Source organism: Mycobacterium sp. 1465703.0 (genome assembly GCF_001672975.1).
Taxonomy (GTDB): domain Bacteria; phylum Actinomycetota; class Actinomycetes; order Mycobacteriales; family Mycobacteriaceae; genus Mycobacterium.
This window is the reverse complement of record NZ_LZKU01000191.1, coordinates 1-54,460: the sequence shown is the minus strand read 5'-3', so window position 1 is coordinate 54,460 and position 54,460 is coordinate 1. Positions and strand designations below refer to the sequence as shown.

The 54,460-nt window shown below is 64.8% G+C and carries 44 protein-coding genes, 1 tRNA gene and 2 pseudogenes; 17 read left to right on the top strand and 30 right to left on the bottom strand.

Annotated elements, in window-relative coordinates; translation table 11 throughout:
- The first annotated feature begins 1,088 nt into the window (after positions 1-1,088).
- Together A5625_RS17870 and cax are read left to right on the top strand one after the other, a co-directional pair.
- Positions 1,089-1,434 (top strand): annotated as a pseudogene (locus A5625_RS17870) (nitroreductase family deazaflavin-dependent oxidoreductase).
- 329 nt (positions 1,435-1,763) lie between these two features.
- Positions 1,764-2,921, top strand: a complete 1,158-nt coding sequence (gene cax, locus A5625_RS17865; RefSeq protein WP_082984450.1) for a calcium/proton exchanger — start codon at positions 1,764-1,766, stop codon at positions 2,919-2,921.
- Positions 2,922-3,699: 778 nt separating this feature from the next.
- Here cax and A5625_RS17860 read toward each other — a convergent pair.
- Positions 3,700-4,254, bottom strand: a complete 555-nt coding sequence (locus A5625_RS17860; RefSeq protein WP_066996706.1) for a TetR/AcrR family transcriptional regulator — start codon at positions 4,252-4,254, stop codon at positions 3,700-3,702.
- A 141-nt stretch (positions 4,255-4,395) separates the two neighbouring features.
- On the opposite strand from A5625_RS17860, the gene A5625_RS17855 reads away from it, so the two are divergent.
- Together A5625_RS17855 and A5625_RS30220 are read left to right on the top strand one after the other, a co-directional pair.
- Positions 4,396-5,385: an SDR family oxidoreductase gene (locus tag A5625_RS17855; RefSeq protein ID WP_066996700.1), complete on the top strand. Its 990-nt coding sequence runs from the start codon at positions 4,396-4,398 to the stop codon at positions 5,383-5,385.
- A gap of 47 nt (positions 5,386-5,432) precedes the next feature.
- The gene (locus tag A5625_RS30220) at positions 5,433-5,825 is read left to right on the top strand and encodes a fumarylacetoacetate hydrolase family protein (protein WP_066996698.1); all 393 of its coding nucleotides are present in this window, start codon (positions 5,433-5,435) and stop codon (positions 5,823-5,825) included.
- Between the two features lie 135 nt (positions 5,826-5,960).
- Here the strand turns inward: A5625_RS30220 and A5625_RS29680 are convergent, their stop codons facing one another.
- The 8 genes from A5625_RS29680 to A5625_RS17810 form a co-directional block, all read right to left on the bottom strand.
- A complete protein-coding gene (locus A5625_RS29680) occupies positions 5,961-6,392 on the bottom strand; it encodes a hypothetical protein (RefSeq protein ID WP_197516144.1) in 432 nt (143 codons plus the stop codon).
- A 588-nt stretch (positions 6,393-6,980) separates the two neighbouring features.
- Positions 6,981-7,352 (bottom strand): hypothetical protein, encoded by a 372-nt coding sequence (locus tag A5625_RS17840; protein ID WP_066996691.1) that lies wholly within the window; start codon positions 7,350-7,352, stop codon positions 6,981-6,983.
- Between the two features lie 435 nt (positions 7,353-7,787).
- Positions 7,788-7,861, bottom strand: a tRNA-Ile gene (locus tag A5625_RS17835).
- A gap of 146 nt (positions 7,862-8,007) precedes the next feature.
- A complete protein-coding gene (locus tag A5625_RS17830; RefSeq protein ID WP_066996724.1) occupies positions 8,008-8,379 on the bottom strand; it encodes a hypothetical protein in 372 nt (123 codons plus the stop codon).
- 372 nt (positions 8,380-8,751) lie between these two features.
- Positions 8,752-9,174 carry a hypothetical protein gene (locus A5625_RS17825; protein ID WP_232003743.1) on the bottom strand — a complete coding sequence of 141 codons (423 nt, stop codon included), beginning with the start codon at positions 9,172-9,174 and terminating at the stop codon, positions 8,752-8,754.
- Positions 9,175-9,576: 402 nt separating this feature from the next.
- Positions 9,577-10,443, bottom strand: a complete 867-nt coding sequence (locus A5625_RS17820) for a carboxymuconolactone decarboxylase family protein (RefSeq protein ID WP_066996684.1) — start codon at positions 10,441-10,443, stop codon at positions 9,577-9,579.
- 40 nt (positions 10,444-10,483) lie between these two features.
- A complete protein-coding gene (locus tag A5625_RS17815; protein ID WP_066996681.1) occupies positions 10,484-11,857 on the bottom strand; it encodes a TldD/PmbA family protein in 1,374 nt (457 codons plus the stop codon).
- A gap of 58 nt (positions 11,858-11,915) precedes the next feature.
- Positions 11,916-13,433, bottom strand: a complete 1,518-nt coding sequence (locus A5625_RS17810) for a TldD/PmbA family protein (protein ID WP_066996679.1) — start codon at positions 13,431-13,433, stop codon at positions 11,916-11,918.
- 58 nt (positions 13,434-13,491) lie between these two features.
- Here A5625_RS17810 and A5625_RS17805 point away from each other — a divergent pair, with 58 nt between their 5' ends.
- Genes A5625_RS17805 through A5625_RS17795 form a run of 3 tightly spaced genes read left to right on the top strand, consistent with a single transcriptional unit; the run spans position 13,492 to position 16,524 of the window.
- On the top strand, positions 13,492-14,376 hold the full coding sequence (locus A5625_RS17805; protein ID WP_066996676.1) for a carbohydrate ABC transporter permease: 885 nt from the start codon (positions 13,492-13,494) through the stop codon (positions 14,374-14,376).
- Positions 14,363-15,187 carry a carbohydrate ABC transporter permease gene (locus A5625_RS17800; protein WP_066996673.1) on the top strand — a complete coding sequence of 275 codons (825 nt, stop codon included), beginning with the start codon at positions 14,363-14,365 and terminating at the stop codon, positions 15,185-15,187. Before A5625_RS17805 ends, A5625_RS17800 begins: the two co-directional genes overlap by 14 nt.
- Positions 15,184-16,524, top strand: coding sequence for a sugar ABC transporter substrate-binding protein (locus tag A5625_RS17795; protein ID WP_066996669.1), 1,341 nt, complete (start codon positions 15,184-15,186; stop codon positions 16,522-16,524). Before A5625_RS17800 ends, A5625_RS17795 begins: the two co-directional genes overlap by 4 nt.
- 7 nt (positions 16,525-16,531) lie before the next feature.
- On the opposite strand, the gene A5625_RS17790 is transcribed toward A5625_RS17795, so the two are convergent.
- From A5625_RS17790 to ddaH, 3 genes are read right to left on the bottom strand one after another with little or no spacing between them, the layout of a single operon-like run.
- On the bottom strand, positions 16,532-17,983 hold the full coding sequence (locus tag A5625_RS17790; RefSeq protein WP_066996666.1) for an APC family permease: 1,452 nt from the start codon (positions 17,981-17,983) through the stop codon (positions 16,532-16,534).
- A gap of 28 nt (positions 17,984-18,011) precedes the next feature.
- Positions 18,012-19,262: an ornithine--oxo-acid transaminase gene (gene rocD, locus A5625_RS17785; RefSeq protein WP_066996663.1), complete on the bottom strand. Its 1,251-nt coding sequence runs from the start codon at positions 19,260-19,262 to the stop codon at positions 18,012-18,014.
- Positions 19,259-20,125, bottom strand: a complete 867-nt coding sequence (ddaH, locus tag A5625_RS17780) for a dimethylargininase (protein ID WP_066996660.1) — start codon at positions 20,123-20,125, stop codon at positions 19,259-19,261. The genes rocD and ddaH overlap by 4 nt, the downstream gene beginning before the upstream one ends.
- Before the next feature lie 122 nt (positions 20,126-20,247).
- Here ddaH and A5625_RS17775 point away from each other — a divergent pair, with 122 nt between their 5' ends.
- Positions 20,248-20,694, top strand: coding sequence for an Lrp/AsnC family transcriptional regulator (locus A5625_RS17775; protein WP_066996657.1), 447 nt, complete (start codon positions 20,248-20,250; stop codon positions 20,692-20,694).
- A 108-nt stretch (positions 20,695-20,802) separates the two neighbouring features.
- Here the strand turns inward: A5625_RS17775 and A5625_RS17770 are convergent, their stop codons facing one another.
- Positions 20,803-21,654: an energy-coupling factor transporter transmembrane protein EcfT gene (locus tag A5625_RS17770; RefSeq protein ID WP_066996654.1), complete on the bottom strand. Its 852-nt coding sequence runs from the start codon at positions 21,652-21,654 to the stop codon at positions 20,803-20,805.
- Positions 21,651-23,624 (bottom strand): ATP-binding cassette domain-containing protein, encoded by a 1,974-nt coding sequence (locus A5625_RS17765; protein WP_082984447.1) that lies wholly within the window; start codon positions 23,622-23,624, stop codon positions 21,651-21,653. The genes A5625_RS17770 and A5625_RS17765 overlap by 4 nt, the downstream gene beginning before the upstream one ends.
- Before the next feature lie 195 nt (positions 23,625-23,819).
- Here A5625_RS17765 and A5625_RS17760 point away from each other — a divergent pair, with 195 nt between their 5' ends.
- The 3 genes from A5625_RS17760 (at position 23,820) to A5625_RS17750 (ending at position 28,930) form a co-directional block, all read left to right on the top strand.
- Positions 23,820-24,308, top strand: a complete 489-nt coding sequence (locus tag A5625_RS17760) for a MarR family winged helix-turn-helix transcriptional regulator (RefSeq protein WP_066996651.1) — start codon at positions 23,820-23,822, stop codon at positions 24,306-24,308.
- A gap of 131 nt (positions 24,309-24,439) precedes the next feature.
- Positions 24,440-26,896: an ATP-binding cassette domain-containing protein gene (locus A5625_RS17755; RefSeq protein WP_082984451.1), complete on the top strand. Its 2,457-nt coding sequence runs from the start codon at positions 24,440-24,442 to the stop codon at positions 26,894-26,896.
- Positions 26,897-26,977: 81 nt separating this feature from the next.
- Positions 26,978-28,930: an acyl-CoA dehydrogenase gene (locus tag A5625_RS17750; RefSeq protein WP_066996648.1), complete on the top strand. Its 1,953-nt coding sequence runs from the start codon at positions 26,978-26,980 to the stop codon at positions 28,928-28,930.
- Positions 28,931-29,017: 87 nt separating this feature from the next.
- Here the strand turns inward: A5625_RS17750 and A5625_RS17745 are convergent, their stop codons facing one another.
- Positions 29,018-29,485 carry an LppP/LprE family lipoprotein gene (locus A5625_RS17745; RefSeq protein WP_066996717.1) on the bottom strand — a complete coding sequence of 156 codons (468 nt, stop codon included), beginning with the start codon at positions 29,483-29,485 and terminating at the stop codon, positions 29,018-29,020.
- Between the two features lie 328 nt (positions 29,486-29,813).
- Between A5625_RS17745 and A5625_RS17740 the strand changes: the two genes are divergently transcribed.
- From A5625_RS17740 to A5625_RS17730, 3 genes are all read left to right on the top strand, one after another.
- Positions 29,814-34,043 carry a bifunctional nitrate reductase/sulfite reductase flavoprotein subunit alpha gene (locus tag A5625_RS17740; protein WP_066996645.1) on the top strand — a complete coding sequence of 1,410 codons (4,230 nt, stop codon included), beginning with the start codon at positions 29,814-29,816 and terminating at the stop codon, positions 34,041-34,043.
- 152 nt (positions 34,044-34,195) lie between these two features.
- On the top strand, positions 34,196-34,456 hold the full coding sequence (locus tag A5625_RS17735; RefSeq protein ID WP_197516143.1) for a hypothetical protein: 261 nt from the start codon (positions 34,196-34,198) through the stop codon (positions 34,454-34,456).
- A 72-nt stretch (positions 34,457-34,528) separates the two neighbouring features.
- Positions 34,529-35,131: a rhodanese-like domain-containing protein gene (locus tag A5625_RS17730; protein ID WP_066996643.1), complete on the top strand. Its 603-nt coding sequence runs from the start codon at positions 34,529-34,531 to the stop codon at positions 35,129-35,131.
- A 72-nt stretch (positions 35,132-35,203) separates the two neighbouring features.
- Here the strand turns inward: A5625_RS17730 and A5625_RS17725 are convergent, their stop codons facing one another.
- From A5625_RS17725 to A5625_RS17665, 13 genes are all read right to left on the bottom strand, one after another.
- The gene (locus tag A5625_RS17725) at positions 35,204-36,604 is read right to left on the bottom strand and encodes a hypothetical protein (protein WP_156748319.1); all 1,401 of its coding nucleotides are present in this window, start codon (positions 36,602-36,604) and stop codon (positions 35,204-35,206) included.
- 272 nt (positions 36,605-36,876) lie between these two features.
- Positions 36,877-38,256 (bottom strand): MBL fold metallo-hydrolase, encoded by a 1,380-nt coding sequence (locus A5625_RS17720; protein ID WP_066996637.1) that lies wholly within the window; start codon positions 38,254-38,256, stop codon positions 36,877-36,879.
- A gap of 36 nt (positions 38,257-38,292) precedes the next feature.
- Positions 38,293-38,799 carry a CAP domain-containing protein gene (locus A5625_RS17715; protein WP_066996634.1) on the bottom strand — a complete coding sequence of 169 codons (507 nt, stop codon included), beginning with the start codon at positions 38,797-38,799 and terminating at the stop codon, positions 38,293-38,295.
- 14 nt (positions 38,800-38,813) lie between these two features.
- Positions 38,814-39,440 (bottom strand): hypothetical protein, encoded by a 627-nt coding sequence (locus A5625_RS17710; RefSeq protein WP_156748316.1) that lies wholly within the window; start codon positions 39,438-39,440, stop codon positions 38,814-38,816.
- Entirely contained in the window at positions 39,437-40,114 is a 678-nt protein-coding gene (locus tag A5625_RS17705) for an Mce protein (RefSeq protein WP_066996630.1), read from the bottom strand. Before A5625_RS17705 ends, A5625_RS17710 begins: the two co-directional genes overlap by 4 nt.
- Before the next feature lie 19 nt (positions 40,115-40,133).
- On the bottom strand, positions 40,134-41,600 hold the full coding sequence (locus A5625_RS17700) for an MCE family protein (RefSeq protein ID WP_066996628.1): 1,467 nt from the start codon (positions 41,598-41,600) through the stop codon (positions 40,134-40,136).
- On the bottom strand, positions 41,600-42,721 hold the full coding sequence (locus A5625_RS17695; protein WP_066996625.1) for an MCE family protein: 1,122 nt from the start codon (positions 42,719-42,721) through the stop codon (positions 41,600-41,602). Before A5625_RS17695 ends, A5625_RS17700 begins: the two co-directional genes overlap by 1 nt.
- The gene (locus A5625_RS17690) at positions 42,718-44,076 is read right to left on the bottom strand and encodes an MCE family protein (protein WP_066996622.1); all 1,359 of its coding nucleotides are present in this window, start codon (positions 44,074-44,076) and stop codon (positions 42,718-42,720) included. The genes A5625_RS17695 and A5625_RS17690 overlap by 4 nt, the downstream gene beginning before the upstream one ends.
- The gene (locus A5625_RS17685) at positions 44,073-45,248 is read right to left on the bottom strand and encodes an MCE family protein (RefSeq protein WP_156748314.1); all 1,176 of its coding nucleotides are present in this window, start codon (positions 45,246-45,248) and stop codon (positions 44,073-44,075) included. The genes A5625_RS17690 and A5625_RS17685 overlap by 4 nt, the downstream gene beginning before the upstream one ends.
- Complete coding sequence (locus A5625_RS17680) at positions 45,245-46,273, bottom strand: MCE family protein (RefSeq protein ID WP_066996619.1); 1,029 nt, start codon at positions 46,271-46,273, stop codon at positions 45,245-45,247. Before A5625_RS17680 ends, A5625_RS17685 begins: the two co-directional genes overlap by 4 nt.
- Positions 46,270-47,538: an MCE family protein gene (locus tag A5625_RS17675; RefSeq protein WP_066996616.1), complete on the bottom strand. Its 1,269-nt coding sequence runs from the start codon at positions 47,536-47,538 to the stop codon at positions 46,270-46,272. The genes A5625_RS17680 and A5625_RS17675 overlap by 4 nt, the downstream gene beginning before the upstream one ends.
- A gap of 4 nt (positions 47,539-47,542) precedes the next feature.
- Positions 47,543-48,391, bottom strand: a complete 849-nt coding sequence (locus A5625_RS17670) for an ABC transporter permease (protein ID WP_066996614.1) — start codon at positions 48,389-48,391, stop codon at positions 47,543-47,545.
- Positions 48,388-49,155 carry an ABC transporter permease gene (locus A5625_RS17665; protein ID WP_066996611.1) on the bottom strand — a complete coding sequence of 256 codons (768 nt, stop codon included), beginning with the start codon at positions 49,153-49,155 and terminating at the stop codon, positions 48,388-48,390. Before A5625_RS17665 ends, A5625_RS17670 begins: the two co-directional genes overlap by 4 nt.
- 597 nt (positions 49,156-49,752) lie before the next feature.
- Here A5625_RS17665 and A5625_RS17660 point away from each other — a divergent pair.
- The 3 genes from A5625_RS17660 to A5625_RS17655 all read left to right on the top strand — a co-directional run bounded on the left by A5625_RS17660 (position 49,753) and on the right by A5625_RS17655 (position 51,975).
- Positions 49,753-50,556 carry a Stf0 sulfotransferase family protein gene (locus A5625_RS17660; protein ID WP_066996608.1) on the top strand — a complete coding sequence of 268 codons (804 nt, stop codon included), beginning with the start codon at positions 49,753-49,755 and terminating at the stop codon, positions 50,554-50,556.
- A gap of 142 nt (positions 50,557-50,698) precedes the next feature.
- Positions 50,699-50,851: a hypothetical protein gene (locus tag A5625_RS29675; protein WP_197516142.1), complete on the top strand. Its 153-nt coding sequence runs from the start codon at positions 50,699-50,701 to the stop codon at positions 50,849-50,851.
- Positions 50,845-51,975, top strand: coding sequence for a YeiH family protein (locus tag A5625_RS17655; protein WP_066996605.1), 1,131 nt, complete (start codon positions 50,845-50,847; stop codon positions 51,973-51,975). Before A5625_RS29675 ends, A5625_RS17655 begins: the two co-directional genes overlap by 7 nt.
- 99 nt (positions 51,976-52,074) lie before the next feature.
- Here the strand turns inward: A5625_RS17655 and A5625_RS17650 are convergent, their stop codons facing one another.
- Both A5625_RS17650 and A5625_RS17645 read right to left on the bottom strand, forming a co-directional pair.
- Entirely contained in the window at positions 52,075-54,099 is a 2,025-nt protein-coding gene (locus A5625_RS17650) for a family 2A encapsulin nanocompartment cargo protein cysteine desulfurase (RefSeq protein WP_066996601.1), read from the bottom strand.
- A pseudogene (locus A5625_RS17645) lies at positions 54,086-54,460 on the bottom strand (hypothetical protein); the annotation flags it as partial. The gene A5625_RS17650 and the pseudogene A5625_RS17645, both read right to left, overlap by 14 nt.

Sequence of the window (54,460 nt, the reverse complement as noted above, 5' to 3'; positions counted from 1 at the left end):
GCGATCAGCCTTGAGCTCCTGACTGCCCGCGGGGGACACACGAGACTAACCCCGGCTGGGCTTGTCCTGCGGACGGATGCTTATTGAAGAAAGGAATCGTCAATACCTATGGGTCGGGCGCGGAGATGATGTAACTCGAATGCTCAGGCCCGACGAGGTGGCCGATCGACCAGCACCCGCTGTACGTCTCGCCACTGAACGACACGAATCTGATGCCCGGTTTGCACGCCAGTGACCGGGTCGACATCGAAACCGACCGAACAAGGTGGTGGTATCGAGTAATTGTGACGCGGCCAGCACCGACAAGGATTCGACAGTGCCGGCCCCTCCACACAGCGCTGCCAAACGACTACCCGCGGCGAAGGCCGCGGCAGCCGGATAGGGCGGCTCAGTACCGTTCGTGTCCCGGTAACGGTGGCTGAACCATTCGCTGTTGGGTCCGTCCGCAGGATCATCTGTCCCGTCGTCGAACCACAGGCACGGTCCGTACAGCCCCTCCACGCGATCACCGATAGCATGCCGCAGCTCATCAACCCCCGCGGCAACCAATCCAACTGCACGCCAACGGTGTTCGCTGGCCCACTGCGCGATCGCGGCGTCGTCATCGAAGGAACCGGCCGATAACAGCACATCGCCCGCCGGGACCTGCGCCAGCCTGTCTCTGGCCCTGCCTGGTAGGGCAGCCCAATCCCATACACGTCACCAGTCAACGCAAACGTGCAGTGCCCCAAATCACCTCGACCTCACATAAATTCGCTTCATGCGACAGCCATCGCGCCGCAACAGAGTTGCGTAGGCCGTGCAGCCGGCTGGACACCTTCAACAGCTGGCACGCAGGTGCCATGCCTCGGGGTTGTTGCCGGCCGGCTCGCGGGGAGGCCGACCGCCGCCAGGGCCGGGCGTAAGACGTTTACCACGTCGCGTCGGTCCGTAGAATGGCAGACCGCCTTTGTGCCCTAGTGACCGCGATCCGCTACGGGCCGCAGCTGTCTAACGGATACTGGTCATTCGAGCTTGGTTGTGAACAAAGGGGTCCATGCGGGTAACAAGGGCCGGTCGCAAATTTCAATAGGCGAGTCACCAATCCAGTGGCGCGGTCGATTACGCCATGGCTTCCGGGCCAAGGGACGCTCGAACATGTCGGACGCAAATCAGGCAAGCGTTATCGGACGCCGCTGTTGGTTTTCCCCACCCGCGACGGTTTCGTTGTTCTCATCGGGTACGGGCTGAAATCGGACTGGTTGAAGAATGTATTCGCCGGTGGACAGGCGGTGGTGCACAAGCGCGGCAAGAGTATCGCGCTGGCCAATCCGCGCCTGGATGAGTAAGGCTGAGGCCGCAACGCTCGTTAAAGGGCCATCTGGTGTGTTCTACCGCCTGTTTCCATACAACGAAGCGGCGCTGGTGTTGACCAAAGTCAATTCCACGCCGTGACTCTGGGCAGTCGCATCGCCTGAAGACCGGATGTCACGCATCAGACGAGGTCATACAAAACGTGGTGGGGCGGCGGGCGCATGTTTCGTGGCGGGCCGGATGGTCACCAAGTGCCTGATCTTCACGACAGTCAGTTGCTTCTTTTTGGCGGCTCGCCTTGGCCGCCTATCAGTATGAACGTGACGGCGCAGATCAGGATTACGGCTGCGTCCCGCGATTGACCCCCGGGCTCGGCAGTAAGTCGAGGTCGCCGCAGCGGCACCAGCGTGTTTTCCACGCGAACCGTTCGGTTGTGGAAAACTTCAGCGCGATCAGAGCAGGAGAGGCACGTGACGACCACCCATCCCGAACGGCTCCCGCTGCTGACCCGGCGCGACCGCATCATGATCACCATCACCGTGATCGCATCGATGGCAGCGGGGGTTCTCAACTTCACCCATGCGAACGCAGTGCTGGCGTTCACCATCTCCGCAGTCGCGTTGGCCGCACTGGCATCTCTGGTCGGCCGTTCGGTGGAGGCGCTCGGAGACCGGCTCGGGCCCAACGCCACTGGGATACTGCAGACGGCGCTGGGAAACCTGCCCGAGTTGTTCGTGATCCTATTCGCACTCAAGGCAGGCCTTTTCGGCGTGGTGAAGGCCACCATCGTCGGCTCGATTCTCTCCAACGCCCTGCTGGTGCTCGGGCTGGCATTCGTGGCCGGCGGGATCAAGCATGGCCGCCAGCGCTTCGCCGCCGACGACGGACGCACCCTCGGACTGATGTTCACCCTCGCGGTGTTCATCCTGGCCGTCCCCTCGTTGACCGCTGCAATACACACCCCGGCGCAACAGCACGAACGGGCGGTGTCGGTTGTCGTCTCTATCGTCATGCTCGCGCTGTTCGCACTCTCGCTGCCCGCCACGCTCGGAAACCGGGCGCCCGACTCGGCGCTGCAAGCTGGTCATAACCGCTCCAGAGCGACCTCTCCCATTGTGGCCAGCCCCGATTCGGCCAAAGCCGCCAGTGCCGCGACAGCGCACGGCGAGTGGCCGTTGGCGATGGCCATCGGCATGCTGGCCCTCGCCAGTATCGGTGCGGCCTTCGTGTCGGAATGGTTCGTCGCCGCCCTAGAGCCAGCGATGCATGCAGCGGGCATCAACGAGGTTTTCGCCGGTCTGGTGATCGTGGCGATCGCCGGCAACGCGGTGGAGAATTTCGTCGGCATTCAGCTGGCGGTTAAGAACCAGATGGACTACGCGGTTCAGGTGGTCCTCCAGTCGCCAGTCCAGATCGCACTCACCATCGCACCGATCGTCTGCCTCGCAGCGGTATGCCTCGGCCAGCCCGGTTTCGATCTGGTCTTCTCGCCGCTGCTGTTGGCGTCGATGATTATGTCTGCGCTGGTCGCGGTGCTGGTGACGTTCGACGGCGAGTCGACCTGGTTCGAGGGAGCAGTACTCATCGCGCTCTATGTAGCGATCGCCACGTCGTTCTGGTGGGGATGAGCGGCCTCAATGGGGGGATGGTTCGTCGTCCAATCACCCGAAGGCGAAACGATAAGCATCACCCGAAGTCATACATTTGGCCAGTAGGGCGGGCGGGGCTCGAACCCGCGACCAACGGATTATGAGTCCCTAGCCAGCGTGCGCACGACCAGCCTAAATAGTTCGACCCGAGCCATTAAACCGCCTGCAAGACAGCGCTTTTGACCGTTCTCGGTCCGGTTCCGGTACGCCCCCGGTACGGCTACAAATCGCCCTCGGTCGCCGGGGTGACGCCGGGGTGAGATGGTGGACTTGGTTGTTAGCTAGTCGCGGCAAGGGTGTCGCCTACACACGGAGGAGTGTCGCCGGGAGTGAAGATTGAAGCATCCCGGTTCGATGCACACCTCATTCCGTGACCGGTGTGTCTCCCGATCCGGTCGTGAGCGTAGTCCGTGATGCCAACGTTTTTCGAGTTCATGTCAACATGTCGAGACGCTGGCGCCCCGTGGCATTGGCGGCGAGGCGATGTCCTGTAAGGGGATCCCTCGCGGGCCACGCGCTGAGCGGGCCACGCGCTGAGGCTCGGGTACCGAGTTTCTTTTGTGTGCTGACGTTTTCCGCCGGGGCAGCTCGTCCGCTGCCGCTCCTGTCCGTCACAACGCACAGATATCGCTCCCACCGCCTCGCGACCGTCCCAGCGCCCGCAGCCCGCCTAGTGAGAACTTTCCTTACTGGTATCGAGGTTGCGTCCGGCGGCCTTCTTCTCGCGTATATCTGTCAGGCCAACTGCACACAGCCCTCATGGACCGGTGAATCGGCGCAGCGCCCATAGCACCAGCCGGTCACGATCCTCGGGGTCACGTTTTCTGTCGTGTAGGTGCAGTCCTTCGACCAGCGCGGTGATCGCCCGCGCGGCCATAATGGCGTTGCCGTCGGTGAGGCCCTCGCGTTGGAAGCCTTCTTGCAAGGTGTGCTCGGCCAGTTCGTGGAAGCCGTGATGAAAGTCGGCCACCGCCGGCACATGTGTCGCGCGGTCGTGCACGGTGGCCGTCAGCGATGCGGTGCGGTCGAGTTCATGCAGCATCGCGAGGACCAGCTCGGATAGGGGCGGCGGCGGTTCGGTCAGCAGCCGCGGCAGCGCCGCTTCCAGCCGCCGCCGCAGCACCGCGACCAGCAGGTCATCTTTGGTGGGGAAATACCAGTGCACGGAATTGGTCGCGATACCGGCTTGGGCGGCGATCGCCGCGATGGTGGTATCCCGGAAGCCGCCCGGCCCCACAAACGCGGCATCGGCGGCATCGAGGATCTCTTCTTCCTTGACCCGGCGGTCGACCCCGGCCCGGTTTTTCGGCACACCGACCTCCTCTTGATTGATAGATAAGAGACAATCTACCCTCTTGATTAGCAGTCAAGAAGGTGTATGGCGGCGTCGGATCCAGACAGGCGTCGCTGTCAGGCTCCGAAAGAGGGCGAATGAGAATGGAAGGTTTAGCGCGTGATCGGAACAGACTGGCCGAACAAGCTGTCAGCGGCGGCACATCTGCTGTACAGATCCGCCGATAGCCACAACCGTGTGAGCGAGCGGCTGCGCGGCAAGGTGGCGATCGTCACCGGCGCATCTCAAGGGCTGGGCCAGCACATCGCGCTCCAGTTGGCGGCCGAGGGCGCCCACGTTGTCCTGGCTGCCCGTAGTATGCAGCGGCTCAACGCTATTCAAGCGCAGATCGCGACCGCAGGAGACACCGCGCGGGCAGTCGCCGTGGACCTCGCCAACGAGGAGGACTGCGGGCGCTTGATCGACACAACCGTGGCGGCCTTCGGTGGAATCGACATCTTGGTGCTCAATGCGGGTCAAGCGACACATGGAAGACTTGAGGAGCTTGAGTCCTTCGACCCGATCACGGCAGCGATGCGGGTCAACTTCTTCGGCGCCGCCTACCCCACCTATCTAGCCCTGCAGCATCTCGTCGCGGCCCGGGGTGTCATCGCTTATGTGACATCCGGAGCGGGACACCTTCCGATGGCGGGTTATCTGGGCTACACCACCAGCAAACACGCCATGAACGGATTCTTCGAAGCGCTGCGGCTGGAGCTCTATCCCCGAGGTGTGCACGTGTTGACCATCAACCCCGGTGATATGTACAGCGACGATGGGGCCGGGCGCACAGTGATCGGAGCGAACGGCGCTGAGGTCAAGGTCGACTTGTCGGTGCAGCGGCTCAATGACATCCCGAGGGTCGCGGCGAGCACGGTGGCAACACAGTGTGTGGATGCAATCGTCGACCGGCGCCGTGAAGTCGACGCCTCACCGTTGATCCAAAAGATCGGCACCCGCATCCGACCGTTGCTGCCCACCCTGATCGACCAGCGCATCTATGCCAAGACCAGGACGATGCGCACGGCGTTCAATGATGTGGCCGAATTGCACGCGGTGTCGGCACAACCGGCCGCAAATCCACCTCACAACCAGCCCGACGAACCATGACCAGGCGCACCGGGCGGCCCAACTCAAAAAGCACTTGGAGGTATCACGTGGTGGTCCATCTGGCCCGTTACCGCCGCGACGACGACATCGGTTGGGGGTTGGTCGCCGGCGACGGCCTCGCGCCGCTAGAGGGCAGCTACCGGAGCACCGCCGACCTGATCTCCGGAGCGTCATCGGACTGGCAGTCAGCTGCTGAGCGCACCGCAACAGTGGCACTTAACGACGTGACGGTGTTATCGCCGGTGACCACGCCGTGCCGAGTGATGTGTCTCGGCGCCAATTACCGTCAGCACGCTATCGAATCGGGCATGGATCCCGACAGACGCGCGTTCAACGTGTTCTTCGATAAGACCGACGCATCGGTAACCGGTCCCGACATGCCCGTTGTGCGGCCCGCACACGTGCAATTGCTGGACTACGAGATCGAACTCGCCCTGTGATGCGCGCTGAGGTCACCCAACCCGTCACCGTCACCGCCGCCAACCTGCAAGAGTACGTCTTCGGCGTCACACCAAGGTTGGTCGCCGCGCCAAGAGCACCGCCGCGCCGAAACGCAAGCGCGGCGAGAAGTTCGGTTAGGGGTCTCGTCCCTCGAGCAGATGGGCGTACGGGTCACTATCCGTGCCGACGTGTTCTGGCATTGGGTAATACGTCTTGATCAGAAGGTTCCCCTCCTGGTCCCACGCGAACGTTTCAATGCTGAAGGCCGATTGCACATTCGGCTCAGTGCCAAAGAAATTCTCACAGACCCAAGCCATCTCGTCGCCATTGACCTGGACTGTGAGCATCTTGATCTTCAAGATTGACTGAAACATGTCGAATGCCTCAGAGGTCGCGGTATCGAAGCCGTGCTTCACCTCGGTGCCGACGGGATCGAACATCCTCACCTCACCCGGACAGATTGTCCGCCATGAGTCGACCCACTCATCCTTCTTGCCCGCATTCCACAACTCCGCGTGTTTAGCCGCGTGCGCTAACCGTGCTTTACGGCTTGGAACCTTACTCATCGAACGCTCCTTGCTGGGCCATATCCGTCTGTACCTTAGCTGGACAGGTGTCCAGTTGTCACCGGAGAAGCTAACACTTCCTTGGTCCCGTCATGGTCCCGTAGACGTAGCCGAACTGTAGGCGGACCCGACCCGACCCGACCCCTAGACGTAGCCGCATGCTACTTATCTGCTGGTAGACAGGTTTCGGAGTTGCTAGCGGCACTCCCACCAGCGCTTATCGCTCACCTGTTCGGGCGTAGAAAATACTTCCCAAGCTGAATACGCGGGTTGGATTCCCATCATCGGCTCCATGCGTACCAGGGCATATTGGCCCGAGAGCTTTCCTACGACGGAGCCGATATCCCGCCCGTACCCCGAACTCGGGATGTCACGACCTTCCGTCGGGCCGACAACAATGTCGCCACGCGTTTCGTCCGCGCCAACCTACTTCATGCACCTCCGCGTGATGGAAAATGACGTATGGCTTGCTCACGCGGTGCAGCCGAGCCCTCTGATCCCACTCGGCGGCGACTGTGGGCGGATTCAGCGGGCTTCTGCGGAAACCCAGTCAATATTCGCGAATTTGGTCCGACGTGAGCGTTCTGATCAACCGTGCAGCGGGATCACGTTGTTCCCTTGGTAATTCGGCGTAGTCGCCAACGCCTGGAGCGCCGCCATTTCGTCGTCATGGTCGGCCTTCGAGTGGAGGTGCGTGTAGACGAGTTCGGTCGTCGTCGGGTTCGCGTGCCCCATCCACCCGGCCACCTGGCGTACAGAAATGCTGGGGACCGCCGCGCACAAGCTCGCGTAGGTGTGCCGCAGTGAGCGGAAGCGCAACCCCGCGGGGAGCACCTTCGTGGTCGGCGTAAGCCCGTTGGCGCGCAGCACCGCCGCCGGTCGGTAGACGGCCTTGTAGAACATCGCTTGGCGGAGCGGCTGGTTCCAGTCGAGCACCAATCGCTTCTCGGCGTGTTCCACCGATAGTTCGGCCAGTGCGTTGGCTTGCCGCGCGGGCCTCCGCGGTGGCGCTCAGTGCTGCGTCTTCCACATCCGTAGTGGCCACTCCTGGTGCGGCGGCTGTCCCCGCACTCCGCTAGGCCGAAGCCGCGTCAGCGCCATACCGGGCCACAGCGGCGCATCGGGTTCGTCGCCGCGCGGGTGCTGGGCAAGTTAGTCGCGAGCAAGGCGGCGCAAGGTGCAACGGTCGTTGGACATTTCGATGGCGATCAGCCGGCCTCCGTCCGTCGAGCGGGTCGACGGCTATGCCCGCTCAGCCGGTCCGCATTCGCCCAAGTTAGCTAGCGCTGCCGCCTATGGTAAGCACTCCGCTCAGTCGCCGGGGTGACGCCGGGGTGAGCGCCTTAACCGCGCCTCCCACGCGCGCAGAGAGCTCTCTGAACAGCGCTTTTACGGTGGGGCGGGCGGGGCTCGAACCCGCGACCAACGGATTATGAGTCCGCGGCTCTAACCAACTGAGCTACCGCCCCCTACGGGATTGTTCCGTAGGAAACGGTAGCCGAAGACCGAAGTCAGCGTCCGTCGGGCGCCGCCGTCGCCTTTGCAGCCGCCGACATGCGCGACGGGCGCCTCGCGGAAAGCGCCCACCGGTAACAACACCTCTATGTCGGTGCGCTCAGGCAGGCCCGGCAGGCGCTTGCGACTTGATCTTGGGGATCATCTCGGGCGCGTAAACGAAGATCGCCGATTCGACCTCCCATTCGGCCTGGGCCTGACTCATGGGCGTGGTGCGGGTGATCATGTTGATCAGCTCCTGGCCCTCGCCGTACGGATTGGGGTTGGATCGAACCTGATCGGCGAACCAACGTCCCTCGGCGGCCTCGCTGCAATCGTTGAAATCGGCGTTGTGAACCAACTTGTTCTGCGCCAGCAGATTGATGTACCGATCGTCGGCGGGCGTCAAATTGCACGCCGCGGATGCTTGCGGTGCGGACACCGCAGCACCACCGAACATGGCGGCCCCTACCGCGACGCCGGCGGCCCCCACTGCCAGCACCTGCGCGCGTGATCGCTTCCCTCTCACGTTTCCAGACCCCTATCGTGGAATTTGCTACTTCTTCTTTGGCGATGAAGATTGGGTACCACCAGCGACAAGCGCGGCAAACGACACGTCGTACAAACAACGCGTGAACAGCGATTAGCTAAAATTACTGTGCGAGAAACTCTTCAGGTCGAAAATGATAACTAAGGCGTCCCAGTTCCGCCTACACGAGAGCAACCATTGTGCTTCTCGTTGAGCCGTCCTCATCGGTGGGCGCTAACTGATTTTCAGTTAGCTGTCCGGCAGAGCGGAACGCCACAGCCATTACGGCCGCTGACCGTTCCCGAGATATGAAACCCGTTGTGCGGCAGCGATTCGCTACGCGGTCGGCCAGTTGGCTTTCGCGGCCTGATCCTTGATCTTGGGGATCATGTCCGGCGCGTAAACGTAGATCGCCGACTCGACCTCCCACTCGGCCTGAGCCTGGGTCATCGGCGTGGTGTTGGTGATCATGTTGATCAGCTCTTGGGCCTCACCGAACGGATTGGCGTTGGCGCGAACCTGGTCCGCGAACCAGCGCCCCTCGGCGGCCTCATGGCAGTCAGTGAAATCCGCGTTGTGAACCAGCTTGTTCTGCGCCAGCAGTTGGATGTATTGGTCATCGGCGGGAGTCAAGTTGCAAGTCGCCGACGCTTGCGGCGCTGCCAGCACAGCTCCGCCGAGCATCGAGGCGCCCAGCGCGACGCCGGCAGCCCAGACCGATGACACTCGCATACGCGAGCGTGTACGGGTGGTTGTCATTTCCGAACCTCCCTCTGCGCGGGAACGCACTCGCTTCCGACGCAACCCCAAGCTTGAAATCCTGCAAACAACTGACCGGGAAAGCCACCCGAACCGCGGCCAAATGGCGCACGATCCATGGACACCCAACTCGGGCCACGCTGCCATCTCGTTACCGTCACGTCTCCGTGTCGTATCAGTGTCGGCGAACGCGCTAAAAGTAGCGAATGACCTCCGCACACAGCGCAAACGCGCGTTTGCGTGCCCGTGTACGAATGGTTAACATTTGGTGCCTTCGGCCTTGAGCGCGAGGCGGCTGCGCCACCAACCAGCGCGCGTCAGAATGGTTGCGGGCAATTAGCGCCGAACGTCAGCGAAGACGAATATGGCTCGACTGGCTGCCGCATTCGTCTCCCGCGAACGTCAGTTAAAGATTGTTTGGCCGTCGGCGTCAATCAGGTAACGCTCAGTGCCGTTCTCGACCCGCGGGGCATCAGCGGCCAATGACACGGCGACCTTATTGCTGGCATTACGCATGATGTCAAAGGTGAGCTCGATGGATTCCGCCTCGGAGAACCGAGAGCGCACCTCGGCGACATCGTCGGCGGCGAGGTGCGCAGGGGTCCAAATTAACGCATCGGCATAGCGAAGCGCTGCTTTTGCGCGGCCATCGAGCAAACCCGACGATTCGAAGTGCTCAATCTCCGCGTACATCGATTCCGAGCCGCCGGCATCCAGTGCACCGCCCTCGCGGAGTGAGTTGCATAGTCGGCAGTTGTGCTGTGCGGCCCCACGCAACCGGACCAGCTCGGAGGTGACCGGGTCGAGCGCACGCATTCGCGCCACCGCGATTAAAAAGTCATTGAATACAAGATCCGAGGGATCGGTGGTGTGATCCCACGTGATCGGACCGGTCACCCAGCCGAGGTACTGGGCGCCGACCCCGAGCGCTTCCAGCCCGGCACGCACCCGAGGAATGAAGTCGGCGATGTAGATCTGCACGACGACGCCAAAAGTGCGGTCCCCAAGCTGCTTCCACAACCGCGACCGCTGCTCGGCGGTGATCGACGAGACGTCCGCGCTGAACTGTTCGGCGAATTCGGCGACGGCGGACTCGACTTCTGATTCCGGCCCGCCCACCTCGACACAGGCGGGCAACGGCGGCAACGACAACGTCTGCGCGCACACCCGCCGAACCAGCGCCGTGAAACGACCGGAATCGGGCGACCCGGGAAACAACGACACCAGCCGGGTGAGCTGGTCTTCTCGAACAGAAACCGGAGCCGCCATCCGTCTCACGCTAGAGCGCGCATTGCCCGGCGGCAATGAACTATTGGGCCTGGCTCACCGACGACATGTGGAAGTCCGGTATCCGCAGCGACGGCATCGCCTCACGGGTGGCCCAATCCGACCATTCCCGCGGCAGGGTTTTTTCGCTGACGCCGGCCTCGGTGGCACGTCGCAGCAGGTCCAAGGGGCTCTCATTGAACCGGAAGTTGTTGACCGCCGCGGTGACCTCGCCGTTTTCGATGAGGTAGACGCCGTCGCGGGTCAGCCCGGTGAGCAGAAGCGTGGTGGGATCCACCTCGCGGATGTACCACAGCGTGGTCAGCAGCAGGCCACGCTCGGTGGCCGCAATCATGTCGGCTTGACTGCCCGACCCGCCGGTCATCACCAGGTTGTCGGCGGCGACGGCGACGTCGGTCTCGTATTTGGCGGCCGTGGCGCGCGGATAGGCCAACGCATTGATCACCCCGTCACGGATCCAGTCCACCTGATTGATCTCCATGCCGTTGTCGAACACCGAGATCGTTTCCGACGAGCTGCTCACCGCGACAAACGGCGTACAGGCCAGGCCCGGAGCCATCGGATCCGAGAAGAGCGTCAGCGGCAGGTCGGTGAGCCGCTCCCCCACCCGAGTTCCACCGCCGGGCGCTGAGAGCGCGGTCCGACCCTCCTGCGCACCGCGCCCGGCCAACGACCAGCCCAGATAAAGCATCATGTCGGCCACCGTGGACGGCGGCATGATCGTCTCGTAGCGCCCGGCCGGTAATTCGACGCTGCGCTGCGCCCAGCCCAGCCGCGTCGACAGCTGCTCGAGCAGCGAATCGGTTGGCACATCGACGAAGTCGGGCGTTCCGACACCAGCCCACGCGCTGGCATTGTCGCGCTTGGCGTTGATCTCCACCGCACCGGTCGGCTGGGTGAAACGTCGGCGCAATCCCGTCGACGACGCCAAGAACGTCGTCGAAACACTATGGTGCGCAAAGCCATAGAGCCGGTCTGCGCCACGGAAGCCCCGGCTCAAGGAGTCGGCCACGTCGGCGAAAATCAGCGGCCCGGTGCCGGGCACCGGTGCGTCCCAATCGGCAGGCACCCCAACATCGCCGAGCAGCGGCGCGGCATCGCCGGCCTCCGGCGCCGAGCTGGCCGCCTCCTGCGACGCCGCCACCAACCCGGGGAGCACCCGCGGATCCGCCTCGGAGGACACCACGGTGCCGATGCGCGCGCTGGACCCCCGACGCACCACCGAAATCACGGTCACGCTGCGGCTCACCGAAACCCCGTTGGTGGTCATCGAATTGCCCGCCCACCGCAAGGTCGCCTCGACCTTGTCGGTGACCAGCACCATGGTCTCGTCGGCGCGCCCGAGCTTGGCCGCCTCGTCGAGCACGATGTTGATGACGTGCTGCGCAGTGATCATCGGCGCCGCTCTCCCCCGCAAGCGGGAGGTACCCCCGCAACGTCATTGACTGTGCGGATCATCGGCCGCCCTCGGTGCGAGTGTTGAGCACGTTGACGCCGCGGAACAACGCCGACGGACAGCCGTGGCTGACCGCCGCGATCTGGCCGGGCTGGGCCTTGCCGCAGTTGAACGCCCCGCCCAGCCACCACGTCGACGGGCCCCCCACGGCTTCCATCGAATTCCAGAACTCGGTCGTGGTGGCCTGATAGGCGACATCGCGCAACTGGCCGGCCAAGCGGCCGTCGCGAATCCGGAAGAACCGCTGACCGGTGAACTGGAAGTTGTACCGCTGCATGTCGATTGACCAGGATTTGTCGCCGACGATGTAGATGCCGTCCTCAACCCGCCCGATCAGGTCGTCGGTACTGATGTCGTCCGGCGCCGGCTGCAGCGACACATTGGCCATGCGCTGGATCGGCACATGATGCGGCGAGTCGGCATACGAGCAGCCGTTGGAGCGTGGCTGCCCCAGTCGTTTCGCGAAAACCCGGTCGAGCTGGTAGCCGGTGAATATTCCGTCGCGCACCAGATCCCAGCTTTGCGCGGCTACTCCTTCATCGTCGTAACCGATAGTGGCCAAACCGAATTCGACGGTGCGGTCGGCGGTTACGTTCATCAGCGGCGACCCATACCGCATGGTGCCCAGCTTGTCCGGCGTGGCGAACGACGTTCCGGCGTAGGCGGCCTCATAGCCGATAGCGCGGTCGTATTCGGTTGCGTGCCCGATTGATTCATGGATCGTCAGCCACAGGTTGGTCGGGTCGATCACCAGGTCTTTGCGCCCCGGGACAACAGTGGGCGCTTTGACCTTCTCGGCCAGCAATGCCGGCAGCTGGGCCAGCTCCTCGGTCCAGTTCCACACCTCGTCACCGGCCAGGGCTTCCCAGCCGCGCCCCATCGGCGATGCCAGCGTCCGCATCGAATCGAAGCTGCCGGCCGTGGGGTCGACGGTCACCGCCTCCAGCGAGGGCAGCACCCGCACCCGCTGCTGGGTGATCGAGGATCCGAAGGTGTCGGCGTAGAACGTCTGCTCCTTGACGGCGGTCAGCACGGCCGACACGTGGTTGATGCCATCGGCACTGAGCAGCCGCCCGGAGTAGTCCTCCAGGACGGCGATCTTGTCGGTGGTCGAGATGTCGAACGGGTCGATCCGGTAGTTCGACACCCAGGCCCCGTCCGCATAGACCGGCTCGGGCGCCAACTCGATGCGCTCGCTGCTCAGCGTGGCCAGCGTGGTGGCGACGTGCACGGCGCGCCGTGCGGTCTCGGCGGCCACCGACGGCACCAGCTCCGAATGCGAGGCGAATCCCCAGGTGCCGTCGACGATCACTCGCACGGCCAAGCCGACCTCACGGTTGATCACCGCGGTCTCCAGCTCGCCGTCGCGCAGCTGGATGATCTCGGTGATGATGCGATGAACCCGCAGGTCGGCGTGCGTCGCCCCAGCCGCCTTGGCCGCCGATAGCGCGGCCTCCGCCAGGTCGTGGCGGGGCAGGTCCAGGAAGTCGGCATCGATCCCCCGGTTCACTGTCACGGTTCCACCGTAACGGCCGCTCGCCCCAAACCCCGGCGGCGCCCGCTTTAATTACCCCATGGCCAGTGCGGTACCGGGGAGACAACCTCGCCCCACCGCGCTGGGCTATGCGCTGCTGGCGCCCAGTCTGTTCGGCGTGGTCGCCTTTCTGCTGTTGCCCATCCTGGTGGTGCTCTGGCTGAGCCTGTGCCGGTGGGATCTGCTCGGCCCGCTGCGCTTTGTCGGCCTGTCCAACTGGCGCTCGGTGCTGACCGACGCGGGGTTTGGCAACTCGCTGATCGTCACCGCCATCTTCGTGGCGATCGTAGTACCGGCGCAGACCGCACTGGGATTGCTGGCCGCGACCATGCTGGCCCGCCAGCTTCGCGGTACCGGTCTGTTTCGCACCCTGTATGTGCTGCCCTGGATTTGCGCTCCGCTGGCCATCGCGGTGCTGTGGCGCTGGATCCTGGCTCCCACTGATGGCGCCGTGAGCACCGTCTTGGGACACAGTATCGAATGGCTGTCGGATCCCAGCTTTGCGCTGCCGCTGGTTTCGGCCGTCGTGGTCTGGACCAACGTCGGATACGTCTCGTTGTCGTTTCTGGCGGGCCTGCTGGCCATTCCCGACGACGTCCACGCCGCCGCGCGCACCGACGGCGCCACCGCATGGCAGCGGTTCTGGCGCATCACTATCCCCATGTTGCGGCCGACGACGTTCTTTGTGTTGGTGACCGGGATCGTCAGCACGGCACAGGTTTTCGACATGGTGTACGCACTGACCGGTGGCGGTCCGGCCGGCAGCACCGACCTGGTGGCGCATCGCATTTACGCCGAAGCGTTCGGCTCGGCGGCGATCGGCCGCGCGTCGGTCATGGCGGTGGTGCTGTTCGTGATCCTGATCGGTGTCACGCTGGTTCAGCATCTGTATTTTCGGCGACGGATCAGCTATGACCTCACCTAGTCGAACCGGCAACGTGGTGATCTACGCCGGGCTTTCGCTGGGCGCGTTGATCACGTTGGCGCCGTTCGCGCTTGGCCTGATGACGGCGTTCACCTCGGCACACCAGTTCGTCACGGGCACCCCGCTGCAGCTGCCGCGCCCGCCCACGCTGTGCAACTTCGCCAATCTGGCCGGAGCGGGGTTCGTCCGCGCGGCGGCGGTGACCGCATTGATGACCGCGGTAATTTTGGTGGGCCAGTTGACCTTTTCCGTTCTTGCCGGATACGCGTTTGCGCGCCTGCAGTTTCCCGGACGTGATGCGTTGTTCTGGGTCTACATCGCGACGTTGATGGTGCCCGGGACGGTCACGGTGGTGCCGCTGTACCTCATGATGGCCCAGCTCGGATTGCGCAACACGTTCTGGGCGTTGGTGCTGCCGTTCATGTTCGGCTCGCCGTACGCGATCTTCTTGCTGCGCGAGCACTTCCGGATCGTTCCGAATGACTTGATCAACGCCGCACGTCTGGACGGGGCCAACACCCTGGACGTGATCGTCCACGTGGTGATCCCGTCCAGCCGACCGGTTTTGGCGGCGCTGGCGTTGATCACGGTCGTCTCGCAGTGGAACAACTTCATGTGGCCGTTGGTGATTACCAGCGGACACAAGTGGCGGGTGCTCACCGTCGCGACCGCTGATCTGCAGTCGCGGTTCAACTCGCAGTGGACGTTGGTGATGGCGGCGACCACAATCGCGATCGCCCCGCTGATCGCGCTGTTCGTGGTCTTCCAGCGCCACATCGTCGCGTCGATCGTCGTCTCGGGACTCAAGTGAGACGGCTTCGCTTTTCCACGCTGGCCGCGGGATCGGTTGCGGTGGTAGCGGTCCTGCTGGCCGCGATGGCGGTGCTGCTCGATTACTCCGGCGAGCCCCATGGCGGCCAGACCGTCGTCACGGTGCGAATCTGGGGCGATCAGATCGGCGCCGCCTATCGCCAATCATTCGAGGCCTTCACCCGCACACATCCCGATATTGACGTGCACCTCAACTTGGTGTCGTATTCGACCTACTTCAGCACCCTGCGCACCGATGTGGCCGGCGGCAGCGCCGACGACATCTTCTGGTTGTCCAACGCCTACCTCGCGGCCTACGCCGACAGCGGCCGGCTTCTGGACATCGGCGAGGTGCTTGGGCCTAAGGCCGCGTCGGATTGGGAGCAGCCGGTGGTCGAGCAGTTCACCCGCAACGGCACGCTGTGGGGTGTACCGCAGCTGACCGATGCGGGAATCGCGTTGTACTACAACGCGGATCTTCTCGCCGCCGCGGGCATCGATCCGGCCCAGCTGAATGACCTGCGGTGGAGCCCCGACGGCGACGACACTTTGCGTCCCCTGCTGGGCCGGCTCACCGTCGATGCCGATGGAAACCGCGCCGGCACTGCGGTTTTCGACCCGCGACGGGTGCGGCAGTGGGCGTACAACGCGGCCAATGACCCGCAGGGCATCTACCTGAACTACATCGGCTCGGCCGGCGGCGTGTTCCAACACGGTGACAAGTTCGCGTTCGACAACCCGGCGTCCGTGACGGCCTTCCGGTATCTAGTCGACCTGATCAACCGCGACCACGTCGCGCCGCCCGCCGCAGATACCAACGACAACGGCGACTTTTCTCGCAACCAATTCCTGGCCGGCCGGATGGCGCTCTTCCAGTCCGGCACCTACAACCTGGCGCCGGTCGCTAACGATGCCCGATTCCACTGGGGCGTGGCGATGATGCCCACCGGGCCGGCCGGGCGGGTCAGCGTCACCAACGGCATTGCCGCCGCAGGCAATGCGGCGACGAGGCATCCCGACGCGGTGCGCCAGGTTCTGGCCTGGATGGGCAGCAAGCAGGGCAACGAATACCTGGGCCGCTACGGTGCGGCCATCCCCGCCGTGTCGTCTGCCCAACCGGTGTACTTCCGGTACTGGGCCACCAGGGTGGTCGATGTCACCCCCTTCTTCGCCGTGCTGAACGGTCCGCGCATCGCGGCACCCGGTGGGGCCGGCTTTGCCGCCGGCAACGACGCCCTGAGGCCGTACTTCGACGAGATGTTCTTAGGCCGCGGCGATGTCGCAGCGACGTTGCAGCAGGCTCAAACCGCGGCCAACGCCGCCGCCGCACGCCAATGAGACATCGTCACTGAGCGTCGCTCGACCGTTCGACCGTCTCGGCGTTGAGTGCGCTGTGGTGGCGACCCCAGACGAAATAGAAAATCAGCGCCACCAACACCCAACCGCCGAACGCGATCCAGGTGTACCAGTGCAAGCTGGCCAGGATGTACCCGCAGGCCGCCACCGAAAGGATCGGCGTGACGGGATAACCCGGAACCTTGAATCCCCGTGGCAGGTCGGGCTCACGCACCCGTAGGACGATCACCCCGACGGAGACGACCACGAACGCGGTGAGCGTGCCGATCGACACCATGTCCGCCAGCTTTTGCAGCGGGATGAAGGCGGCCAATGACGAGGCCACGACCGCGACGATCACCGTGTTGTTCACCGGGGTCATGGTGCGTGGGTTGACCGTCGCGAACCTCGCGGGCAGCAGTCCATCTCGGCCCATCGAGAACAGGATCCGGGTCAGGCCGTACAGGGTGACCAGTGTGACGCTGAAGATCGAAATAACCGCTCCGGCAGCCAGAATCGTGCTGGCCCAGCCGCCGTGCGTGACGTTGTCGAGAATCGTGGCGAGCCCGGCTTCCTGCTGACCGGCGAAGTTCTGCCAGGGCTGGGTGCCCAACGCGGCCAGCGCGACGAAGACGTAGACGCCGGTGACGGTCAGCAGCGCGCCGACCAGTGCGCGCGGCATGGTCCGCTGCGGATTCTTCACCTCGTCGCCCGCGGTGGAGACGGCATCGAGGCCGATGTAGGAGAAGAAAATGGTGCCGGCCGCCGAACCGATACCCGCAACACCGAACGGCGCAAAATTATGAAGCTGGTTCACGTCGAACGCCGTGAAGGCGACGATGACGAATACGACGAGCACGCCCAGTTTGATCATCACCATGATCGCGTTGACCTTGGCCGATTCGCTGGTGCCGCGGATGAGCAACAACGCGCACATCGTGATCAACAGGATTGCCGGCACGTTGACATAGCCGGGTTGTTGGTCCCACGGCGCGGCCGACAAGGCATGCGGCAGTTGAAATCCCACGACATTGCTCAGCAGCTTGTTCAGGTAACCGCTCCAGCTGACCGCCACCGCGGCGGTCGCCACCCCGTATTCCAGTAGCAGGCAGGCGGCCACTCCCACGGCCACGACCTCACCGAGCGTGGTGTAGGCGTAGGAATACGACGAACCGGAAACGGGTACCGCCGAGGCCAATTCGGCGTAGCAGACGGCCGCGAGACCGGCGGCGACGCCTGCGAGGAGGAAGGAGACGATCACTGCCGGGCCGGCCTCGGGAACGGCCTGAGACATGACGAAGAAGATGCCAGTGCCGATCGTGGAGCCGACGCCGAACATGGTCAGCTGAAAGGTTCCGATACCGCGCTTGAGGTGGTCAGCGGCCCCCTGTGCAACGTGCGCGCCCACCACGGGCCGCCGGCGCAGCATCTGCTGTTTCAGGCTGATCGACGTGGCTGGCAAGTGCCCCTCCTGTTGCCGGATCAGCTGATTATGAAGCAGCCTCCCGCAACACCGCAGCAAGCTGGCCGACCGCCCAGTCGATCTCCTGGGCGGTCACCACCAAAGGCGGAGCGAAGCGCAGCGTCGAACCGTGGGCGTCTTTCACCAATACACCGCGGTCGGCCAGCCGCAAGCTGATCTCCTTGCCGGTGCCCAGCGATGGGTCCACATCGACGCCGGCCCACAACCCCAGGCCCCGTACCTCCAGGACACCCTGGCCGATCAGTTGCCGCAGCCGCCGATGCAGATGCGCACCCAGCGCCGTCGCCCTGGCTTGGAATTCGCCCCGCGCCAGCATCGACACCACCGTGGTGCCGATCGCGGCGGCCAGCGGGTTGCCACCGAAGGTGGAGCCATGCTCGCCGGGATGCAACACGCCCAGAACGTCGCGGTCGGCCACCACCGCCGACAACGGCACCACCCCACCACCCAGCGCCTTGCCCAGCAGATAGACGTCCGGGACTACCCGCCACCGCTCGCAAGCGAAGGTGTAGCCGGTGCGCGCCAGCCCCGACTGGATCTCGTCGGCGATCATCAGCACGTTGTGCTCGCTGCACAGCGCGCGCACGGCCGGCAGATAGTCGTCGGGCGGCACGATGATGCCGGCCTCGCCCTGGATCGGCTCCAGCAGCACCGCGACGGTGTTGTCGTCGATCGCCTGTGCCAGCGCGGCGGCATCACCGAAAGGCACCGAACGGAATCCCGGTGTGAAGGGCCCGAATCCATTTCGCGCGGTGGGATCGGAGGAGAAGCTGACGATGCTGATCGTGCGACCGTGAAAGTTGTTGTCGGCCACGATGATATTCGCCTGATCCGCGGGGACGCCCTTGACGTCGGTGCCCCACTTGCGGGCGACTTTGATTCCGCTCTCAACAGCTTCGGCGCCCGAGTTCATCGGCAGCACCATGTCCTTGTCGCACAGGTAGGCCAGAGCGGCGCAGAACGGGCCGAGCTTGTCGGAATGAAACGCTCGGCTGACCAACGTCACCGTGTCGAGTTGCGCATGTGCGGTGGCGGTGATCTCGGGGTTGCGGTGGCCGAAGTTCACCGCGGAGTAGGCGGATAGGCAATCCAGATAGCGGCGACCGTCGATGTCGGTGATCCACGCGCCGATGGCGCTTGCGGCGACCACCGGAAGAGGTGAATAGTTGTGCGCTGCACGCCGTTCCGCCAATCTGATCGCGGTCTCCATGCGGTTGGCGGTGACCTTCTGCGACGTCTGCGCGTCCAGAATCGTCATGGGAATACCTCCAATGTGCAGCACTTGACAGAACCGCCGCCCTTGAGCAGCTCGGACAAATCGACGCCGATCGGCTCGAACCCGGCTCGCCGCAATTGCGTGGCGAACCCCGTTGCGGCAGCAGGAAGTACCACGTGCAGGCCGTCCGAGACGACGTTGAGGCCCAGCACGTAGGCGTCGGCCGGGTCCGCGACGATGGCATCCGGGAACAGCGCACATAGCTGCTGTTGGGCTGCTGCGCTGAACGCCGGTGGGTAGAAGGCGACGGTGTGGTTGTCGAGAACAGCCAGGGCGGTGTCGAGGTGATAAAAGCGAGGGTCCACCAGTTCCAGCGAGACCACCGGCGCCCGCAGTGCCGCCGAGACTTCCGAGTGCGCACGCCGGTCGGTGCGAAATCCCCAGCCGGCCAACACAATGTCGCCCACCTGCAGCAGGTCGCCTTGTCCTTCGTTGACGTGGCGCGTGTAGACGGGCCGGTAGCCGAGTGACGACATCCATTGGGCGTAGGCGCGCGATTCACCGGCGCGCTCGGCGAACCGGAACCTTGCCGCGATCGCCACGTCGCGCGCGATGAACCCGCCGTTGGCGGCATAGACCATGTCCGGAAGCCCGGCCTCGGGCTCGATCACATCCACGTGATGCCCTAACCGCAGGTACGTCTGATACAAGTTCTCCCACTGGGCTTGCGCCAGGCCAACATCGACCGGCGTGCCGGTGTCCATCCAGGGGTTGATCGCGTATTCGACCGTGAAATAGGTCGGCGGTGTCATGGCGTACCGACGGAGGCTCGATGCGCGGCCGAGCACGGTGCGCCCGGCTGATTGCATCGCGGTGCGGGGTGCTACCACATGTAGGTCCGTCATAAATCAACGGTATTTGCAGCTCTCCTATTAATCAAACTACGTATATTGCGTGTCTATGCGCGATTTATTGCGCTACATTCCGTCTGTCGACGATTTGTTGTCCTCAGCACGGGAGGTGCGCCATGGAGCGCTTGGACGAGACCGACGAGCGCATCCTCGCCGAGTTGACCGAACATGCGCGCGCAACCTTCGCCGAAATCGGCGAGAAGGTGAATCTGTCGGCGCCGGCGGTGAAGCGGCGCGTCGACCGGATGCTGGACAGCGGCGTCATCAAAAGCTTCACCACCGTCATCGACCGCAACGCCTTGGGCTGGAATACCGAGGCTTACGTGCAGGTGTTCTGTCACGGCCGGATCGCGCCCGACGAACTGCGAGCAGCGTGGGTGAACATCCCCGAGGTGTTCAGCGCCGCGACAGTGACAGGCACCCCGGACGCGATACTGCATGTGCTGGCCCGAGACATGGGGCATCTGGAGGCGGCCCTGGAGCGAATCCGGTCCAGTGCGGACGTCGAACGCAGCGAAAGCATCGTCGTGTTGAGTAATCTCATCGACCGGATGCGGCCGTAGCGCCGGCGGATCAGCCCCGACCAAGCAGCCGCGCCAGCCGGGACGGTTGCCGAGGCACCAGGGCCGAGCCGCGAGATGCGCACGGCCAGGGGTTGTTTCGACGCTGCCTTAGCTTGAGTGCACTATCAGGGTTTCGATCACTACTGCGGCAACGCCGACCGAAAACACGATGGCAAGCGTCAGCCAGTCCGCCAGTTTCGGCCGTGCCGGGCTGGCGGATAGCTGACCGGTTCCGCCGCGCGCGGTGATCGCATCGCCCATCTCGTCAGCCCGGCGCAAGGTCACCACCACCGCGGCGGCCATCAAGTCGATCATGCCCCGGCTCTGCTGCCGGACCCGGGCTCTACGGCCCGGCGGTATTTGACTGGGTCGCAACAGACGAGCTGCATAGAGCACTTGAAATTCGTCGATCAACATCGGGAAGGCGCGCAGCGCAAGAGCCAACGCCACCGCCCACTCGTCGACCGGGATGCGCAGCAACTTCAGCGGTCGGCCCAAAGCCGCTACCGCAGGCGCGATTTCGGCGACATTGGTAGTCCAGGACACCATGGCGCCCAGCCCCAGCAGTACGACCGAAAGCGCGGTGATCCGGAGGAAGTTCAATGCTCCGCCCAGCCCGATGACTAGCCCGCCCATCGTGATGTTGGGGCCGCCACCAGCCAACGCCGCAGTAACAAAGCCCAAGGCGAGAAGGGCCCACAGCCACCGCGGAATCGGCGGCAACGCACCACGTGGAATGCGCGCAATCCAGACTGCCGCCGCCAGCAGTGCCGCCACCAACCCGATCGTCACCCACCCCGGATAAAAAGTCAGCAGCACGGAAACGCCGAACACAACGAGCAGTTTGGTGCCGGCCCACAAGTGGTGAATGGCCGAACTTCCAGGCACTGGAACCAGCAGAACAACCGAACTGGAACGGCGCCTCCTCGCGTTGGATGCCGCGCTGGAAGTTGTGGTCACGCCAGTCCTCCCGCCGCGGCAGTAGTAGACACCGTTTCCAACACACCGTTGCGTAAGTGGATGGTCCGCGGACAAACCTCATCCAGCCCGTGGAAGTCGTGCGAAATGACCACTAGAGTCAGGCCGCGCGTACGGCGCAGGTCCGCCAGCAATCGCAGTAGACCGCTCTGACTGCGGGCGTCGAGGCCGGCAAGGGGCTCGTCAAGGATCAACACTCGGGGCGAACACGCGACCAATCCAGCCAGCACCACACGGCGCATTTGTCCACCGCTGAGCTGGTCGATGCGCCGCTGTGCCAGTGCGGGATCCAATCCGACCGCCTCGAGCGCCGCGGCCACGCGATTGTCGTCGTCAGGCGAAAAGCCGGCCACCGATGCCAGTTCCAAGTTGACGTGGCTACGCATCAACTGCAGTCTGGCGGTCTGGAACGACAAAGCCACCGCGCCGACATGGCGATGGGTGGGCTCGCCGTCAATGAGGCAGACCCCGTCGGTGGGCACCGTCAGCCCAGCCATGATCCACGCCAGTGTCGACTTGCCAGAACCGTTGCCGCCGTGGACCAGAAGCCCGTCGCCTTGCTCCACCTGGAAGTTGATATCGCGCAGCGCAGTCTTCGCCCAGGGCGTCCCAGAGTTGTATTCGTGGCCGATGCCTACCACTTCAATCACCGGCACGCCGGACGAGCCGGGGTTGACGGTGACGGTCGGCACCGGCGGCGGCGCCCCCCGGACCATGCCGCTGTCATCGAACGAATCGCTGAGGTTGATGGTGCGATCCGCGGACGCAGCCTCATTGTCGAAGTGTGTGATGTGCACCAGAGCCGTCCGGTGCCGCTCGGGAAGACCGGAGAGCGCGTCGAGCAGCAGTTCGCGCCCCTGCTGATCGACCATGCTGGTGAACTCGTCGGCGATCAGCAGCGACGGCTCTCGGGCAAGCGCCGCCGCCAGTGCAAGACGCTGCAGTTCTCCGCCGGACAGGCTGCCGGTGTCGCGTTCGGCGAGCCCCTCGAGACCCACCTCGGCCAGCAGCCGCCCCACATCGACCTGCGTGCCCGGCGGCAGTCCCCAGACCACGTCGTCGGCGACCCTGGTGCCCAGGATCTGAGTCTGCGGGTGCTGGAGGACAAGTGCAGTTCCGCCCACTGTGCCTAAACCCACCGCGCCAGGGCGATGCACTTCGCCCGACGTCGGTTCCCGGCCCGCCAAGATCAGCGTCAACGTGGTTTTGCCGGACCCATTAGCTCCGACGACCGCGACATGCTCTCCGACCCGCAGGTCGAGGCTGATTTCGCGCAGAGCGTCTTGGCTGGCGCCGGGATAACGAAACCGGACGTCGACCAGCCGGACCGGCACCGGGCCGATCGGAGCATCCGGTGCCTCATCCGGGAAGTCCAGTTTGTGCACGTCGGGAATGTTGTGCAGCCGCGATAGCAGGTGCGATAGCACCCACCAGCCGACTAACGAAGAGACCATCACGGCATAGATGCCATAGCCGAGCATCAACCACGGCCAGTGATCGAGTCCGTAGGCGAAGGCCCGCCGCACATCCACCGCTACGCCCTGCAGGTGTATGCGCACCAGGAAGGAGGCGACACCATCCACGTTCGCGGTCATGACCTGAAAGATCAGGTGGCGCAGCCGAGTTAGCACCGCCAACATTCCGACGGTTACGCCGGCGACGGCGGCTCCGGCGACAAAAGACGAGACAATTACGGTCGGTGTGCCGCGATGATGGCGTTTGACGAATCCGGTCAACCCACCGATGTAGGCACAGTTGATGACCGCTACCAAGCAGCCCAGTCCGGCGATGAGAAAAGCAATCATCCCGGCGGCAACCGTTGCGGCGACAAGCACGCGAAGGCGGTGGCGGTAGGCCACCAGCGCCATCGGCACCGTGCCCACCAGCGCCAACCCCTGAGCGAACGGGATGACTGTGGCGATGATGGCGATCACTGCGCAGAGTGCCCCCATGACCGAGGCCTGTGCCAGCTCGGTCGGTTTCAGGGGTCCACCCCTACGGCGCGAGCGGACGGGGCGAGGGGTACTCACTCGACCGATTCTGCCAGGCCGCAACGCTGAGTCCGGCCATTCCACCGGGTGATCCGCAAACGACTGAACCGCTTCGTCTTTTGGCCTCGCTTAGCAAAGCTATGCAACCATAGAGGTATGGACAACGTCGTCGATACCGCAAAACTCGAGGGAGCGCAGGGACTGGGAGCCGATCTGCTCGCGGTGGTCGCGCGGCTCAATCGGCTGGCCACCCAGCGCATCCAGATGCCATTGCCTGCAGCTCAGGCCAGGCTGCTGGCCACCATCGAAGCTCACGGAGAAGCCCGGATCGGTGATCTGGCCGCAGTCGATCACTGCTCACAACCGACGATGACAACGCAGGTGCGCCGGCTCGAGGAGGCGGGCCTGGTCACCCGGATGGTGGACCCGGGCGATGCACGTGCTGTGCGAATCCGCATCACCGCCGAGGGCAGGCACACGCTGAACGCGGTTCGGGCGGATCGCGCCGCTGCGATCGAGCCGCAATTGGCGCTGCTCGACGCCGCGGACCGGCAGGTGCTGACGCAAGCGGTCGACGTGTTGCGGCGGCTGCTCGACAACGCCTCGCTGGCTACCTCTCTTGCGGGCCGCCGTAACACCCTGTGAACGCCGCGAGCTGGAGGATGGACCTCGGGCAGGGGTAGACACTTAAACGGGCACGGCGACCGGCGGCCGCGGGCGGCCAGTGCCTGACGGCGAGACGAATTCGATCCAACCGGTGACGAAAGGTGGCGGCCATGCCGACCGAGGCTTCGGCGCATCCGGCCTCACTGACCGTATGGGCTGGACCGGCGAGGTATGTCTTCATCCCGGGCCGCGACGTGATCGTGGGATACGGCCCGGGCTGCGACATCCCGCTGGAGCGCCTCGGCATTCCCACCCAAGCGCCGCCGACGCCCCGCGCGGACGTGGTGCTGCGGTTCACCGGAACGCAATGGGTGGCCATTGATTTGAGCCACCGCGGCATCTTCCTCAACGGATCGCGGGTGTCGACGGTTGAGATCCGCGACGGCCTCGGGTTCACCATCGGAGATCCGCAGCACGGCCCGCGCCTGGTCTTCCAAACAGCGCCGTCGGCGACACCAGCGATGCCTTATCCGCCGCCGCCCCCGCAGTCGCCGCCGCTTCCACCCGGTGCGCCACCGCCGGGTTACCCGAACCAGCCCGACCCGCGCATTCCCACCCAGAGCGCCACCCAGCGGATGCCCGTCGTCGTACCACCACCGCCCGCCGGCCAGCGGCCTGTCGCGCCCCCTCCGTCGCCACCACCTCCTGGTGCGATTCCCCCGCCCCCCGGTCCTGTGGGTCAGCCACCGGTTCCGCCTGCCGCCGAACAGGAGCAGCGCAAAGGCCCCAGCTTGATCGAGCGCATGGTGACGAGCAAGTTCCGCGTCCAGCGCCCCTCCTTCCGCACCGACGAAGCCGATTCCACCTATCGCCTGCCGCTGCGCACCGCGTCGCGCACCACCGGGGCGACGGCCTACCGGTTAGGGCTGTCGGTCGACGGGCACGAGACCCTGTCGGGCGTTTCGTTCACTGCGCGTCCCGGCACCATGACCGCGGTCATCGGGCCATCGGCCGCGCGCAATTCCGCACTGCTCGGGTTGCTGGCCGGTTCGCGAAAACTCAGCTCTGGACGCGTCACGGTGGACGGACACGACGCCCACGCCGAGCCGCAGTCCATGCGCGCCCGCATCGGGGTGGTCACGCGCGACGATCGCCTGCACCGCCAGCTCACCGTCGCGCGAGTCCTGGCGTATGCGGCCGAGATGCGACTGCCGCCGGATACGCCGTCCGAGCAGCGTGACCTGGTGGTCAGCCAGGTTCTCGACGAGCTCGAGTTGACGCCCCACCGTGACACCAGAATCGGAAAGCTCACACCCGAGGTGCGCCGGTGCGCAGCCCTGGCCGTCGAGCTCGTCACCCGGCCCAGCCTGCTCGTGGTGGACGAACCAACCGCCGGACTGGATGCGGCCCAACAACGTCACGTCATGGCGATCTTGCGACGCCAGGCCGACATCGGCTGCGCGGTCGTCGCGGCGATTTCGGCGCCCACGTCGCTCACCGACGTCAACGCCTGCGACCAGGTGTTGGTGCTTACCGGCACGGGCAAAGTGGCGTATCTCGGAACGCCCCTGCAGGTCGAGTCGGCGATGGGTACCGCCGACTGGTCCGCGGTCCTGGCCCAGGTGAGCGCCGATCCCGAAGGAGCCCACCGCGCATTCCGGACCCGGCCGCAGACCACGGCACCCACCGCGGCACCCGAGGTCGCCGCACCCTGGCCGCCCGAGCCCGGGCTGTCCCGCACCCGGCAGATGCGGTTGCTGGTCCGTCGCGAAGTCCGACTGCTTCTCGGCAATCGCACCTACTCCGCGTTTCTGGCGATCCTGCCGTTCGTCCTGGCGGGGCTGACGCTGCTGATTCCAGGTGATTCGGGCCTGGCTCGGCCCAGCCCCAGCAGCACTAACACTCACGAGGCCATTGAGGTCCTGGCCGCCTTCAACGTGTCCGCGGTGATTCTCGGCACGGCGCTGACCATCCGCACGCTGGTATCCGAACACCGCACCTTCCGGCGCGAGCAGGAGATAGGGCTGTCGGCTCCGGCCTATCTGGCCGCCAAGATCGCCGTGTACGGCCTGGCCGCGGCCGTCTGGACAGCCGTCGTGTTCGCGATTGTCATCGCGGTCAAGGGCGAGCCTGGAGGCGGTGCTGTCCTGCTGCGCAACTCCACGGTGGAGCTCTATGTGAGTGTGGCGGTCACCGCGATCGTGTCGGCAGTCATCGGGCTTGCGCTGTCGTCGCTGGGTAAGTCGCTGCGGGAGGTACTGCCGCTGGCGGTGCTGGTGATCCTGGCATCGGTGCTGTTCAACGGCAGCCTGGTGCAGCTGGTGAGCGCGTGGGTTATGCAGCAGATCAGCTGGTTCGTCCCGGCGCAGTGGGGCTTTGCCGCCTCGGCGTCCACCGCCAATCTGCGCCACATCGACTCGCTGGCTGCCAACGCGGTGACGTGGACTCATTACAGCGGCTGGTGGGTGTTCGACATGGCGATGCTGGTGCTCTTCGGTGTCATCGCGGCCGGATTCACCCTCTATCGGCTGCGCTCCCCCTTCGGCGAACGTCGCAACCCCGCCGGACCGCACGAGCCCCTCACCCCGAGCGCTGACGCGTCGGCCGGCTCGGGCGCCAGGGGTTGACGGCCGCGGGGACATTTCGTTCCGTGACATGAACTGTCGCCGTTGTTCGCCGCGACGCAAGCCGCACATTACTGTCAAATTATGGCGCCTGAAACGACTAGCACTGCCGAGTATCTGCGCAACGCACTGGACGGGCGTTGGCGTGATGTCAGAAACCGGATGCGGGCCACACTGACCGAGGACCTGTTCCGCCCGCACTACACCCCGAACACCGTGATCGCCCGCACCAAGGTTGCCGAGCAGATGAGGATCATGGCGGCGTTCGGTGCGGCCGCCGACAGTTTCCGGAAAGAGCATGGCGGCACCGGCGACGTCGGTGCGGCGATCACGATGATCGAGATGCTGGCGATGTCGGACCTGTCGCTGATGGTGAAGGCCGGGGTGCAGTGGGGGCTGTTCGGCGGCGCCGTGGAGAACCTGGGCACTGAGCGCCACCACGAGACCTACGTGCCCAAGATCATAAGCCTCGAGTTGCGCGGCTGTTTCGCGATGACCGAGACCGGGCACGGCAGCGACGTGCAGTCGCTGGAGACCACGGCGACCTACGACCCCGACACGGAGGAGTTCGTCATCGACTCCCCCACCCCGTCGGCCCGCAAGGACTACATCGGCGGCGCCGCCGAAACAGCAACCATGGCAGCGGTTTTCGCGCAACTGATCACCAGCGAGGACGGCAAGCCGGTCAACCACGGCGTGCACTGCGTCCTGGTGCCGATCCGCGACGAGGACGGCAACGATCTGCCGGGAATCACCACGTCGGACTGCGAATACAAGGGTGGGCTGCCCGGTGTCGACAACGGCCGCATCGTCTTCGACCACGTCCGGGTCCCGAGAGTCAACCTGCTGAACAAATACGGCGACGTCGCTCCCGACGGCACCTATAGTTCGCCGATCGACAACCCGAACCGCCGGTTCTTCACCATGCTGGGCACCCTGGTCCGCGGCCGGATCACCGTGGGCGGCAGCGCGGGTGCGGCAGGTCGGGTGGCCCTGGACATCGCCACCCGATATGCGTTGCAGCGCAGGCAATTCAGTGCACCTAATGACGATTCCGAAGTGCTGATCATGGACTACCTGGTGCACCAGCGGAGGCTGTTTCCGTTGATCGCGAAGTCCTACGCCTTGCAGTTCGCACAAAACGAGTTGGTCAGCAAATGTCATGACGTGCAGAGCGCAGACGCGCCCGATGCCGACGAGCAGCGCGAACTGGAGGCGCGTGCCGCGGGGCTGAAAGCGGCCAACACCTGGCATGCCAGCCGCGCGATCCAGGAGTCCCGCGAGGCCTGCGGCGGTGCGGGCTACATGGCGGAGAACCGGCTGATCGGGCTGCGCGGCGATACCGACGTTTTCACCACCTTCGAGGGCGACAACCACGTGCTGACCCAGCTGGTGGCCAAGGAGCTGCTGACGGCATACGCCGACGACATCAAGAGCATGAGTCCGGTCGAATGGGTGCGCTTCGCCGCCAACACTGTTGGGGAACGCGTCATCAAACGCACTGCGGCGGAGACGATTATCCAAACGATCGTGGACGCCCGGCAGGACAGCGAGGAAGAGGGCAGCCTGTTCAACCGCGGCACACAGATCAAGATGTTTGAAGACCGCGAAGAATATCTGCTGGCATCGGTGGCGCGCCGGCTGCAGGCCAAATCCAAGGAGATGTCGGAATTCGAGGCGTTCAACTCGGTGCAGGATCACGTGTTGCACGCCGCCAGCGCACACATCGATCGAGTGATATTGGAGGCGTTCGTCGCCGGGATCGACGCGTGCCCCGACGAGCAGGCCCGCGAACTACTCGGCATCCTGTGCGACCTGTACGCACTCTCGGTGATCGAGGACGACAAGGCGTGGTACATCGAGCACCGTTACCTGTCCACCGAGCGCGCCAAGGCGGTCACCCGGGGCATCAACGACCGCTGCCGGGCACTTCGCCCGCATGCCGAGACACTGGTCGACGGTTTCGGGGTCCCGGAGCCGCTGCGTTACGCCGAGATGCTGCACCCGGAGAATCTGTCCGAGGCGGTCACGAACTGACGGGCTGTTGAGGATCGCCGCCCTGCTCGGCCGGCCCGGCACCCTAGACGTTGACTGCGCGGCCACGGAAGTCATTGCGCTGAAACGTTATTGGTTCGGAACCTTGCCAAGGGTCTGCAGCTTGCCATCGGAGCCGATCCGGAACTTCACCGTTCCGATGCCGGTGGGACAGCACAGCTGATCATTTCCCTTCTGCCACTGGTACTGAACGGTGACGGTGTCATCCGAGGGCGGTAGCACGGTTATATACGGCTTCGGGTTCGACGTCGGGGTACCGAGCGGCCTGTTGTGGTCGAAGAAGATCAATTGTTGCGGACTTGCTTCATTCGCGATCGTCGGGATGATCTGCACCCAGTGCAGGCGGCAATTCCGGGTATGCCCCCGCCCCATTTCCACCCAGATGGTGCCGGGAATGGCGATGGGAACCGCGGTGATTGCCCGGCGCACGATGTCCGCCGTCGGCCCATCGGACTCCTTGCAGGTGTCAGGTCGGGCTTGTGGTGGCGCGGTGGGCTTCCAGCCGCAGCCGGAGGCCAGCAAAACCAGAAAGATCACAATGAGCGGACGCACGCGGTGAGCTTAGCGAAGACTGTGAATGTCCCATCGGTTTGGTCAAAAACCCCGTTCTGAGAAGCGTTTCGCGGGGCGTACTGACTAACCTCAAGCGGGTTGGGCAGTCAACGGTGACCTGCGATAACGCAATCTCCAGCGGTAAATCCCCCGGCGATTTCACACCGGCGAGTTGGCCGTTGAGAGGAAGAAGTAAACCGGGGGAAATTTCGGGCAGCGGTGCCGAAACATGCCTGCTCCACAATGAACTCACCTGATACGGAGCTAACCCGTACGCACTCGACGGAGGGACGTGAGCGTGGCGAGGGAGTCCATGGCGCCTAAGCACGCCGTGAACACCATGTGCGCTTACTGCGGCGTCGGGTGCGGCATGGTGTTGCAGGTCACAACGGATCCGAAAACGGGCCGCGATCACGTCGCCAAGTCGGTTGGAAACAAAGAACATCCGGCCAACTTCGGCCGATTGTGCACCAAAGGCGCCACCACGTCGGACATGCTTGGCGCGCCGGGCCGGATGGACTCGGCGCATCTGCGGGCCGAGCGCGGCGAACCGCTCGAGCCCGTCGACATGGATCGGGCGATCACCCAGTGCGCGAAGCGGTTACGGGCGATCATCGATGAGCACGGCCCGGATGCCTTCGCGATGTATGTGTCGGGCCAAATGTCCATCGAGGCACAGTACCTGGCGAACAAGCTGACCAAGGGCTTCATCGGCACCAACCAGATCGAGTCGAACTCCCGACTGTGCATGGCCAGCGCCGGTTCTGGGTACAAGCTCTCCCTGGGCGCGGACGGACCGCCGGGCTCGTATCAAGACTTCGATCGCGCCGACGTCTTCTTCGTCACCGGTGCGAACATGGCCGACTGCCATCCCATCCTGTTCCTGCGCATGATGGACCGGGTCAAGGCCGGCGCGAAGCTGATCGTCGTCGACCCGCGACGCACCGCGACCGCCGATAAGGCGGATCTGTTCCTGCAGATCGCGCCGGGATCGGATCTGGCACTGCTCAACGGACTTCTGCACCTGATCGTCGAGAACGGCCACACCGACACCGATTTCATCGCCCAATTCACCGAGGGCTGGGAGGTGATGCCCAGTTTCTTGGCGCAGTACACCCCCGACATGGTCAGCGCGGTGACCGGTATCGCAGAAGAAGACATTTGCACAGCGGCCCGAATGATCGGCGAAGCCGAGAATTTCATGAGCTGTTGGACGATGGGCCTCAACCAGAGCACCCACGGCACCTGGAACACCAACGCCATCTGCAATCTGCACCTGGCCACCGGCGCGATCTGCAAGCCGGGCAACGGCCCGTTTTCCCTCACCGGCCAACCCAACGCGATGGGCGGCCGCGAGATGGGTTACATGGGGCCGGGTTTGCCAGGCCAGCGTTCGGTGGCATCCGGCGACGACCGCGAGTTCGTCGAGAACCTGTGGGGCATCCCGCGAGGAACGCTGCGCACCGAAGTCGGCAGCGGCACCATCGACATGTTCGCCCGGATGGCCGGCGGAGAAATCAAGGCGTGCTGGATCGTCTGCACCAATCCCGTTGCATCCGTGGCTAATCGAAAGACGGTGCTGGCCGGGCTAGAGCGCGCCGAATTGGTGATGGCCCAGGACGCGTTCTTCGAAACTGAGACCAACGCATACGCCGATGTGTTGTTGCCGGCCGCCTTGTGGACCGAATCCGAAGGGGTCATGGTCAATTCGGAGCGCAACATGACGCTGTTCCAGCCGGCGGTACCGGCGCCGGGCCATGCTTTGCCTGACTGGCAGATCATCGCCCGGATCGCTTGCGCGATGGGATTTTCGCAGGCGTTCAGTTACAGCTCCGCCGAAGAAGTCTTCGAAGAGATCAAGCGGTTCTGGAACCCTACGACCGGCTATGACCTGCGGGGCGTCAGCTACCAGCGGCTGCGCCAGAGTCCGCTGCAGTGGCCGTGCGCACCGGGGAGCGACGGCGACCGCAGCCCGATCCGCTATCTCAATGACGGTGTCAGCCAGACGCAGTTGATCCGCGAGGACGGCAGCGTGCCGCGGTTGGCCTTCCCCACGCCGACAGGTCGTGCGGTGTTCTTCGCCCGTCCGCACCTGCCACCCGAGGAAATGCCCGACGACGACTACCCGTTCCTACTGAACACCGGCCGCTTGCCGCACCAATGGCACACCATGACCAAGACCGGCAAGGTCGCCAAACTCAACAAGCTCAACCCCGGGCCGTTCGTTGAGATCCACCCGGACGACGCCGCGCGCCTGAATATCGCGGACGACGATCCGATTGAAATCGCCTCCCGCCGTGGACGTGCCGTGCTGCCTGCCGTCGTCAGTGACCGGGTGCGGCCCGGTAACTGCTTCGCGCCCTTCCACTGGAATGACACCTTCGGCGAGTATCTGTCGATCAACGCCGTCACCAATGATGCGGTCGATCCGATATCGAGCCAACCGGAGTTCAAGGCGTGTGCCGTCACATTGACGAAGGTCACTGTCTCTCAACCTTATTCGGACACCGAGATACCGGTGGCCGCCGACACACCAGAATCCGCGCCCACGGAGGTACGAGAAATCAGCGTGTCACAAGTCGATGCCCTCGGTGAATTACTCGGCGTGGCAACACAGCCCAGGCCGGAATTCAACGAGCTCGGCCGCTCATACCTTGCCGGGATGCTGTCCGGACTTCGTTCGGACGCCGGCCGCCGCGTCGGCGGGGTGCCGACCCTGCCGCTCAGCGCGCCCTTCGATTCCAGCACCCGGCTGTGGGTGGACGGCCTTCTGGCCGGATTGTTCTCGCGCACCGACGGACCCGAAGGGGTGGTGCCGTCCGAGGCGTCGCAAAATGCACCGGCCGTCCGGCAACCGCCCGCCGCGCCCGCCGACCCCAGACCCGCCGCCGCGCGGGCGCCCATCGTGGTGCTGTGGGCATCCCAGACCGGGAACGCCGAGGAACTCGCCGTCGAAATCGCCGCGCGATTGGGCACCGCCGAACTGCCGGCTGCCCTGCACAGCATGGACGACTTTCCGCCGGCCGATTTGGCGACGACTCGGGAACTGTTACTTGTCACCAGCACCACCGGTGACGGTGAGGCGCCCGACAACGGCGCGGGCCTTTGGCGGGCACTCACTTCCGACACAGCACCGCGATTCACCAATACCCGCTATGCCGTGCTCGCATTGGGTGATTCCAATTACGACGACTTCTGCGGTCACGGGCGCAAACTCGACGCACGCCTGGCCGAACTGGGAGCGACCCGCATCACCGATCGGGTGGACTGCGAACCGGACTACGACGACTCCGCGTCGAAATGGATCGGCGACGTCATCGAAGCCCTGACCCGGACGCCCACGTCTGTCGGCGGGGATGGAAGTACGACGGCGCCCGCCCGCACTTCCCCGGTTGCGGCGCCGTCCCGCCCGAGTGCGCCGAGTACCTACAGCAAAAAGCATCCGCTGATCACCGGCATCGTTCGTAACACCATGCTGAGCCGGCCGGAATCGACAAAAGACGTGCGGCACCTGGTTTTTGACATGCCGGAAGACTCGGTCCGCTACGAAGCCGGTGACGCACTCGGAGTGTGGCCGCGCAACAGCGACCAACTGGTGGACGAATGGCTGGCAGTCACCGGACTGAACGGACAAACCCCGGTCGAGGTCGGCGAGCATGGTCTGATGTCATTGCGCTCCGCGCTCACCGAGCGCATCGAGATCGCCCACATCAGCCGGGATCTGGTGCGGTTCGTGCAGGAGCGCACCGGCGACTCGACACTCGCGGAGCTGCTGAAGCCGGAAAACAAGCGCGCACTGTCGGATTGGACCTGGGGTCGCCAGTCCATCGACCTGTTGGCGCAGCTGCCGGTATCGGCCTCTGCCCACGAGTGGCTGAGGGTCCTCAAACGCCTTCAGCCGCGCCTGTACTCGATCTCGTCGAGCCCCAAAGAATGCCCCGGCGAGGTTCACCTGACGGTCTCCCCGGTGCGCTACAACTTCCAGGGTGTGCCGCGGCGCGGGGTGTGTTCGACCTACCTCGCCGACCGTTCCCCCGGCGATCGGGTCGCCGTCTATCTGCAGTCTTCGAGCAATTTCCGGCCGCCGAGCGAGTCGGACACACCGATGATCATGATCGGGCCCGGGACGGGTATCGCACCGTTCCGCGGTTTCCTGCAGGAACGACGGGCGCTCGGCCACACCGGACCCAACTGGCTGTTCTTCGGTGAGCAGCACGCCGCCACCGACTTCTACTACCGCGACGAACTCGAGCAGATGCGCGACGACGGGTTCCTCACCGAGTTGGACTTGGCGTTTTCGCGGGACCAGCAGCACAAGGTCTACGTACAGCACCTGATGCGCAACCGTGGGGCGCAGCTATGGAGCTGGTTGCAGGATGGCGCCCAGCTGTACGTCTGCGGCACCGCGGATCCGATGGCCAAGGACGTCGACCGAGCGCTCTGCGAGATCGCGGCCGAGTTCGGCAAACTCGATCCGGAGGCGGCAAAGGACTATGTCCAGTCGTTGAGCGCCGACAAGCGCTACCACCGCGACGTTTACTAGCGCAACCGTTCCCGGACGCCGAACCTGTTACACAGCGGAAACATCGCACACCCGTCGCCGAAACTTCCGCGTCGCACGATGCACTCGTTAGGTCGCGCGCCTGAAGGAGTGACGTCATCGTGGCTCGGGAGTGTGATGGACCCGATCGGGTCATCAAGAACGGCTGCCCGCTGCAATGCGGGCTGCGATACGGCAGCATGGCCGAGGACCAGGTCGACTGGGCGGGACTGCCTGTCAACCTGGACTTCGCGTTCTCGCAGGATCAGCGCGACAAGGTCTACGCGCAGCATCTGATGCGCAGGCGCAGTTGGCAGTTCGGGCCGTGGCGGCACGGTGCTCACGTGTGTGTTTGCGACATCGCCGACGAGCATGACGGCGCGGAAACGCTGCAAATCGTTTCAGATTCATACTGATCGAAACGTCACAGACTTCCGCCGGCCGGGGTAGTCAAGAGCACAACGCATTGCTCACCCCGGGAGGACAGCATGACCGCGACGACCGCCGATGCCATCACCTCGGTCGAACTTCTCGAGTTGCTCGAGTCATCCACCGCCCCAAGCCTTGTCGACGTGCGCACGCCGGCCGAGTTCGAGACGGCACACATCACCGGGTCCTACAACGTGCCACTCGACGTGGTGGAAAATCATGCCCGCGAGATCGCCGGGCGTCTCGACAGCGGTCGCGGCGTCGTGCTGGTGTGCCGTTCGGGACAGCGCTCGACGAAAGCCCAAGCGCTGTTGCAAGATGCGGGATTGACCGGTGGGCGTGTTCTCGAGAACGGGATCAACGACTGGGAAGGGCGCGGCTTCATCGTCGAGCGCGGGGCCCAGCGGTGGGAACTCGAACGTCAGGTGCGGCTGGTGGCCGGATCGGTGGTGTTGTCCTCCGTCCTTGGCAGCCTCGCCGTGCCGCGGCTCAAATGGGTGGCCGCCGCGATCGGCGGCGGACTGACTTTCGCGGCTCTGACCGACACCTGCGCGATGGCCACGGCCCTGTCCAAGCTGCCCTACAACCGTGGTGCGACATCGAACGCCGAGGCGGTGTTATCCCGACTCGGCGACCCAACCGGGAACGCAAAAGCGGTCTAGCCAAACCACTTTCGCATCAGCGTCCGGCACCCGTCCAGCGGCCGTAACCGCAAGAGCGGGTCGCGGCATTGACTACGGCGCGTTCCCTTGGGGACGCCGTTTGATTTTGGCTTCGGCCTCAAGCCGCAGCCGGATTGCCCGCGCACGCGCCTCGGCCGCCCGAGCCTGGGCTTCGGCGGCTTCTGCTCCCGCCCACACCTCGGCGGCGCGGGCTCGTGTTTCGGCGGCCTCCGCACGCGCCCGTGCCTCGGCGGCCAGCGCTTCGGCTTCAGCGGCCTCTGCGTGCGCAAGCTCCCGCGCCCGCGCCTCGGCGGCAAGCGCCTGGGTTTCAGCGGCCTCTGCGCGTGCCCGCGCCTCGGCGGCCAGCGCGTCGGCTTCAGCGGCTTTGGCCTGCTTGCGGGTTTCAGCGGCCAGGGCTTGGGCCTCAGCGGCTTCGGCCCGTTTCCGGGCCGCGGCGGCCAAGGCTTCGGCTTCGGCGGCTTCGGCCTGCTTACGGGCCTCGATGGCCCGAGCTTCGGCTTCGACGGCTGCGGCGTGTGCGCGCTCTCGCGCCCGCACCTCATCGGCCAGCGCCTGGGTTTCGGCGGCTTCCGCCTGCGCCCGCGCTTCGGCGGCCAGTGCTTCCGGTTCGGCGGCTTTGGCCCGCTTGCGGGCTTCGGCCGCGAGGGCGTGGGCTTCGGCGGCTTTGGCCTGCTTGCGGGCTTCGGCGGCCAGTGCTTGAGCTTCGGCGGCTCGCGCCCGCTTCCGCGCCTCGGCGGCCACCGCTTCGGCGGCCGCGGCCTCTGCGCGCGCCCGTTCTCGCGCCCGAGCCTCGGCCGCCAGCGCTTCCGCCGCGGCGGCCTCGGCCTGCGCGCGCGCCTCGGCGGCCACCGCTTCGGGTTCGGCGGCCAACGCTTCGGCGGCAGCGGCTTCTTGTTGTGCCCGTGCTTCAGCGGCCAGCGCCTCGGCTTCCGCCGCCAGCGCTTCCGCTTCCGCGGCAAGGGCGTCGGCGGCGGCCGCGTCGGCGCGCGCTCGCGCCTCGACGGCCAGTGCTTCGGCCTCGGCAGCCAGCGCTTGGGCCGCGGCGGCCTCTGCTTGCGCCCCCGCATCGGCTTCGGCTTCTAACTTCGGCGGCGGCGGCTTCTCTTTAACCGGCGTCCTGGGTACCACCGTCCGGGGCTGGTTGACACGCGGTTGACGGTTCCGCTTTTGGTCGCCGGGGGCGACCTGCGCCTTCTGTTCAGCCACTCGGTACGGACCGGCCAAGTAATCGATCAATACCAAAGCCACTCCGGCAAGCACCACCAGCGGCAGGGCCAGTGACGGGCGGGTGACCATTCCCCAGATGCCGGCAACCGTCAGCGGCGCCGCGAACAGCACCGCGGCCCCCGGATACCGATTGCCGAGGTCGAGGAGCGTCGCAGGGACTGCAGAAGCCCGCGCGGCCCACGGAAGCCGGTCCGGCTGACCCACGACGACTCTCTGAGATCCCACGATCCCTCTCCATCCACGGAGACGCTGGCACATAAGAATATCCTGTGAGCGGCCGTAACGGTGGTTTAACTGTTTGTGTCTCGGCAGCAATGTCGTCACAGGACCGATCGGCGGGAGCGTCGCCGCTCGCTCAGCGATTTCACGAACCCCTATTTTTCTGGGCTGACCTCACCAAATGAGATTAGGTGAGCGAGTACGCGCGTGATGCCGAACTTTTTTTCAGGTGGCAGGGCGCGAGCGAATCGGGTGGCCCCGCGATACTTGCGGACGGACTATCCCGTCGGCAGTTGGGCACCCGTCCAGGCACCGTACCCGCCGAGCAGGTCTGACACATCGCCGAAGCCGGATGCCCGAAACACGCTGGCGGCCACCATCGACCGGGTACCACTGGCGCAGTAGACGACGACGGGCGCAGTCCGATCGATCCCCGACAACGAATCCTTGAGTGCCGGCAAAGGAATCACGTCGGCGCCGGGAATGATCCCGTCTTCCACTTCTCCCAGCCCGCGCACGTCCACGACCTGCAATCGTGGTTCCACGTCGCGCAATCCGGCGAGCTGATGGACGCTCAGTCGCGAAGCGGACGCGACGAGATCGCCTCGCCGGGTAACCACCCGCGCAAGATCGCGTAATTGACCGACCACCCGGTCGAAACCCACCCGGGCGAGCCGGATCTTGGATTCCTGCGCGTGCACGGGATCACCGACCAGCACGATGTCGACGTCTGGAGACAGCACATTGCCGGCCCATTCCGCGAAGCGCCCCTGCAGGCTGACATTGACAGCACCGCGCAGATGGCCGGAGGCATAGTCACTGGGCTCTCGCGTGTCCAGCAGTATCGCGCCTTGCTCGGCGAGGCGCACCACGTCGTCGATATCCAGCAGAGGCGGCGGATCCTTGTCGAGCAGTGGGTGCGCCTCGGTGTTGCGCTTGGAGTCGAACTCGAAGTAGGGCGGCTGCACCGATTGCCCGTCGGTTATCGCAGCGATGAACGCGTGCAGGTCGGGCTTGTTCAGCGCATAGTTGGTCTTCTTCTGGTCGCCGATGGTCGAACTGGTCTCGCTCGACAGTTGCTTGCCGCAGGACGATCCCGCGCCGTGCGCCGGGAACACCCGGGTCGCGTCGGGCAACCTCAGTAGCTTGTTGTGCAGGGAGCGGTAGAGCGACTCGGCGAGTTCCTCGGCGGTGATGTCCGCGGACGAGCACAGGTCCGGGCGCCCGACGTCTCCGACGAACAGCGTGTCGCCGGTGAGGACACCGTAGGGCACCTCATCGCCGGGGTGTTCATAGACCACAAGGCATATCGACTCCGGCGTGTGCCCGGGGGTCGCCAGGACCTCGAATGTCACCTCTCCCAGCGATATTCGCAGTCCATCGGGTAGCGGTTCGATCGGGAATTGGACGTCGGCTTTATCACCGTAGGAGATCACCGCCCCGGTGGCTTCGGCCAACTCCAGGTGGCCGCTGAGGAAGTCGGCGTGAATGTGCGTCTCGATGACTCGCTCGATGCGCAGCCCGTGTTGTGCCGCTTCCTCGAGATAGATGTCGATGTCACGGCGCGGATCGACGACCACCGCGCGGCCGCTGCTTTCGTCTCCGATGAAGTAGGAAGCCTGCGACAAACAGCTCAGGTAGTGCTGCGTGAAGATCATCAAACGCCTCCTTGGTCAAGATCTTTCGTCTGCCACTTACCGTTTGGGCAGGTCCGGCTGCCCGTACACGGCCACCACCACGGTGCGGTCCATACTGTTGTCCGACCACACCCCGATGGTGTTATTGGCGCAGTCGCGGATGATCGCCATGTCGTCCGGGTTGGAATACCACTGGTTGACCAGCTCCAGGCTGCTGATTGCGATGGCCGGGTTGATCGCCACCGTCTCGGCGGCTCTGCCGCGGAAGCCGGCGGCGTTAGCACGGTCTTGTGGCGTTGAGCCGTCGGAGCCCGTGTCGCCGTTGATGTTGCGATTGCTCATCATGTCTTCGGCATGCCATTCGGCGGCGAGCGTCAGCGCGTTGTTCCTGACGACATCGTTCGTGCAACCCGCCTGGTGCTGCAGCGTGTAGACGGCGGAGACGACCGCGCTGTTGAGCCGCTTGTTGTCGGCATGTGCGTCCGGGGCGCCGACGGTGGCCGTGGCCAGCACGACGACAGCGGCAGGCAGCACGCGGGCGCATTGACGTACCGATACGGGCATGACGGTTCCTCGGATCACACCGGGTCGAAGCGTGAAACCAGCCACCGGCCGTTGACTTTGTCCAGCGTCATCCGCACAACAGGCTGGGTATCGGTGGGAGCGCCGGTACCGATGGTGACCGTCTGGTCGACATACACCAGGGCCACGGCGTGGTTCTCGGTCGCCGAAACAGATGCTGCCGCGTTGACTTTCGCCACCGACGAGATGTGCTTTTCTTTCGCACCGGGTACGACGACCTGACGGGTCAGCTCGGCATAGGCGTCTTTGAACTCACCGGTCAGCCGTTCGCGCGCCGCGTCGAGGTCCTTATCCACCGAATCGGCGTGATAGGACAACAAGGCGACCGCGTCTTCCCGGGCGGCCTGCACCGACTCGGAGCGCGCCAGTGCAAGATCGTCGGCCGATCCGGTCGACCACCTGAAGTAACCCGCGCCGAGCGCCAACACCAATGCGAGCCCTGGCAGTATCCAGTACGCGAACACCCGCGACCACACGATGGGGCGCTTGTCCCGCTTGGTCTTCGGTGGCGCGTCGGCCGACAATTCATCCGACTCGACGGCCGCCGTTTCCGGTTGCACGTCCTGTGGGTCCAGATCCTCGTCGGCCGTCTCGATTTTCACGTCTTCCTTCAGTGTCGTCATGGCACGAACACCACGTTCGAGACCTTGGCGTCATCGCCGGTCGATCGGACCTCGATGCGCATTCGCCATTCCCGGGGCGCCTCCTCGCCGCCGGCGGTGCGCGACTTCACCGCGACCGCGACCAAGACCTGGGCGGAGTCGCCCCGTTGGGATTCGAGTCCGGCATCGGTGACCGTACCTTGGGATTTCGACTGCGCCGCTTTGACGACCTCCATGAAGGGCTTGGCCCGCTGTTCGAACTCGTCTCGGAACGCGCCGGTGGCCAAATCGAGGATCCGCTGCACGTCGGCGTCGACCTGCGTGTAGTTGATCGTGGTGAGGTTCACCGCGCCCTGCCGGGCCGTCGCGACGTACAGGTTCTGCCGAGCCTGGGCGTCGTGCTTTTGGTAGGCGCGGTATCCGAGCCAACCGGACAGTCCGGCCAGCGCCGCCACGATGAGTCCGCTGGCCACCAGCGCCGAGGCGGCGCGCGAAAGCCGTCGTCCACGGGCGAGCGCACGCCACCGCGCGAGACGGCCCACGGGTGCACTTTCAGCACCGTCGCCGTCTTCGGACCCGGCCGTTTCCGGGTCGGCCTTGCCGGCCTCGGTGACGTCGACATCTGCTGCGGCGTTGATTTCCGTTGGTGCGTCGATATTTTCGTCGTTGGTGGGTGGATCAGCTGTGTCCGCCATAGTGCTCCTTCAGACTCTCTCAGGGTTGCGGGACAAGTAGCGATTGCCAGCTCTTGGCACGTGGATGGGCCAGGTCGGACTCGGTGTAGCGGCGCCCGTCCGGCCCGACGTAGTCGCCCGTGGCCGGGTCATAGGGCGCCACCGCTACCGGCGCGGGCGGTGACGCGGTGCCACGCGGCGGTGGCAGTCGCGGATCCTGGCCCGGCGGGTACAGCGGCACGCCCTGACCGCTGGTGGTGGCGTTGGGGTCGCCCTTCCAGTTGTAGCCGTCGTTGAGCGGCACGTACTCTTCGTCGCTTTCGCACAGCTCGATGGTGGGCGCACGCTTCCACGGCTTGGCCTCGCACGGAATATTGCGCACGCCACGGACATTGAACTCCGAGTCCTGCGGCACCCGGCAGAACAGGTCCGCCGCGGGCCGGTCCGGGGCGTCGACGCTGGCCGGTGAGCGGCGCTGCTGCGGCGGAAGGTATCCCGTGGTGCACGGCGGCGGCAGGTTCAGGTTGAGGTTGAAGTCCAACTGCGCACCCCGGTACTCCTGTTTGGTGTTCGAGCTCGGCACGATGATCGCAGCCATGGCCGCGATGCCTTGCGGAAGCAACACCAGCAGTTGCTCGATGTCGTGGCGGTAGACGACGGCGATGTCGCCGAGGCTCACCAGGTTCGCGAAAAGCACCGGCAACGCCGGCGTCACCCGGTCCAGCATCGCGCGGCCTTCCTCGATGCCGGAAGTGCCTTGTGTCAGCAGATCTCGCACCGCGGCATCCTGCGCTTTGAACTGCGCCATGATGGCCGCCGTGTGGCCCGCCCAGGTGGCGATCGCGTCCGACGTCTGCACCTGCGAGTTGAGTACCGCCGGGGACTGGTCGATGAGGGCGGCAAGCGGGTCGACGGTCCGGCCTCCGGCAATGGCCAGTGCGGTGGAGCCGTCGACGATGCGCGACAGCTCCGGCCCAAGTCCGCCCACCGCCCGGTTGGTCTGGTCGATCACCGTGCGCAAGTTGTCACGTGGAATCGCTTGCAGGGCACGGTTGGTCATGTCGAGCAGGTGCCCGATGTCGACCGGCACATCGACGTGACCGGCGTTGATAACGTCGCCATCGCGCAGCGCCCGGTGTTCGCCGGCCTTGCCCGGCTGCGGCGTCAGCTCGATGTACTGCTCGCCGATGGCCGATCGGCTGTGCACCGACGCCTGCACGTCAGAGGGCACCTTGACTCCCGATCTCAGGGCGAGCACGGCGCGCACCCCGGTGGCGGTGACCCCGACCGACTTGACCTGTCCCACATCGGTGCCGCGGTAAGTCACGACCGAGGTCTCATAGAGGCCACCCGACTGCGGCAGGTCCACGCTGACTCTGTATTCCCCGATCCCGAACAGGGTGGCGGGCAACTTCATGAAGTTGAATGCCATTGCGCCACAGGAAACGACGGTCACCAGAGTCAGGATTGACAACTGGATCCACGTCCGGCGATTCAGTCGAAGCATCAGTATCCCCCGACGTGGTAGGGATAGGTCAGCGGGTTGCCCCCGGTGACCGGACTCGGCTGCATGCCGATGGTGCGGCCCCACTGCAGTTCAAGCTGGGTGAGGTTGCCTTCCCACCGCGAGCCGGTGAACAGTCCTTGGTCGATGCGGCTCAACGTCAGATCGACCACCAGAGTGAGGTTGGCATAGTCACCGCGGAACCAATTGCGCACGGTGGATGCCGGCCATGGGTAGGTCACCAACCCGTCCAGCCCCTTGGTGAGCGAGGGCCCTGCATCGGCGAGCGACCGCAGCACCGGTGCGATGTGGCGCAGGTTGTTCACCAAAGATTCCCGGCTCTGGTGGATGGTGTCGGCGGCGATCGCGCTGAATTTGCCGACCTGATCGATGGTGTCGGCGATCTTGACGCGCTCTTTGGCCAACACGTCCAGCGCCTTGGGCACGGACGTCAAGGCTTTGTCGACGACCGCGTCGTTGCCGGCGACCTGCCCGGCCAGGGCGTTGAGGTTCTCGGCGGCGGCGATGATGTCGTCGGTCTGGTCGTTGGTGCGGGCGATGAATTCGTCGATCTGGCTGAGCAGACTGCGCATGTCGTCTTCGCGGCCGGCGAAAGCTTTGGCTACCGCCTGAGTGATTTCCTGCAGCTGGCCGATTCCCCCGCCGTTCAACAGGATTGACACTGAGGCCAAGGTCTGCTCGGTGGTGGGATACAGGCTGGCGCGCGACAGCGGGATGACCGATCCCGCTTTCAGCAGGCCGACCGGCGCCTCGCCTTTGGGTGGGGCGAGTTCGATATGCATCGAACCGAGCAGGCTGGTCTGTCCGAGCTTGGCGGTCGAATTGGCCGGCAGGTGCACATCACCGTTGATCCGCATGGTGACCAGCGCGTGCCAATCTTGCAGCTCGATCTTGGTGACGTTGCCGACGTTGACGTCGTCCACCCGAACCCGGGTGTTCTCCTGGATGGTGACCACATCGGGCATCTGGGCCTGAATCGTGTACGAACCCGGTCCCCCGCCCGCAGTACCGGGCAGGCTGAACGAATTCAGACCGCGCCAGCCACACGCCGATAGGCTCGCCATGCACACCAGTCCCAGCATTGCGGCCACTGCGCGCCTCATGACGGTCCCGTCGGAAGCATCAGGTTCTGCAGCACCTCGATCGAATTGGACGTCGTGTTCGGCGACGGCGCGAGTGGCGCCTCGGCGGGTTGCGGCGCTGCGTCGGGCGCCGGCTGCTCCGCAGGCGGTGGTGGGGCGCCATCCGGCGGCGGTGGCGCGTCGGGCGGTGGCGGGGGCGTGTACCCGGGCCGCAGCCAGTCCTCGCTGTAGGTGATTTCGCTGGGCCGGGCCTGCGTGCCGACGAAGGGGTTGATTCCCGCCGGAATGTAGTTGTAGATGCGGTTTTTGATGATCGGGTTGAGGTATTGCAAGCACAGTTTCGAGACCCGGGCCAGGCGCGCGCGGGACGCCGCTTCGATCGAGCTGCAGATGAACTGCGGGATGTCGGCGAAGTTGTTCAGGGCCAGGATGCCGGTCATCGCACTCTGGGCCGGCTGGTAGATGTTCAGGAAGTTCTGGAACACCGTCGGCGCGATGTGCAGGATCTGTTTGATATCGCCACGGCTGTCGTTGAGCGCCGTCGTGATGGAGCCCAGCCGGTCGAACGTGGTGCCTACGGCTTCTCGGTTCTCGGCGAGGAAATCCCGCACGTCGGTGAGCGCCCCGTCCAATGACTTCAACGCGGTGCCGACCTCGTTGGGGGTGTTCGACAGCAGCGTCGTCGCGGCGGCCAGGTTGTGGTTGAACGAAGCCAGCAGATCGCTGCTGGAGTACAGCGCCGACACCAGCAACTGGAGATTACGCACGGTGCTGAAGATGTCGTCGGCGTGATCGCCGAGCGCCGAAATCGCCTCGGAGAGCTTGAGCACGCTGTCGCGAGCGGTGTCTCCCTGTCCGCGCACATTGTCTGCCGCCGAGTCGATGAACTCGCCAACGGAATTCACCCCGCCCGGGCTGGTGGGCTGCAGGGCGTCGGTCAGCTTCTCCAGCTGCTTACGAAAGTCGTCCCATTCGACCGGAACAGCGGTGCGGCTGAGGGGAATCGAGGAGCCGGCGGTCAACTTGGGACCACCGGAGTACGCCGGAACGAGTTGGATCGCCCGCGACGTCACCAGCGACGGTGACAGGATGGCGGCACGAGCATCGGCCGGGATCGAGTACTGCTTGTCAACCGAGAACGTCACCTTGGAGCTGGTCGGCTGCGGCTCGATCTTGTCGACCACCCCGACTGCCACGCCGAGTATCCGGATCTCGTCACCGACGAACAGGCCATTGGCCTCCGTGAAATACGCCGAGTAAGTGTTCTTTTCGGCGTCCTTCCACAGTTTGTCGACGACCAGAAACGACGCCACGGTCAGCGTCAGGATCAGGCTGGCGGCGGTTACTCTTCGGAGGATGCTTCGACTCGTGCTCACGGCGCATCGAACTCATGCGGCGAGGGCGGCGGGATGGTCCGCACCGGTGGTGTCGACGGTGGGGGCGACGGCGGCTGGGACCACAGCGGCACTGGCGCGTTCTCCGGCGGCACCGGCGGGCTGCCAGTGGGCGGGTCCACTGCCTCCGACGGCAGCTTCTGGTTGGGATCCAGGAACCGGTCATACATGTCCGCATCGAGAACCGGACCACCGATCTGGCCGGGAACCAAGTTGGCCACGTACGCCTTGAAAAATGGTCCAGAGCCCAGGCATTCGCCAAACGACATCGCATACCGTTTGAACTTGGGCAGCGTTTTCTGAATGTCTTCCTTGCGGTTGTCCAGAATCTCGAGGACGCCGTTGAGCTTGTCGAGGGCGGGCTTGAGCTGGGTTCTGTTGTCGTTGACCAGTCCGGAGATTTGATGTGACACCTCGGTGAGGTGGTTCATCAAGGCGTCCAGTGAATCTCGTTCATCGAGCAGTGCGGCCAGCAGTGCGTTGGAGTTCGCAACCAGCCCGGCGATCTGTTGGCTGCGCTTACCCAGGACCGTCGACACTTTGTTGGCGTTGCCCAGCAGGCTGCGAAGCTGTGCGTCACGACCGTTGAGGGTGTCGGAGAACCGGGCGACGCCCTCCAACGCGGGCCGCACATTGGCCGGTGTCGCTTTCAGCGTGTTGGCCAACGTCGTCAGTGCTGTGGACAGTTGGGCGGTGTCCAGCCCGCTGATGGTGGTCGTCAAATCGCCCAGCGCGTCCGGCAGCTCATAGGGCGAGGTGGTGCGTTCCAGGGGAATGGTGCCCGATAACTTCCCGCTTCCACGCGGAGTCAGCTCGAGCATCTTGGCGCCCAATATCGTTTCGGTTTTGATGGCCGCCTCGGTGCGGTCGCCCAAATCGACGCCCTTGCGCACGGTAAAGCCCACCCGGACCTTGGTGCCTTCCAGGCGCAGATCGGAAACCCGACCCACTCCCATCCCCGAAACCCGCACGGTGTTACCCGATTTGATGCCGCCGGCCTCGGCAAAGTAAGCGGCGTAGTCATCGGTGTTCTTGATGAACGGCAATTTGTTGTACTGGAAGGCGACAACGGTCACGCAAGCCAGGATGACGGTTCCCATCACGCCCAGCACGAACGGGCTTCGCCGGTCAGCCTTGGGTAGTTTCAACTTCATTGCGGCGTGCACCGCCCACTGGGCTGGCCCAATAGTTTGACGAAGATCGGGTTGCCCCCCTTACCGTTCAGCTTGAGCAATACCTCGCAAAAGTAGAAGCCGAAATAGTCGCCGTTCAAGCCCTGCCGGGCGAGCACCTGGTAGATGTCCGGGAGGTCCGTGAGGAGCTTGTCGACGTACTCTTTGTCCGAGAGCACCTGCCCCGACATGCGATCCGTCTGGTGCACAACGTCTTTGATCGGCTGGCGGGACTGAGCAAGCAGGTCGGTGATCGAGCCCGCGGCCGCGTTGACGTAGGCGAGCCCGGTGGAGATGTCGTTTCTGCGTTGCGCCAACCCGTCCACCAACTGAGCCAGCTTGTCTACACCGTCGGAGAATTCGCGGTCGCGTGCGGCGAAGGTGTGCAGCACGGTGTTCAGGTTGGTGATCAGCTGGCCGATCAGTTCGCTGCGCCCGGCCAGGGTCGAGGTCAGTATCGAGGTTTGGGAGAGCACCGAAGCCAGCGTCCCGCCCTGTCCCTGAAATATCCGCAACAGTTGACCGGACAGCGCATTGACCTGGTCGGGATCCAGCGCGCGGAACAACGGGCGGAAACCACCGATCAGGGCGTCGAGGTCGAGGGCGGGCGAGGTCCGGGCCAGCGGAATGGTGGCGGCCGGCGGCAGCCGGCGCGGTGATCCCGGGCTCTCCTCGAGCGCGAGATAGCGGTCACCGATCAGGTTTTCGTAGCGCACCACGGCCTTGGTGCCCTCGCTGAGTCGCACTCCTTTGTCCACTTCGAAGTCGACGGTGACGGTGCCGTCGCGGTGCAGGCTCAGGTCGCCGACCTTGCCGACCTCCACCCCGGCGATGCGCACGAAGTTGCCGGACTTGAGACCGGAGATGTTGGTGAAAATCGCGCGGTAGCCGGTGCGGTCCTCGAAGCGCAACTGCCCGAACACCGCGATCAGCGCGAAGGTGAACAACAGGCAGACCGCGGTGAAGGCGCCGACCCGCAGGATGATGCTGGATAGCTTTCTTCTCATGGCGGTGGCTGCCCCCCGCGCCAGAAGTAACGTGGCGGTTCCGGCGGGTTCTTGGTGGTCGGGAACCAGTTGGCCCACCACGGATTACCGGCAGCCACATTGGTACGGATCTCATTGGGGGCCGCGCCCCATCCGGTATCGGTCACCAGCGCACGCACCGGGAAGTTCGCGCTGGGATCGGGCAGCGAACCACAGCTGGGCTTGCCGCCCGGGCCGCCGGTCGCGTTGACCTTGGGCAGGTGTTTGGGGAAACGGTACGGGTCGTCGCCGAAAAGCAGTGCCGCGTCGAGGATCACCGAATAGCCGTTGCCGCCCAACGCGTCTCGACCGCCGTGGTCGACATACCATTGGGCGCCCTGGAATAGGCACGTGTAGGTCGGGGAGTATTTCTCCAGCAGCGCCATCGTCGGATCGAGCAGGTTCATGGACCGCACGATGTTCGATTCGTTCCGGCCGATCACGTTGATGCCGGTCTGGCTGAAGCCGATCGTCGACAGCAACAGGGAGTCCAGGGAGCGCTGGTTGTCCGTGATGGTCGCGCTGGTAGTCGTCGCCGAGTCCAGGATGGACAGAATGTTCTGCGCCGCATCGGAGTAGATGCCGGTCGTCTTGCCGAACAGCCGCCAGTCTTTATCGATCGTGTCCATGCGTGGATTGACGGTGAGTAGCACGTTGTTGGCGTCGGTGATCGCTTGTCCGATCCGATCGCCCTTACCGCGCACCGATTGCGCAAAGGCGGACAAGATGGCGTTCAGCTTTGCCGGGTCGAGCGCCTGGACTACCGACTGCAGATTCTCGAACACCGTGTTGACTTCCACGGTGACGTTGCGCGAGTGCAGCGTGGCGCCGGGCTTCAGGGATGTGGCGCTGGCATGGTCGGGAACGATCAGGTCGACAAATTTGGATCCGAACGCGGTGGTCGACTTGATCTCGGCCTCGAGGTTGCTCGGCAGATACTTGAAGGCGTCCGGTTGTATCTTCAGCTGAAGCCGGGCCGTCTTCACGTCGGTGCCGATCGAAGCGACCTGGCCCACCTGGACACCGCGCAGCTTGACCTTGGCGCCGTCTTCCATCACCAGTCCGGCTCGGTCCGACACCAGCGTGAGCGGGACGGAGGCCTGAAACTTGCCGGAGAACGAGGCCGCCGTCATCGCGATCAGGCCGCCGATCAGGAGGAACAGCGTGGGTGCCCACCAGATCGGGTCAATCTTGTTGGCACGGGACCTGTTTCGCTGGGATGCCCGGCGGTCACTGTGATTGCTCATCTGGTTATCCAGACAGGTTGAAGTTGCCGGACTGTCCGTAGACGGACAGCGAAATCATCAGGCACACGAACGCGGTGACGATCATCGATGACCGCACCGACCTGCCAACCGCTTCGCCGACACCCGCCGGACCACCCGTCGCGGTGAAGCCGTAATAGGTATGTACGACCATCACTCCGGCCGCCATTGTCAGCGCCGCCAAGAACGACCAGAACAGGTCGGTGGGACGCAGGAAGGTGGCGAAGTAGTGCTCGTAGACGCCTCGCGACTGCCCGTACACATAGATCGTGAGGAACTTCGCCGCGATGAACGACATCAAAACGGCGACCGCGTAGAGCGGGATGACGACCAGGATGCCGGCGATGATCCGGGTGGACGCCAGGTAGGTGATCGCGCGGATCCCCATCACCTCCAGCGCGTCGATCTCCTCGTTGATACGCATCGCCCCGAGTTGCGCCGTCGCACCGGCACCGATCGTCGCCGCTAACGCCAAACCGGCGGTGCAGGGTGCGATCATCCGGACGTTCAAGAACGCCGAGAGGAAGCCGGTCAGCGCTTCGACGCCGATGTTGGACAGCGTGTCGTAGCCCTGCACGGCCACCAGGGCGCCGGTGGTCAGGGTGAGAAAGCCGATGATGCCAACTGTGCCGCCGATGACGGCCAATGCGCCTGTGCCCATTCCCATCTCGGCGATCAGTCTCAGCAGTTCCCCCGGGTAGCGCCGTATCGCATCGACGGTGGCGGTCAAGGATTGCCCGTAGAACGCTGTCTGCTCCCCCAGCTTGCGGGTGGAATCCACCAGCCGGGGACCGAAAGTGACGAACCACGATGGCTCGCGTGCGGCATCGGTCATTTGGCCGTCACCTTCACACCGAGCGCGGTAGTGAGAATGTTGATGAAGAACAAGGCCATGAACGAGAAGACGACCGTCTCGTTCACCGCGTTGCCGACGCCGGTTGGGCCGCCGCCCACCGACAGGCCCTTGTAGCAGGCGATCAGACCAGCGGATAGCCCGAACAGGGTCGCCTTGATCAGCGAGATCACCACCTGGGGTAGCCCGGTGACCAAGGTCATTCCCGCGATGAACGCACCGGGAGTGACGTGCTGGACGAAGACGACGAATATGTAGCTGCCGGTCAGCCCGGTGACAGCGACCACCGAGTACAGCAGGACCGCGACGAACGTCGCCGCGATGATGCGGGGAACCACCAGCGCCTGAACCGGATTGACGCCGATCACCTTCATCGCGTCGATTTCCTCGCGGATGGTGCGCGCGCCCAGGTCCGCGCACATGGCGGTCGACCCGGCACCCGAGACGACCATCGCCGTGACCACCGGCCCGACCTGGGTTACCGAGGCCAGTCCGGCACCGGCACCGGAGAGATCGCCCGCACCAATCTCCACCAACAGGATGTTGAGGACGAACACGATGAGCACCGTGTACGGAATCGACAGCATGATGGTCGGAAAAATGGAAACCCGCGCGACGAACCAGATCTGCTCGAGCACCTCACGCCACGCCCAGGGCCCGCGCACGGCTGCAACCAACGCCTCGGCGCTCAGCAGGAAGAATTGGCCCAACGCGTTCATAGGCCTCGCGAGGGTCGTCGCGTTCACGCTGCTTGCCCAACCCAACGGCGGTCCTTGACTCAACCCCGACCCCCATCTTCGTAACGACGCTTATACGTTCGTAATGCGCTGGCCCTGGAGCAAACAGCACCGTTTACCTGCGCCACTTGTCTGCTCGAGCGCATAGATGAGGGAATGTACGGGCAAAACGATGCCCGGCGTCAGGTTTGCAATCAACAAGAAGGAATGTGAGCGGTTGCTCTGAGCTCAGCTATCGCCCACGAAATACGACAGGCCGTCAGCCTGCGTGAATTATCGGTGTCGGTCTGACGCGCGGAGGCCCGCAGCAGGACCGGCACCCGACCGGAGGTGCGCGCAGACGGCGGGGACGGCCGGCCGGAAAGCCCGGGTATCTGCCGGAAACACGTTGCGATACAGCCCTTCTCAAGGCAGCACGGCATTCACCGCTTACGCGGTTCTCCGTCCGCTCCGAAACCAGTTGAGCACTCACGGCCACCGTCCCGTTCGGCTGTCATCGCCGAACGCCACAGTTTCGGGTAAGGGCGGTCCAACGCAAGGGTTTCCTTCAAAGTGACCGTAATCGCGCCAGGGTTGGGATTCGGCAATTCTGGTTAAACTCTGCCGGTGACAAACAGCCCGTCGTCATACTTGGTATTGGCGTCGCAGCGCAGCGGCAGCACCCTGCTGGTCGAATCGCTGCGCGCTACCGGGGTGGCCGGCGAGCCACAGGAGTTTTTTCAGTACCTGCCGTCCACCAGCCAGTCTCCGCAACCACGCGAGTGGTTCGCGGGCGTTGAAGACGAGTCGATCCTGAGCCTGCTCGATCCGCTGGACGTCGGGACGCCAGACCTGGCGCCGCCCGACATCTGGCGCGCCTACATCCGCACCGTCGGTCGGACACCGAACGGCGTCTGGGGCGGCAAGTTGATGTGGAACCAGACGCCGCTGCTGCTGGACCGCGCGAAGAACCTGCCCGACCGCAGCGGCGACGGCCTGCTGGCGGCGATCACCGATGTGGTGGGCGAGCGGCCACTGCTGATTCACGTCTACCGCCCCGATGTGATTTCGCAGGCGGTGTCGTTCTGGCGGGCGGTGCAGACGCGGGTCTGGCGAGGCAGGCCCGATCCGGCCCGTGATGCCCGCGCCACCTATCACGCCGGCGCGATCGCCCACGTCGTCACCATGCTGCGTGCACAAGAAGAGGGCTGGCGAAATTGGTTCGCCGAAGAAGACATCAAGCCCATGGACATCTCCTATCCGGTGTTGTGGCGCAACCTGACTCAGGTGGTGGGATCCATCCTCGAGGCGTTGGGGCTGGACCCACAACTTGCGCCAGAGCCGGTGCTCGAGCGCCAGGCCGACCAGCGCTCCGACGAGTGGGTGGACCGCTACCGTGCCGACGCCGAGAAGCACGGTCTGCCAACCTGATCACACCGCGGCCGCCAAGCTAAATTCAGCCCGATCCAATCACTTGGATGTGGCACGCCCGCAGGACACCATTCCGGTCAACAGGATGCGGCTTGAAGAAGCCGCCATAGGTGCTTGAGGAGCGCTCATCGTGGGTGAAAGCGTGCCAACTGACACAACGGATCCCGACGTTCCGTACGGGCCGAACTGGACGGACCGGCTCGGTGCGGTGTCGGTGGACTGGTGGGCAACGGCGGTGGCGGGCGTGATCGTCGCGCTGGCAGTGGCCAACGTGCTTCCGAAGATCCCGTGGTGACCGGCGTGAGCACCGTTCGGGTGGAGCCCGACGAAACCTCGGCCGAAACCACCTTCACCAGCACCCGTCCGCTCGATTATGTGCCGGGCATCCTGCTGCTGATCGGCGTCGGGGCGCTGGGCAAGTACGCCCAAATCTGGTGGAACGGCCTGGCCAAACACCAGCACTGGACCGTGCCCGACATCGAATATGTGTTGTGGGCGATCGTGATTGGGTTGCTGATCACCAACACCGTCGGGCTGCACCCGATATTTCGTCCGGGTGTGCTGACCTACGAATTCTGGCTCAAGGTCGGGATCGTCGCGCTGGGCTCGCGATTCGTGCTGGGCGACATCGCCAAACTCGGTGGAATCAGCCTGGTGCAGATTCTGGTGGACATGACCATTGCCGGAACGATCATCATCGTGGTGGCCCGCGCGTTCGGGTTGTCGGGCAAGCTCGGTTCGTTGTTGGCGATCGGCACGTCGATCTGTGGGGTGTCGGCCATCGTGGCGGCCAAGGGCGCGATCCGGGCCCGCAACGCCGATGTCAGCTACGCGATCGCCGCGATCCTGGCGCTGGGTGCGGTGTCCCTGTTCGTGTTGCCGCCCCTGGGCCATGCGATCGGCCTCAGTGATCACGAATTCGGTTTGTGGGCGGGGCTTTCCGTGGACAACACCGCCGAAACCACCGCGACTGGATATCTGTACTCCGACCATGCCGGCAAGATCGCGGTGTTGGTCAAGTCCACCCGCAACGCGCTGATCGGGTTCGTTGTGCTGGGTTTCGCGCTGTTTTGGGCGGCCCGGGGGCAAGCCGATGAGATTGCGCCGGGCGCCAAGGCCAAAGCCGCGTTCGTCTGGAACAAGTTTCCGAAATTCGTGCTCGGCTTCTTGGTGGTGTCGGCGATCGCCACCGCCGGCTGGCTGACCAAGGGGCAAACCGCCAACCTGGCCAACGTCTCGAAATGGGCGTTCCTGCTGACCTTTGCCGGTGTGGGGCTCAACACCGACATTCGTCAGATCGCGCGCACTGGATGGCGTCCGTTGGTCGTCGCGGTCATCGGGCTCACCGTCGTTGCCACCGTCTCGCTGGGCATTGTGCTGCTGACCTCACGCGTATTCGGTTGGGGCGCAGGGACCTAAGGGTTCCAGCGCCCCAACCGCATTGCCTCAGCCCGGCCGGGCGGGCGCTCGAGTCCCAACGCCCGGCTGGGCCGGCGTTGGGCACCCGGCACCGGCTGTTCAGCCGACGTTGGCACCGCCCTCGGCGATCCGGCGCACCGCCTTCAAGAACACATCGATCTCCTCAAATGTGTTGTAGAAGGCGAAGGACGGACGCACGGTGGCCTCCAGGCCCAACCGACGCAGGGCCGGCTGCGCGCAGTGATGACCGGCGCGCACCGCAATGCCCTCGGCATTGAGCGCCTTGCCCACCTCGAGCGGCTCGTGACCCGCCAGCACGAAGGACAGCACGCTGGCCTTCTCCTCGGCGGTACCGACCAGGCGCACACCCGGAATATCCGCCAACCGCGGAGTGGCGTACTCGAGCAACGCGTGCTCGTATGCGGCGATGCGGTCCACCCCCAACCGTTGCACGTAGCGCAGCGCCTCGGTCAATCCGACGGCGTCGGCGATGTTGCCGGTGCCCGCTTCGAACTTGGTCGGCGGTCCCTGGTACAGCGACCGTTCCAACGTGACATCGGCGATCATGTGGCCGCCGCCCTGCCAGGGAGGCGTCTCGGTCAGCGCCTCCTCGGTGCCATAAAGCGCGCCAATCCCGGTGGGGCCGTAGATCTTGTGGCCGGAGAACACGAAGAAGTCCGCAGCCAGCTCGGCGACGTTGATCGGGATGTGCTGAATCGACTGGGCGCCATCGATGAGCACCTTGGCGCCGTAGCGATGGCCCAACTCGACGATCTTGTCCACCGGAACGACCGTGCCCAAGGCATTGGACACCTGGCTGGCCGCGACCAGCTTGGTCCTCGGGCCCAGCAGTTCCTCGAACTCGTGCAGCAGCAGGTTACCCGCGTCATCGATCGGAGCGACTTTCAGGATCGCTCCGGTTTTCTGCGAAATCAGCTGCCAGGGAACGATATTCGCGTGGTGCTCAAGATGTGTAATGACAATCTCGTCACCGGGCTGCAGATGCTTGCCGCCCCACGCATGTGCCACCAGGTTGATCGCCTCGGTGGTGCCACGCACGAACACGATGTTGTCCGAGCTTGGCGCGCCGATGAATTCGGCCACCGTGTCGCGGGCCTCTTCGTAGGCATCGGTGGCCCGGGCCGCCAACTCGTGCGCGGCGCGGTGGATGTTGGAGTTCTCGTGCGCGTAGAAGTGCGCCAGCCGGTCGATGACCACCTGCGGCTTCTGTGTGGTTGCGGCGTTGTCGAACCAGATCAGCGGTTTTCCGTTGACGACCTCTTTGAGAATCGGGAAATCGGCCCGGACGGCGTTGACGTCGAAAACCTGGTGCTCGTCTGGAAATTGGGGCACCGGAGCGGCTTTGGTCAGGAAGTAATAATCCTGTTCGTGTCCGGCCGGCGCGTTCGATACCGATGCGGGCGCGTCAGACCAGCCCAGGTCGGTGACCGACGGCGCGTCGGGCAGCCACGACGGTGCCGAACCGCGCGAGCCCGCGGGTACCGGCGGTGCCGTCCCGGCCAGCACACCGGGCACGGTGGGCACGATGCCGGCGGGTACCGCGAACGCGCTCAGGTCGCCGCCCGCCCAGGGGGCCGCCGCTGCTGTCGTCGTATCCGGCGCTCCCCCGCGCGGGGCGACCGGCACAGTCTGCGGCGGCGGTTCCGGTTCGGCCGACGTCGGAGCCGGGAGGTAGATATCGGACACGCTGAGCCCCGGAACCGATGAGGGGTACAGATCGGCGGTTCCCGCCGCGGTCTGCGCGGCCGAGGTGGCCGCCGTCGTATCGGGCGCACTGCCGCGCGGCGCCACCGGCACTGTCTGCGGCAGGCTTTCGGCCGGCTCGGGCGACGTCGGAGCCGGAACGTAGACGTTGGAGAGCCCGACCAGCGGGGTGGGTCCCGGATACACGTCGGCGGTACCGGCCGCGGTCTGCCCGGCCGAGGTGGCCGCCGTGGCATCCGGCACGCTGCCGCGCGGCGCGACCGGGGCCGACTGCGGTGGACTGTCGGGGCCCGGCCGGATGCTGGCCGCATAGAGCTGGCTGGCCAGCGCGGCGAGTTCCGCGGCGCTGATAGGCAGGTCGCTTTCGGCGTCTACCGCTCGGTACTCACTTGTACTCATGGAACTGGTCCACGGCGACGTCGTCGAGCACGGCGAGCGCGTCGTCGGTGAGAACGGCCAAGGACGTGTACAGGGTGACCAGGTAGGTCGCGATCGCCGACTGGTTGATGCCGGTGAACCGCACCGACAGACCCGGCGCCTGCTCGCCGACCAGTCCCGGCTGGAACAGGCCGACCACGCCCTGGCGCTCCTCACCGGTGCGCACCAGGATGAACTTGGTCTTACCGTCCTCCACCGGCACCTTGTCCGACGGGATCAGAGGAATGCCGCGCCAGGTGATGAACTGCGCACCGAACAGGCTCACGACGACGGGCGGCACGCCCCGGTAGGTGGCTTCCCGGCCGAATGCGGCGATACCCAG

Bases quoted from the DNA above. Each gene is read 5' to 3' on its own strand.
- A5625_RS29680 (WP_197516144.1), bottom strand. From the start codon at position 6,392: ATGAGTAAGGTTCCAAGCCGTAAAGCACGGTTAGCGCACGCGGCTAAA.
- A5625_RS17825 (WP_232003743.1), bottom strand. From the start codon at position 9,174: ATGACAACCACCCGTACACGCTCGCGTATGCGAGTGTCATCGGTCTGG.
- A5625_RS17820 (WP_066996684.1), bottom strand. From the start codon at position 10,443: ATGGCGGCTCCGGTTTCTGTTCGAGAAGACCAGCTCACCCGGCTGGTG.
- A5625_RS17815 (WP_066996681.1), bottom strand. From the start codon at position 11,857: ATGATCACTGCGCAGCACGTCATCAACATCGTGCTCGACGAGGCGGCC.
- A5625_RS17805 (WP_066996676.1), top strand. From the start codon at position 13,492: ATGGCCAGTGCGGTACCGGGGAGACAACCTCGCCCCACCGCGCTGGGC.
- A5625_RS17800 (WP_066996673.1), top strand. From the start codon at position 14,363: ATGACCTCACCTAGTCGAACCGGCAACGTGGTGATCTACGCCGGGCTT.
- rocD (WP_066996663.1), bottom strand. From the start codon at position 19,262: ATGACGATTCTGGACGCGCAGACGTCGCAGAAGGTCACCGCCAACCGC.
- ddaH (WP_066996660.1), bottom strand. From the start codon at position 20,125: ATGACGGACCTACATGTGGTAGCACCCCGCACCGCGATGCAATCAGCC.
- A5625_RS17775 (WP_066996657.1), top strand. From the start codon at position 20,248: ATGGAGCGCTTGGACGAGACCGACGAGCGCATCCTCGCCGAGTTGACC.
- A5625_RS17765 (WP_082984447.1), bottom strand. From the start codon at position 23,624: ATGGGGGCACTCTGCGCAGTGATCGCCATCATCGCCACAGTCATCCCG.
- A5625_RS17760 (WP_066996651.1), top strand. From the start codon at position 23,820: ATGGACAACGTCGTCGATACCGCAAAACTCGAGGGAGCGCAGGGACTG.
- A5625_RS17755 (WP_082984451.1), top strand. From the start codon at position 24,440: ATGCCGACCGAGGCTTCGGCGCATCCGGCCTCACTGACCGTATGGGCT.
- A5625_RS17750 (WP_066996648.1), top strand. From the start codon at position 26,978: ATGGCGCCTGAAACGACTAGCACTGCCGAGTATCTGCGCAACGCACTG.
- A5625_RS17740 (WP_066996645.1), top strand. From the start codon at position 29,814: ATGGCGCCTAAGCACGCCGTGAACACCATGTGCGCTTACTGCGGCGTC.
- A5625_RS17730 (WP_066996643.1), top strand. From the start codon at position 34,529: ATGACCGCGACGACCGCCGATGCCATCACCTCGGTCGAACTTCTCGAG.
- A5625_RS17720 (WP_066996637.1), bottom strand. From the start codon at position 38,256: ATGATCTTCACGCAGCACTACCTGAGCTGTTTGTCGCAGGCTTCCTAC.
- A5625_RS17715 (WP_066996634.1), bottom strand. From the start codon at position 38,799: ATGCCCGTATCGGTACGTCAATGCGCCCGCGTGCTGCCTGCCGCTGTC.
- A5625_RS17710 (WP_156748316.1), bottom strand. From the start codon at position 39,440: ATGACGACACTGAAGGAAGACGTGAAAATCGAGACGGCCGACGAGGAT.
- A5625_RS17705 (WP_066996630.1), bottom strand. From the start codon at position 40,114: ATGGCGGACACAGCTGATCCACCCACCAACGACGAAAATATCGACGCA.
- A5625_RS17700 (WP_066996628.1), bottom strand. From the start codon at position 41,600: ATGCTTCGACTGAATCGCCGGACGTGGATCCAGTTGTCAATCCTGACT.
- A5625_RS17695 (WP_066996625.1), bottom strand. From the start codon at position 42,721: ATGAGGCGCGCAGTGGCCGCAATGCTGGGACTGGTGTGCATGGCGAGC.
- A5625_RS17685 (WP_156748314.1), bottom strand. From the start codon at position 45,248: ATGAAGTTGAAACTACCCAAGGCTGACCGGCGAAGCCCGTTCGTGCTG.
- A5625_RS17680 (WP_066996619.1), bottom strand. From the start codon at position 46,273: ATGAGAAGAAAGCTATCCAGCATCATCCTGCGGGTCGGCGCCTTCACC.
- A5625_RS17675 (WP_066996616.1), bottom strand. From the start codon at position 47,538: ATGAGCAATCACAGTGACCGCCGGGCATCCCAGCGAAACAGGTCCCGT.
- A5625_RS17670 (WP_066996614.1), bottom strand. From the start codon at position 48,391: ATGACCGATGCCGCACGCGAGCCATCGTGGTTCGTCACTTTCGGTCCC.
- A5625_RS17650 (WP_066996601.1), bottom strand. From the start codon at position 54,099: ATGAGTACAAGTGAGTACCGAGCGGTAGACGCCGAAAGCGACCTGCCT.